Origin of the sequence: Enterobacter asburiae (assembly GCF_008080435.1) — a bacterium.
Taxonomy (GTDB): domain Bacteria; phylum Pseudomonadota; class Gammaproteobacteria; order Enterobacterales; family Enterobacteriaceae; genus Enterobacter; species Enterobacter asburiae_C.
Genome location: NZ_VRKN01000020.1, coordinates 1 through 51,835 on the forward strand (window position 1 = coordinate 1; position 51,835 = coordinate 51,835).

Annotated in this window: 41 protein-coding genes; 26 read left to right on the forward strand and 15 right to left on the reverse strand. The window is 55.3% G+C overall.

Annotated elements, in window-relative coordinates:
- Positions 1–645: 645 nt before the first annotated feature.
- The 5 genes from FU672_RS22240 to FU672_RS22260 form a co-directional block, all read right to left on the reverse strand.
- Positions 646–1,716, reverse strand: coding sequence for an ABC transporter ATP-binding protein (locus FU672_RS22240; protein ID WP_148244851.1), 1,071 nt, complete (start codon positions 1,714–1,716; stop codon positions 646–648).
- Positions 1,709–3,478 carry an ABC transporter permease gene (locus tag FU672_RS22245; protein ID WP_032675455.1) on the reverse strand — a complete coding sequence of 590 codons (1,770 nt, stop codon included), beginning with the start codon at positions 3,476–3,478 and terminating at the stop codon, positions 1,709–1,711. Before FU672_RS22245 ends, FU672_RS22240 begins: the two co-directional genes overlap by 8 nt.
- A gap of 80 nt (positions 3,479–3,558) precedes the next feature.
- Positions 3,559–4,647 (reverse strand): ABC transporter substrate-binding protein, encoded by a 1,089-nt coding sequence (locus FU672_RS22250; protein WP_148244852.1) that lies wholly within the window; start codon positions 4,645–4,647, stop codon positions 3,559–3,561.
- A gap of 168 nt (positions 4,648–4,815) precedes the next feature.
- Positions 4,816–5,511 carry a response regulator gene (locus FU672_RS22255; RefSeq protein WP_148244853.1) on the reverse strand — a complete coding sequence of 232 codons (696 nt, stop codon included), beginning with the start codon at positions 5,509–5,511 and terminating at the stop codon, positions 4,816–4,818.
- On the reverse strand, positions 5,495–7,135 hold the full coding sequence (locus FU672_RS22260; RefSeq protein ID WP_148244854.1) for an ATP-binding protein: 1,641 nt from the start codon (positions 7,133–7,135) through the stop codon (positions 5,495–5,497). The genes FU672_RS22255 and FU672_RS22260 overlap by 17 nt, the downstream gene beginning before the upstream one ends.
- Before the next feature lie 176 nt (positions 7,136–7,311).
- Here FU672_RS22260 and yjdI point away from each other — a divergent pair, with 176 nt between their 5' ends.
- Both yjdI and FU672_RS22270 read left to right on the forward strand, forming a co-directional pair.
- Complete coding sequence (gene yjdI, locus FU672_RS22265; protein ID WP_008499689.1) at positions 7,312–7,542, forward strand: 4Fe-4S mono-cluster protein YjdI; 231 nt, start codon at positions 7,312–7,314, stop codon at positions 7,540–7,542.
- Positions 7,543–7,552: 10 nt separating this feature from the next.
- The gene (locus tag FU672_RS22270) at positions 7,553–7,825 is read left to right on the forward strand and encodes a GNAT family N-acetyltransferase (protein ID WP_023333289.1); all 273 of its coding nucleotides are present in this window, start codon (positions 7,553–7,555) and stop codon (positions 7,823–7,825) included.
- Positions 7,826–7,890: 65 nt separating this feature from the next.
- Here the strand turns inward: FU672_RS22270 and FU672_RS22275 are convergent, their stop codons facing one another.
- From FU672_RS22275 to FU672_RS22285, 3 genes are all read right to left on the reverse strand, one after another.
- Positions 7,891–8,394 carry a DUF4760 domain-containing protein gene (locus tag FU672_RS22275; protein ID WP_148244855.1) on the reverse strand — a complete coding sequence of 168 codons (504 nt, stop codon included), beginning with the start codon at positions 8,392–8,394 and terminating at the stop codon, positions 7,891–7,893.
- 263 nt (positions 8,395–8,657) lie between these two features.
- The gene (locus FU672_RS22280; protein ID WP_033146458.1) at positions 8,658–9,887 is read right to left on the reverse strand and encodes an amino acid permease; all 1,230 of its coding nucleotides are present in this window, start codon (positions 9,885–9,887) and stop codon (positions 8,658–8,660) included.
- A 119-nt stretch (positions 9,888–10,006) separates the two neighbouring features.
- The gene (locus tag FU672_RS22285; protein ID WP_148244878.1) at positions 10,007–10,468 is read right to left on the reverse strand and encodes a multidrug/biocide efflux PACE transporter; all 462 of its coding nucleotides are present in this window, start codon (positions 10,466–10,468) and stop codon (positions 10,007–10,009) included.
- 105 nt (positions 10,469–10,573) lie between these two features.
- Between FU672_RS22285 and FU672_RS22290 the strand changes: the two genes are divergently transcribed.
- The 7 genes from FU672_RS22290 (at position 10,574) to FU672_RS22320 (ending at position 18,463) form a co-directional block, all read left to right on the forward strand.
- Entirely contained in the window at positions 10,574–11,440 is an 867-nt protein-coding gene (locus tag FU672_RS22290) for a LysR family transcriptional regulator (protein ID WP_148244856.1), read from the forward strand.
- A gap of 93 nt (positions 11,441–11,533) precedes the next feature.
- Positions 11,534–12,712: an acetyl-CoA C-acetyltransferase gene (locus FU672_RS22295; RefSeq protein WP_032660193.1), complete on the forward strand. Its 1,179-nt coding sequence runs from the start codon at positions 11,534–11,536 to the stop codon at positions 12,710–12,712.
- Between the two features lie 234 nt (positions 12,713–12,946).
- Positions 12,947–13,783 (forward strand): 5-dehydro-4-deoxy-D-glucuronate isomerase, encoded by an 837-nt coding sequence (gene kduI / locus FU672_RS22300; RefSeq protein ID WP_148244857.1) that lies wholly within the window; start codon positions 12,947–12,949, stop codon positions 13,781–13,783.
- Positions 13,784–13,846: 63 nt separating this feature from the next.
- Positions 13,847–14,608 (forward strand): 2-dehydro-3-deoxy-D-gluconate 5-dehydrogenase KduD, encoded by a 762-nt coding sequence (kduD, locus tag FU672_RS22305; protein WP_148244858.1) that lies wholly within the window; start codon positions 13,847–13,849, stop codon positions 14,606–14,608.
- 313 nt (positions 14,609–14,921) lie between these two features.
- Positions 14,922–16,337: an arabinose-proton symporter AraE gene (gene araE, locus FU672_RS22310; RefSeq protein ID WP_148244859.1), complete on the forward strand. Its 1,416-nt coding sequence runs from the start codon at positions 14,922–14,924 to the stop codon at positions 16,335–16,337.
- A gap of 218 nt (positions 16,338–16,555) precedes the next feature.
- A complete protein-coding gene (wzz(fepE), locus tag FU672_RS22315; RefSeq protein WP_148244860.1) occupies positions 16,556–17,680 on the forward strand; it encodes an LPS O-antigen length regulator Wzz(fepE) in 1,125 nt (374 codons plus the stop codon).
- A 90-nt stretch (positions 17,681–17,770) separates the two neighbouring features.
- On the forward strand, positions 17,771–18,463 hold the full coding sequence (locus FU672_RS22320) for an aspartate/glutamate racemase (protein ID WP_148244879.1): 693 nt from the start codon (positions 17,771–17,773) through the stop codon (positions 18,461–18,463).
- Here FU672_RS22320 and FU672_RS22325 read toward each other — a convergent pair.
- A complete protein-coding gene (locus tag FU672_RS22325) occupies positions 18,458–19,384 on the reverse strand; it encodes a LysR family transcriptional regulator (RefSeq protein ID WP_148244861.1) in 927 nt (308 codons plus the stop codon). The genes FU672_RS22320 and FU672_RS22325 overlap by 6 nt on opposite strands.
- 121 nt (positions 19,385–19,505) lie before the next feature.
- On the opposite strand from FU672_RS22325, the gene lysA reads away from it, so the two are divergent.
- Positions 19,506–20,768: a diaminopimelate decarboxylase gene (gene lysA / locus FU672_RS22330; RefSeq protein WP_148244862.1), complete on the forward strand. Its 1,263-nt coding sequence runs from the start codon at positions 19,506–19,508 to the stop codon at positions 20,766–20,768.
- On the opposite strand, the gene FU672_RS22335 is transcribed toward lysA, so the two are convergent.
- Positions 20,738–21,775, reverse strand: coding sequence for a LacI family DNA-binding transcriptional regulator (locus FU672_RS22335; RefSeq protein WP_148244863.1), 1,038 nt, complete (start codon positions 21,773–21,775; stop codon positions 20,738–20,740). The two genes, lysA and FU672_RS22335, sit on opposite strands and share 31 nt — an antisense overlap.
- Positions 21,776–21,995: 220 nt before the next feature.
- On the opposite strand from FU672_RS22335, the gene FU672_RS22340 reads away from it, so the two are divergent.
- Complete coding sequence (locus tag FU672_RS22340; protein ID WP_148244864.1) at positions 21,996–22,481, forward strand: GNAT family N-acetyltransferase; 486 nt, start codon at positions 21,996–21,998, stop codon at positions 22,479–22,481.
- On the opposite strand, the gene galR is transcribed toward FU672_RS22340, so the two are convergent.
- Entirely contained in the window at positions 22,442–23,458 is a 1,017-nt protein-coding gene (galR, locus tag FU672_RS22345) for an HTH-type transcriptional regulator GalR (RefSeq protein WP_032648142.1), read from the reverse strand. The genes FU672_RS22340 and galR overlap by 40 nt on opposite strands.
- A gap of 425 nt (positions 23,459–23,883) precedes the next feature.
- Here galR and aas point away from each other — a divergent pair, with 425 nt between their 5' ends.
- Positions 23,884–26,043: a bifunctional acyl-ACP--phospholipid O-acyltransferase/long-chain-fatty-acid--ACP ligase gene (gene aas / locus FU672_RS22350; protein ID WP_148244865.1), complete on the forward strand. Its 2,160-nt coding sequence runs from the start codon at positions 23,884–23,886 to the stop codon at positions 26,041–26,043.
- Positions 26,036–27,229, forward strand: a complete 1,194-nt coding sequence (gene lplT, locus FU672_RS22355) for a lysophospholipid transporter LplT (RefSeq protein ID WP_148244866.1) — start codon at positions 26,036–26,038, stop codon at positions 27,227–27,229. Before aas ends, lplT begins: the two co-directional genes overlap by 8 nt.
- 93 nt (positions 27,230–27,322) lie before the next feature.
- Here lplT and FU672_RS22360 read toward each other — a convergent pair whose 3' ends face one another.
- From FU672_RS22360 to mutH, 3 genes are all read right to left on the reverse strand, one after another.
- A complete protein-coding gene (locus FU672_RS22360; protein ID WP_148244867.1) occupies positions 27,323–28,363 on the reverse strand; it encodes an NADP(H)-dependent aldo-keto reductase in 1,041 nt (346 codons plus the stop codon).
- Positions 28,364–28,494: 131 nt separating this feature from the next.
- The gene (locus FU672_RS22365) at positions 28,495–28,713 is read right to left on the reverse strand and encodes a YgdI/YgdR family lipoprotein (protein ID WP_008499668.1); all 219 of its coding nucleotides are present in this window, start codon (positions 28,711–28,713) and stop codon (positions 28,495–28,497) included.
- A gap of 134 nt (positions 28,714–28,847) precedes the next feature.
- Positions 28,848–29,540 (reverse strand): DNA mismatch repair endonuclease MutH, encoded by a 693-nt coding sequence (gene mutH / locus FU672_RS22370; RefSeq protein WP_148244868.1) that lies wholly within the window; start codon positions 29,538–29,540, stop codon positions 28,848–28,850.
- Between the two features lie 683 nt (positions 29,541–30,223).
- On the opposite strand from mutH, the gene rppH reads away from it, so the two are divergent.
- The 12 genes from rppH (at position 30,224) to recD (ending at position 48,823) form a co-directional block, all read left to right on the forward strand.
- Positions 30,224–30,754 carry an RNA pyrophosphohydrolase gene (gene rppH / locus FU672_RS22375; RefSeq protein ID WP_013098553.1) on the forward strand — a complete coding sequence of 177 codons (531 nt, stop codon included), beginning with the start codon at positions 30,224–30,226 and terminating at the stop codon, positions 30,752–30,754.
- 12 nt (positions 30,755–30,766) lie between these two features.
- Positions 30,767–33,013 (forward strand): phosphoenolpyruvate--protein phosphotransferase, encoded by a 2,247-nt coding sequence (gene ptsP / locus FU672_RS22380; protein WP_148244869.1) that lies wholly within the window; start codon positions 30,767–30,769, stop codon positions 33,011–33,013.
- A gap of 475 nt (positions 33,014–33,488) precedes the next feature.
- Positions 33,489–34,364: a prolipoprotein diacylglyceryl transferase gene (gene lgt, locus FU672_RS22385; protein WP_023309046.1), complete on the forward strand. Its 876-nt coding sequence runs from the start codon at positions 33,489–33,491 to the stop codon at positions 34,362–34,364.
- 6 nt (positions 34,365–34,370) lie between these two features.
- The gene (thyA, locus tag FU672_RS22390; RefSeq protein ID WP_014885081.1) at positions 34,371–35,165 is read left to right on the forward strand and encodes a thymidylate synthase; all 795 of its coding nucleotides are present in this window, start codon (positions 34,371–34,373) and stop codon (positions 35,163–35,165) included.
- 185 nt (positions 35,166–35,350) lie between these two features.
- On the forward strand, positions 35,351–35,812 hold the full coding sequence (locus tag FU672_RS22395; RefSeq protein WP_148244880.1) for a prepilin peptidase-dependent protein: 462 nt from the start codon (positions 35,351–35,353) through the stop codon (positions 35,810–35,812).
- Positions 35,806–36,366 carry a prepilin peptidase-dependent protein gene (locus tag FU672_RS22400; RefSeq protein ID WP_148244870.1) on the forward strand — a complete coding sequence of 187 codons (561 nt, stop codon included), beginning with the start codon at positions 35,806–35,808 and terminating at the stop codon, positions 36,364–36,366. The genes FU672_RS22395 and FU672_RS22400 overlap by 7 nt, the downstream gene beginning before the upstream one ends.
- Positions 36,363–36,764: a DUF2509 family protein gene (locus FU672_RS22405; RefSeq protein WP_148244871.1), complete on the forward strand. Its 402-nt coding sequence runs from the start codon at positions 36,363–36,365 to the stop codon at positions 36,762–36,764. The genes FU672_RS22400 and FU672_RS22405 overlap by 4 nt, the downstream gene beginning before the upstream one ends.
- Positions 36,749–37,072, forward strand: a complete 324-nt coding sequence (locus FU672_RS22410; RefSeq protein ID WP_148244872.1) for a prepilin-type N-terminal cleavage/methylation domain-containing protein — start codon at positions 36,749–36,751, stop codon at positions 37,070–37,072. The genes FU672_RS22405 and FU672_RS22410 overlap by 16 nt, the downstream gene beginning before the upstream one ends.
- Before the next feature lie 12 nt (positions 37,073–37,084).
- Positions 37,085–40,459 carry an exodeoxyribonuclease V subunit gamma gene (gene recC, locus FU672_RS22415; RefSeq protein ID WP_148244873.1) on the forward strand — a complete coding sequence of 1,125 codons (3,375 nt, stop codon included), beginning with the start codon at positions 37,085–37,087 and terminating at the stop codon, positions 40,457–40,459.
- A gap of 140 nt (positions 40,460–40,599) precedes the next feature.
- Complete coding sequence (gene ptrA, locus FU672_RS22420) at positions 40,600–43,467, forward strand: pitrilysin (RefSeq protein WP_148244874.1); 2,868 nt, start codon at positions 40,600–40,602, stop codon at positions 43,465–43,467.
- Positions 43,464–47,006 (forward strand): exodeoxyribonuclease V subunit beta, encoded by a 3,543-nt coding sequence (recB, locus tag FU672_RS22425; RefSeq protein ID WP_148244875.1) that lies wholly within the window; start codon positions 43,464–43,466, stop codon positions 47,004–47,006. Before ptrA ends, recB begins: the two co-directional genes overlap by 4 nt.
- Positions 47,003–48,823 carry an exodeoxyribonuclease V subunit alpha gene (gene recD, locus FU672_RS22430; protein WP_148244876.1) on the forward strand — a complete coding sequence of 607 codons (1,821 nt, stop codon included), beginning with the start codon at positions 47,003–47,005 and terminating at the stop codon, positions 48,821–48,823. Before recB ends, recD begins: the two co-directional genes overlap by 4 nt.
- Before the next feature lie 35 nt (positions 48,824–48,858).
- On the opposite strand, the gene argA is transcribed toward recD, so the two are convergent.
- The gene (gene argA, locus FU672_RS22435; protein WP_148244877.1) at positions 48,859–50,190 is read right to left on the reverse strand and encodes an amino-acid N-acetyltransferase; all 1,332 of its coding nucleotides are present in this window, start codon (positions 50,188–50,190) and stop codon (positions 48,859–48,861) included.
- 227 nt (positions 50,191–50,417) lie between these two features.
- Here argA and amiC point away from each other — a divergent pair, with 227 nt between their 5' ends.
- Entirely contained in the window at positions 50,418–51,671 is a 1,254-nt protein-coding gene (amiC, locus tag FU672_RS22440; RefSeq protein ID WP_134348866.1) for an N-acetylmuramoyl-L-alanine amidase AmiC, read from the forward strand.
- Positions 51,672–51,835: the final 164 nt, after the last annotated feature.

The following is a 51,835-nucleotide window of genomic DNA, read 5'->3' on the forward strand; positions in this document are numbered from 1 at the left end:
CGCTTACCGCTCATGGGCACCTCTCTTTAAGCCATCTTAAATGACTCTGAGGTGTCTGTTAAACCCATGGCGATTCAAATGTTTCCCAAAACCTCCCCTTATTTGTGTTTCGTCATGGCAATCGAAACAGAGCACACTTAGATTCTCGAAGGCATTGTTGCTTGGGTCTTCATCGATATGATGAATTTGTACCCTTTTACCCCTGATGTTACAGACACAACATGTTCTATCAGATGCGAATAGGATTTGTGCTGACAAGTCCGGTGATATTGGTGTTCGTTTTTTTGTCATGTCTAATTCAGCTAGAGAAATGAGCAATGATGGCACATTACATCATTATGAGAATGTTGGAAATGTGCCAAGCTGAAAAGTATAAGGTGATCCAAAAAGTTATTTTCTTCCCTTAATATCACAGGGTTGCCACACACAGCGTCGTATTTCACCGCGCTACGCCGTAGAGCATCGTCACAGGATAAACTTGCCCCAACAGAGCATTTTACTGTTCGTTTTCTGGTCTATTTAACATAATGGTTCTTGCATGAACTACACAATGTAGCAACTAAAATGAGATGGTCGTTTCTGACCAAATAAACACATCATGCACCAACAAAAAAGGCCGCATCCCGCAGCCTTTTCTTCTCACTTTCACCCTTTCGGGAACACCCAAACATGCTTCTCCGGCAGCGAAAGATGGCAGTGCTGCGGATCCCGAACCTCATGCCCATACGCGCGGATCACAAAATCATCCCCCACCGTGCGGAACAGGTATTCCCAGCGGTCGCCGAGATACATGCTGGTGAGCAGCGGCAGCTCAAGCTGATTTTCCCCTGGCCCCTCGACCACCGCCACGCGCTCGACGCGGATCACCGCCGTGGCTTCTTCACCGCTCTGCACCCCTTCGCCGGCCTGGCCCCACAGCACCCAGCCTTTTCCTTCGATACGCGCTTTGCCGTCGCGCACTTCGGTGACCTTGCCGTGCAGGCGGTTGTTGCTGCCCATAAACTCGGCGGTAAACAGCGTTTTCGGCGAGCCGTACATCTCCTGCGGCGTGCCCTGCTGTTCAATTTTGCCGTTGTTGAGCAGCAGGATGCGGTCAGAAATGGACATCGCTTCGTTCTGGTCGTGCGTCACCATCAGTGCCGATAGCCCGAGCTTGATAATCAGCTCGCGCAGGAACACGCGGGCCTCTTCGCGCAGCTTGGCGTCGAGGTTTGAAAGCGGCTCGTCCAGCAAAATCACCGGCGGGTTGTATACCAGTGCACGGCCAATCGCCACGCGCTGCTGTTGCCCACCGGAGAGCTGGTGCGGGTGACGTTTACCAAGATGGCCCAGACCAAGCTGGTCCAGCACGGCCTGCACGCGCTGCTGGATCTCTTTGGCCGGAACTTTACGCAGCTTGAGCGGATAGGCCACGTTCTCAAACACGGTTTTGTGCGGCCACAGGGCATAGGACTGGAACACCAGCCCCAGGTTACGCTCTTCCGCCGGGATCTCACTGCGCGGCGTACCGTCATAAACTTTATTGTTGCCAATGACAATCGACCCCTGCGTCGGTTTTTCCAGACCCGCAACGGCACGCAGCAGGGTGGTTTTACCGCTGCCGGAGGGGCCTAACAGGGAGACCACTTCGCCGCGCTTCAGGTTCATGGAGACACCTTTTAAAACAGGATTGTCGCCGTAGGTTAAGTGCAGATCGTCAACCGCTAATTCAATCATGTATTTTCACTCCGAAACGAAGGGCAATGCCCAGACCTACCACGACCAGCAGGATGTTAATGAAAGAGAGCGCCGCCACGATATCGATGGCACCCGCGGCCCAGAGGGAAACTAGCATCGAGCCGATGGTTTCCGTGCCCGGTGAAAGCAGGTACACACCCGTTGAGTATTCGCGTTCAAAGATCAGGAACATCAGCAGCCACGAACCGATAAGACCGTAGCGGGAGAGCGGAATGGTGACGTGGCGGGTGATCTGCCCGCGTGTCGCCCCGGTGCTGCGCGCCGCCTCTTCAAGCTCCGGCCCCACCTGCAGCAGCGTGGAAGAGATGAGCCTCAGCCCGTAAGCCATCCACACCACGGTATAGGCCAGCCAGACGCTGAAAATGGTGCTGCGCAGTGAACGCAGCCAGACGATGACGTTTTCGCGCATCCAGTCGGTCCAGGCGAACCCGGAAAGCCAGCCGGATTTCAGCGAGTTATCCAGCCACATCGGCAGGAACAGGAACACCCACAGGAACGCCAGACCCGCCAGCAGGCCAGGCACGGCGCGCGGCACCAGCACGCTGTAGTCAAGGAAACGCGTGGTGTTATCCGGCTTACGGTGCATGGCAATGCCGACAAACAGGTAGCACACCACGGCCAGCGCGCCGCCAATGACGCCAATCGCCATGGAATTGACGATGGCACGCAGCAGGTTGGGCTGCGCCCAGATGGTGCGGAAGGTGTTCAGAGAAAGCTCGTCCCACAGTGAAACGCCCACGCCCCAGTTGGAGATAAACGCGCGCAATACCACGCCGAGTAGCGGAACGCCGATGGTGACGGTGAGCCAGAAGGCAATCACCGCGCCAGCCACCCAGCGCCATTTACCCAGCGGTAGCGCGCGGGCCTGAGAGGCTTTCCCCTTCATGGTGACGAAGCGGTTGGCGGTGCGCATCAGGCGACGCTGGAGCATCACCAGCGGGATGGTGATGCAGATCAGCACCACGGCAACCGCCGCCATCAGGTTATAGGATGGGGTGCCCATCTTGTTCGTCAGCTTGTAGAGATAGGTCGCCAGCACCATGTTGCCTTCCGGGTCGCCGAGCACCAGCATCAGGCCAAACACTTCCAGCCCCAGGAAGAACAGCAGCACGGTGGCGTACAGAATGGACGGGCGCACCATCGGCAGGCTGACGGAGGTCATCACCTGCCAGGGCGACGCGCCCGCGGTGCGCGCGGCTTCTTCCACATCGGAGCCCACGCTGCGCAGCGCAGACGAGATATACAGATAGGCGTGCGGGACGTGCGTCAGGCCGGCGATGACCACAATGCTCGACATGTCGTAGATATTCCACGGCACAAAGCCAATCAGCGCCTCCGCCCACTGGGAGAGAAAGCCCACCGGACCGGCGGCCACCACGTAGCCGAAGCCCAGTACCATCGGTGAAACGAAAATCGGGACCAGGATCAGCGGCTCAATCAACCGGCGACCGGGCAGGTCGGTACGCACCATCAGAAACGCCAGCACGCCGCCCAGCGGAATGGAGATAAAGACCAGCCCGAAAGCAAGAATAAAGCCGCTTTTCAGGGCCTTATAAAAATCAGGGTCGGTGAAAATAAATTCAAATGATTCAAAGCTCCACTCTTTTGACGGCGAAAAGAACGGGGCGGACAGGAAGCTCTGTATCACGATAAACGACAGCGGCGTGTAGATAACCAGGGCGGTTATCAGCACGACGATGCCTCGCGGCAGGCTTTGCCACTTTCTGCGTAATGTATTCATGGGGTATCCCTGGTGTTGCAGCCCAGAAAAACGAACTCAGTCGATAAGGGAGCGCGGCGGCCTGCGCCGCGCTCAGACGCTTATTTACCGGCGGCGGTACGCCACTCTTTGATGTACTCCAGGCGTTTTTTCGGCTGCAGGTATTCCAGCAGCGTTTCATCAACCGGGATCGGCTTCAGCGCGTTGCCGAGGATTTTGGTCAGGCCGTCGATATCATTCTTACCTTCGATATCGTTACGAATGGAGGGAATGTCTGCCTGATTGGCCAGAATGTTTTGCCCTTGTTCAGACAGTACATAGTCCAGCCACAGCTTCGCGGCGTTGCTGTTTTGCGCCTGCTGGCTGATGAACGACACGCGCGACAGCACCAGGGTGTAATCTTTTGGATAGGAAATGCCCAGCGACGGATCGTTCTTCGCACGCGCTTCCGCATAGGAACCGAGGATATTGAAGCCGATCAGGTTTTCACCGGAGGAGACGCGCTCCATCATGGTGCCGGTAGACGACTGCACCGATAAGCCACCTTTGGCGACGTCAGCCAGGGTTTTAAAGTAATTAGGATCGGCGTTGTGATCCTGAACCGAGAGCATAAAGCCCAGACCCGATTTTTCGATGTCATAGGTGGTGACTTTGCTCTTGAATTTGTCCGTCTGGCTGGCAATTAGCTTCGCCAGCGCGGCGTGAGAATCCGGCACGTCGGCGGCCGGGATCAGACGCTTGTTGTAGATAAAGACCACTGGCTCATAGGTGGTGCCGTAAGCCTTATCTTTCCAGATCGCCCATTTCGGCAGCTGGCTTTGCTCCGGAGACTTATACTCCATGGCGTAGTCGGTGGCGAGCTTCAGCCCGGTGTCCATAGAGGAGCTCCAGACCACGTCGCCGCTCACGCCACCGGAGGCCTGTTCGCTGATGAAACGGTTGTACAGCTCGGTGCTGTTCATATCGTTGTATTCAACTTTGATGCCAGGGTAGGTTTTTTCGAAGCCCTGGATCAGCGGCCCGGCGGCTTTTATGTCGGTGGTGGAGTAAATAACAACCTTGCCCTCTTTCGTTGCGGCATCGACAACTTTTTGATACTCAGCAGGATACCCCTGCGGCAGGGCAGACAGTGCAGAAGCAGAGAACAGTACAGTAGCGGTAAGCAGAGAAATTCGGAATATGTTCGACATTATAGTTAACCTTTTAGTTACATTTGAGGAACTAATTGTCAACATAGCGTATCGGGCTCCACCCACAATAGGGGGGAGCGGGTAATGATTCCGAAGTGTGATTGTTACCGTCGTTTCAGCAATTAACACCATAAAATCCGCGAACGTTAGCCTGTGAACGGTTTCGGATTACGGTTTATCGGCAGCTTTGCGGTATAACCTTCGCGGATGACCAATATTGCCATACAGCATTTCGACGTTGATTAACCCGCTCTCCACGCAGTATTCAAGGTAGCGACGCCCCGTGGTTTTGCTGATCCCCACGTTTTCCACCACCTCTTCAACCGACATCGCATTATCAGGACGATCGGCGAACAGGCGTTTAATCCGTTCCAGCGTTTGGGGTTCAATGCCCTTCGTCGACGGCGTAATGGAGGCTTCCGCGGCAGGCAGATTAAACAGGCGATCCAGCGCATGCTGGTCGACCACCTTCACCTGCTGCACGGTGTGGATGAAGCGCATAAACCGCTCCAGCGAGGCGTGCAGGCGCTGGAAAAAGACGGGCTTAATCAGGTAGTCAAACGCGCCGCTGCGCATGGCGTGGCTGCAGGTCTGCATATCGCTGGCGGCGGTGATGAAGATCACCGAGCATTCGTAGCTTTTCAGCAGTGGGTTATCGATTAACTCCACGCCTTTACCGTCAGGAAGATAGTTATCCAGCAGGATAAGCCGCGGCTGATGCTGACGAATCAGGCTGCATGCCTGCTCAATCGACGCGGCAATGCCCACCACGCGCAAATGAAAATTCTGCTCAATATACTCGCGATGCAGCTCTGCCAGGTGCGGCTCATCTTCAACTATCACAACGTCAAGTGGTCGGGTCATGCTGTTGCCCATTCGGAATAAACACAGAAAAAATAGTGCCCTGCGGCGTGTTGTCGGCAATCTCAATACTGCCGCCGGCCTTGTCGATATATCCTGCCACCAGAAACAGGCCAATACCGTGCTCGGTACCCACAATGTCGTTTTCGCTGTCCGGTTTGCTGCTGAACCCCTGGCGGAAAATATGCGGCTTCATCGCATCGTCCACCCCGCAGCCCCGGTCGGCCACCTCGATCAGTAGCTCCTGGTTACGATCAGAAATGTAGAGTTCTACCGGCGCGGGGACCGGTGCGTTGAGGGTCGCCTCCACGGCGTTATCCAGCAGATTACCAATAATGGACATCAGCTCCGTTTCACTCAGCGCGGCAGGCATGCGGGTGAGCTGGCAGGCGGGGTCAAACTGAAGCTCGATGCCTTTTTCGCGCGCGCTGACGTATTTTCCGAGCAGCAGCCCGCACAGCGCCGGAGAGACAAAATGGGCTGAGACAAAATCCAGCACGCGCTGCGCGCCTTCTGACTGCACCTGGATGTAACGGATCGCCTCGTCATAGTGTTTCATCTGCAGCAACCCGACCAGAGTGGCGGTCCAGTTCAGCTGTTCGTGGCGCATAATGCGCAGGTTATCCGCATAACGTTTGATCTGACTGAGCTGGCTGCTGAGCGTGTTAATGTCATTTTTGTCGCGAAAGCTGTACACCCAGCCGCTTTCAACGCCCGGCTCGACCTCAATCGCGACGCGGTTGACGATCACCTCGTGCTGGTTCAGCACCGCAATCTGGTCGTGGCGGCCAGCGCTCACTGAGGCGTAGCGCTGGGATAAAAACCCAGGCGACGTCTGCAGAATGTCTTCCAGCGGTTTGCCGATAAGGTCTTTCTCACTTTGCCGAATATCCAGCATTTCTCGTGCCGCGCGGTTAATTAAAATCAGCTGCTTCTCTCCATTGACGGCAAATACCCCTTCGTACATGGCTTCTAATAGCGCTCGTTGCTGCAAAACCAGCTGAGCGATATCTTTAGGTTCCAGCCGGAACATCTGTTTTTTGAGATTGCGGGTAAACAGCCAGGAGAAAATAAACAGCAGCAGCAGAAGCGCTGCGCCGTACAACCCCGATTGCCAGAGAATGCGGGCATTAATGTTGGCAATATACGAGGTCAGATAGCCGACCGAGACAATGCCAATCACCTGATGCTGCGCGTTGAAGATGGGGGCTTTGCTGCGTAGCGACACGCCAATCCCGCCCTGACGCACGGAAATAATGGTTTTACCCTTTAACACCTCCGCATTATCCCCGCCGATCATCGGTAAATTAATACGCTCCGGGGATTCCGAATGATAAAGGTGCTGTTCCTCGGTATCGCCAATCACAATGTAGCTGGCATCGCTTTCGGCGCGCAGCGGCTGAATTAATCGGGCGATGCCGGGGATGTCTCTGGCCGCAACCATAGTCGCCAGACCCGGCATCAGCGCGATCTGGCTGGCCTGAACCCGGGCGCGCTGGCCGAGATCGTGATGAAGCTGTCGGTCAATGAAATGAAACAGAATCGTTCCCAGCAGAACTAACAGCAGGCAGGAGAAGCACACCAGCGCTAAAAACAGCTTTACCTGAAAAGAGAGTCTGCGTTTCATTCAACCTGCGGAAGTTATGTAAAAGTGACATTTGCGGAGCCTGACATGTGCCAATAGCGGACGCAATCTGGCGAGAAAAGAGTTGTGACCTGGCTTTTCGTTTTCAGCGTTATAGCCATCAGGATCCCGTAAGGCTATGCTTCATTCAGCACGATAATAATTACAGAGGCAATGTCATGGACAAAGAATTACTGGATGCGGGCTACCGGGCCTATACCGGCGAGAAAATTGACGTTTATTTCAATACCGGGATCTGCAAACACTCAGGTAACTGCGTGCGTGGGAGCGCAAAGCTGTTTAATCTGAAACGTAAGCCGTGGATTATTCCCGATGAAGTGGACGTTGAAACGGTTGTACGCGTGATTGATACCTGCCCGAGCGGTGCGCTGAAGTATCGCCAAAAATAAGCGAGGAACCATGGAAATTCTGGAAGGCCATAACAAGTTTTACGTGAACGATGCGAGCGGCAATCAGGTCGCGGAGATTGTCTTCGTACCGACCGGCGAGCACCTGAGCATTATTGAGCACACCGATGTGGATGAGAGCCTGAAGGGGCAGGGCGTTGGCAAACAGCTGGTGGCGAAGGTGGTGGAGAAGATGCGCGGTGAGAACCGTAAAATTATTCCGCTGTGTCCGTTTGCTAAACACGAGTTTGATAAAACGCGGGAATATGACGATATTCGGGCGTGATTTTCTATGGTGAGAAGGTTCCGTTCATCAGGAACTCTTTGAAAGCTGCCATTGCAGGCAGCTTTCTATTTATTCTTCTTTAACGGACTGGCTTTCCAGCGTTTTACCAGCCACTCAAACTCTTGATAAGTGGTGTCTGAATTGATGTGCTCCCTGATGGCTTTGATTAACGGCTCGGCGATGTCATACGTTTCAATCACGGTTGTGAAAGATGTTCGTTTGATCATTCGTTCGTTGTAGATGCCTTCACGGATGCTGACTGCAACGCGTTCATAGAAATTGAGTATGTATTGAAATTTTCGGCGTTCTTCCATCTCATCATCGGTGATGATGTGTCCCTCTGGCGGAAATACATAAGAGCGAAATGATTTACCCGAGCGATGTACCTTTTTTAGAACATGCAAAGATTCTATGTACTGGCGATCCTGTCGGCTTTCAAAGAGAAAATTTGCAGTCTGTGTTTTCTTCGCCGTTTGGACGTTGTAGATGATAGTGCCAACGGCAACCACTATGCCGATAAAAACAAGAACGTTGCTGATGAGTTGAAGGGTATTTGAGTCTAATGTCATTTCTTTCATCCATGAAAAAGGCGGGGCTAAAATCCCCGCCTCATAGAGGTTAGTTCAGCTTAAAAACCGTCAAACTCGTCATATGCTTTTGTCATATTAACCCCCTTAGATAGTGTGTCTGATGGCTACAATTTGTAGTCATATATGGGGTGAAAATTACCCTAAAGGTAATATATAGTCAATTATTGTAGGGGTTTTGGAAGGGCAAGATGCGAACTAGATCCAGAAAGTTGTACCCGGCAGCACGCCGGGCACAAGCACGTTTAGCCGACAAACATCACCGACACGCACAGCACGCCGACGATCAGCGTCAGCAGGTTGCCAATGGAACGGTACTGTTTCAGCGAAGGGATCAGATACGTCGACAGCGTCGGCATGATAAACAGGATCATGGCGATAAGCGGGCCGCTGATGGCGTAAATCATCGAAATGGCGTTCGGGTTAATGCAGCAAACGGCAAAGGTGATTAACGACACCCCCATAATGGAAATCGCGCGGTTAAAGGCGCGGCTCTTTTTCACGCCCACCTGATTGAGCGACGACTTCACGATCTCCGTCGCCCCTTCAATCACCCCAAAATAGGTGCCGAGGAACGATTTCGACATCGCAATTATTGCCACGATAATCCCGGAAATGCCCAGCCACGCCGGTGAAGAAGGCATCATCGACAGCGCGGACAGGATCGTTACCCCTTGCTCTTTGGCGGCCACAATATACGACGGCGGAATGGAGAGCAGGCAGCTGAAGACAAAGAACAGCACGCTCAGGCAGATGATCAGGTACGCCACCTTCATGATTTTCTTGCATTTATCCATGGCGCCGTCGGCAAATTTCTCGCGGCGATCAACGGCAAACGTTGAGATAATCGGGGTATGGCTGAAAGCAAACACCATCACCGGAATCGAAATCCATACCTGATGCAGGGTATGACGATCGACGGCCATCTGGCTGGTCAGCAACGAGGGTTGCCAGCTTCCGGTCAGATAGAGCGAGACAAACAGGAAATAGGCAATCAGCGGAAACACCAGGAAGCCCATCACTTTTATCGTGATATGGCGTCCCATCAGGAAGATCAGATTCAGGACCAGCACCACCCCCAGGCTGACCAGGACGCGAACGGCGGTATCCACCGTCAGGTGTTTCGCCAGTTGCTCTGTGAGCGAGTTGGTGATGGCCACTGCATAAATCTGCACCACCACAAAGAAGGCGATGAAATAGAGCGTGGTGATCAGATTGCCAATTTTCCTGCCGTAGTAGTGCGAGACAGCGCCGGTGATCCCTTCATTGCCTTTTGTTTTCGACGACAGGATAAATTGCGCCAGCGCCCTGTGCGGCCAGTAGGTTAAGGGGTAGGCCACGAGGGCGGTAATAAACAGGACAATAGCGCCTGCGGAGCCCAGCTGAATGGGCAAGAACAGCGTTCCTGCGCCCACGGCCGTGCCATAGAGAGCGAAACTCCAGAGAGTCTCATCTTTTGACCAAATTTTCGACATTAGAGCAACGTATCAACTATCAAACCATCGGAATGGAGTGCAATTTACCATAGTTATGCACGGAGAGCGCAGTTGCTTCGAAGGAGTTTGGCCGGAACGGGCGTCCGGCCAGAGGCGGTTTAGCCTGCCAGGGCGCGCCGTTGCTGGCGACGCTTAAGAAATTTCTCGCGAAGGCAATCGTATGCCCAGTTGTAGAACATGGTGTACGGCAGGAAGAACAGGAAGAAACCTATTTCCAGCGTGAATGCCTGAAGCAGGGTGACACCCAGCACGGCGGCGACAATCGACACGCCAATCACAATAAACCCACATTCGAACCCCAGCGCATGCAGCGCACGCACTTTTGCCGTACGTTTGACGCACTGAACAGGCCAGAAACGGTCGAAGCCGAAGTTATAAATGATGTTCCAGACCATGGCGGTGGTGGCCAGAATAATGGTCAACCCACCCATTTCAACCACGGAACGCTGCATAAGCCACGCCGCCGTGGGGGCGAGGATAGCCGTCGCGATCCCTTCGAAACAGACAGCGTGAAAGATCCGCTCCGGCAGTTTACGTTGGAGTGCATCCTGATGTTGCATAGTCATAGACCTCATTAATTCGCCGGTATGGGCGTTGATGCAGCCTATTTTCATCGCTAAAGCTGATATATTAAAGATAGTATCCATCGCTAAAGTAGATAGGTTATGCGCTATTCACCCGAAGCCCTTAATGCATTTGTCGAGACCGTTGCGGCGGGCTCTTTTTCTGCTGCCGCACGACGGCTGCGTAAAAGCCAGTCGACCATCAGCACGTCCATTGCCAATCTTGAAGCCGATCTGGGTTTCGAGCTGTTTGACCGCTCGGCGCGCCAGCCGGTGTTAACGGTCCAGGGAGAACAGGTGCTGGGCTACGTGCAGGCCATCCTGGCCGCCAGCACGCGGCTGGATGAGCTGGCGGTGTCGTTAACGGCGCAAACGGAGGCGCGTCTGACGTTTGTCCTTTCCGATACCCTCAACCCGGACGTGCTGGAAGATATGATGAAACAGTTTGATGCGCGTTTTCCCCATACGGAATTCGAATGTCTGATTGGTGAGGAAGAGGACGTGATCGATCTGCTGCAAAAGGAGCGAGCCCAGATTGGCCTGACGGAAGCGCGAGACAGTTACCCTACGGATATCGGCGTTACCCGCCTGCCGATGCAGACCCGCATGGCGATCTATGTCGCGATCACGCATCCGCTGGCCGGACAACATGACGTTCAGCGTGACGAGCTGCACGGCTGGCGAGAGCTGCGGCTGAGCACCTATCTTGAGCGCGAGGCTGAGATCGCGCGCGGGCCCGTCTGGTCAGCACCGAATTACCTGTTACTCTTGAGTATGGCGGTACAGGGATTTGGCTGGTGCGTGTTGCCGTGTGCGCTGGTGGATGAATTTGCCGCCGCGAAATCCCTGGTACAGCTCAATGTTCCCGGCTGGCCTCGGGAGATCGGCATCGATCTATTGTGGAATAAACGATCCCCTCCCGGCGTTGCCGGAAGCTGGCTGCGACAGTATCTGCAGGATGCGCGCTGATCCTTGTGATTAAACTCACTATTTTTAAACAATTAAGATAATTGCCAGTAACAATCCTCTACTATCGTCATGTCATTTAACACAGAGGTCGTGATGAAAGATGTCGTAATAGTGGGCGCGTTGCGTACAGCTATCGGCTGTTTTCAGGGAGCGCTTGCGCGTCACTCAGCGGTTGACCTGGGGAGCGTGGTGGTAAAAGCGCTGGTGGAACGTAGCGGGATCGCAGCACATGAAGTTGATGAGGTGATCCTGGGACAGGTCCTCACGGCCGGTGCCGGGCAAAATCCTGCGCGTCAGGCAGCTCTGAAGGGCGGGCTGCCCAATACCGTCTCCGCCATCACCATTAACGACGTCTGTGGATCAGGATTAAAAGCGCTGCATCTCGCTACGCAAGCCATTCAGTGTGGTGAAGCGGATGTGATCATTGCGGGCGGGCAGGAGAATATGAGCCGCGCGCCGCACGTGTTGACCGACAGCCGTACCGGCGCACAGCTGGGCAACAGTCAGCTGCTCGACAGCCTGGTGCATGACGGGTTGTGGGATGCGTTCAATGACTATCATATGGGCGTGACTGCGGAAAACCTGGCGCGCGAGTACGGCATCAGCCGTGAGGTGCAGGATGCCTATGCGCTAAGCTCGCAGCAAAAAGCGCGTGCGGCGATTGATTCCGGTCGTTTTCGCGACGAAATTGTCCCGGTCAGCACGCAGCGTCAGAGCGGCGAGCTTATCCTCGTGGATACCGATGAACAGCCGCGCACTGACGCCAGTGCTGAAGGCCTGGCGAGGCTGAATCCTGCTTTTGAAATGCAGGGCTCGGTAACGGCGGGAAATGCTTCTTCCATTAACGACGGCGCTGCCGCCGTCATGATGATGAGCGAAAGCAAAGCCCTTGAACTCGATCTCCCCGTGTTGGCCCGCATTAAGGCATTCGCCAGCGTGGGGGTTGATCCTGCGTTAATGGGGATCGCACCGGTCTACGCTACCCGCCGCTGTCTGGAGCGCGCGGGGTGGCAGCTTTCGGATGTGGATCTGATCGAAGTGAACGAAGCCTATGCTGCACAGGCGATCTCCGTCGGAAAAATGCTGGAGTGGGATCCCCTGCGGGTCAACGTTAACGGTGGAGCGATCGCGCTGGGTCATCCTATCGGTGCGTCCGGCTGCCGGATCCTGGTTTCGCTGGTCCACGAAATGAAAAAGCGCAATGCCCGGAAAGGGATTGCCACACTCTGTATAGGCGGCGGGCAAGGGGTGGCGCTGGCCATCGAACGCTAACCTCTCCTCATTGAAAAAACCTCCTCCGGGAGGTTTTTTTTCGTGCCCTTTTTCTCCCGGCGGGTTAATTGTGATCCAAACATCATTTCCGTTATAAACAAAAATAAAAATGAAACGTTGTTTTAAATATAATTGAAAAGCCCGCTTTATGCCGATAGTATGTGTTCATTATGAAAAACGGAACGCTGTTTCGTTTATTTCCGCCTTCGGGCATGACTACATCTGGAGGTTACCGTGGACGTCAGAGAAAGCATCCACAGTGCGCACGCCAAAACGCTGGATACTCAGGGGCTGCGCAATGCATTTTTAGTCGAGCAGATATTCGAGGCCGACAGGTACACCATGGTTTACAGCCATATCGACCGCATTATTGTGGGCGGGATTATGCCCGTCACGAAAAGCGTCTCCGTGGGCGGTGAGGTCGGTAAACAGCTGGGCGTGAGCTACTTCCTCGAGCGTCGCGAGCTGGGGGTGATTAACATCGGCGGGCCTGGCACCATCACCGTAGACGGACAGTGCTATGAGATTGGCCATCGTGAGGCGCTGTACGTGGGTAAAGGGGCGAAAGACGTGGTCTTTACCAGCATCGACGGCAGCAAGCCTGCGAAGTTTTACTACAACTGCGCGCCGGCTCACTCCACCTACCCAACCAAAAAAGTGACTACGGCAGACGTCGCCCCCGTGACCCCGGGCGACAACCTCACCAGCAACCGCCGCACCATCAACAAATACTTCGTGCCGGACGTGCTGGAGACCTGCCAGCTCAGCATGGGATTGACCGAGCTGGCGCCAGGCAACCTGTGGAACACCATGCCGTGTCATACCCACGAGCGCCGCATGGAAGTCTACTTCTACTTCAATATGGATGAGGACGCCTGCGTGTTCCACATGATGGGACAACCGCAGGAAACGCGCCATATCGTGATGCACAACGAGCAGGCGGTGATTTCACCGAGCTGGTCTATTCACTCCGGCGTAGGGACGAAAGCCTACACCTTTATCTGGGGAATGGTGGGTGAAAACCAGGTCTTTGATGATATGGACCATGTTGCGGTCAGCGATCTGCGCTAGTCGCGGGCAGTGAAGCATAAACCTGCCTGTGAGTGACAGGCTCTGAAAGAGTAAGGAATAAACATGATTCTGGATGCATTCTCTCTGCAGGGGAAAGTGGCTGTGGTTTCCGGGTGTGACACCGGGCTGGGTCAGGGGATGGCGCTAGGCCTTGCGGAAGCGGGCTGCGATATCGTCGGAATTAATATCGTTGAACCGACTGAAACCATCGAACGCGTGACGGCCCTGGGCCGCCGTTTCCTGAGCCTGACCGCTGACCTGCGTAAAATCGATGTCATTCCTGAACTGCTGGACCGCGCGGTGGCTGAATTCGGTCATATCGACATTCTGGTGAACAACGCCGGGCTGATTCGCCGCGAAGATGCGATCAACTTCAGCGAGCTCGACTGGGACGACGTGATGGATTTGAACATCAAGAGCGTGTTTTTTATGTCCCAGGCGGCGGCGAAGCACTTTATTGCGCAGGGGAAAGGCGGCAAGATCGTTAATATTGCCTCTATGCTCTCGTTCCAGGGCGGCATCCGCGTGCCGTCTTACACCGCGTCCAAAAGCGCCGTGATGGGCGTGACCCGACTGCTGGCAAACGAATGGGCGAAACATAATATCAATGTGAATGCGATTGCGCCGGGCTACATGGCGACCAACAACACGCAGCAGCTTCGTGCGGACGAAGAGCGCAGCGCGGCGATCCTGGAGCGTATCCCTGCGGGACGTTGGGGCCTGCCGAGCGATCTGATGGGGCCGATTGTCTTCCTGGCATCCCCCGCATCGGATTACATCAACGGTTACACCGTGGCTGTAGACGGCGGCTGGCTGGCGCGTTAATTCCGCCTGCATGACGAACCTCTGCCCTCGGGTGGAGGTTTTTTTTGGCTAAAAATTGCCATTATCCATATGGCATAAGATGAAAAATCCATACTGAAAATTCATAAATGACGCGCATCACAGTTTTATTGCTTAAATATTAGATGATTAATAAAAAACGGTGCTATTTCAGCATTAGTTGAAATTGTAATGTCCATCACAGATCGTGATGCCATAGCGAAATAATCCATATCTTCACGAATTCCCGCCTGACACTTTTCTTCACTATCTCGTAATTTCAGTTAACGAATTTTGCTGTTGAGGCAGGAAAAATATGACATCTATCAATGACTCTACCCTAATGCCCGCTGCGCTGCGTGATACTCGCCGCATGAACCAGTTTGTCTCCATTGCAGCCGCCGTGGCGGGCCTGTTATTTGGACTGGATATCGGCGTCATTGCCGGCGCATTACCGTTTATTACCGATCACTTTACCCTCAGTAACCGTCTGCAGGAGTGGGTGGTGAGCAGCATGATGCTCGGCGCGGCCATTGGCGCGTTGTTCAACGGCTGGCTTTCGTTTCGTCTGGGGCGCAAATACAGTCTGATGGTCGGGGCGATTCTGTTCGTTGCCGGCTCCATTGGCTCGGCGTTTGCCGTTAACGTTGAAGTCCTGCTGCTCTCCCGCGTGCTGCTGGGGGTGGCGGTGGGGATTGCCTCCTACACCGCGCCGCTTTATCTCTCTGAAATGGCGAGTGAGAACGTGCGCGGGAAGATGATCAGCATGTATCAACTGATGGTCACGCTGGGTATTGTGCTGGCGTTCCTGTCCGACACCTACTTCAGCTACAGCGGCAACTGGCGCGCGATGCTGGGCGTGCTGGCCTTACCGGCGCTGGTGCTGATCGTCCTGGTGGTTTTCCTGCCAAACAGTCCGCGCTGGCTGGCGCAAAAAGGGCGCCACGTGGAGGCAGAAGAGGTCCTGCGCATGCTGCGCGATACCTCGGAAAAAGCGCGCGAAGAGCTGAACGAGATCCGCGAAAGCCTGAAGCTGAAGCAGGGCGGCTGGGCGCTATTTAAGATCAACCGCAACGTGCGCCGCGCGGTCTTCCTCGGCATGCTGTTGCAGGCGATGCAGCAGTTCACCGGCATGAACATCATCATGTACTACGCGCCGCGCATTTTCAAAATGGCCGGGTTCACCACCACGGAACAGCAGATGATCGCGACCCTGGTGGTCGGGCTGACCTTCATGTTCGCCACCTTTATTGCGGTATTCACCGTGGACAAAGCCGGTCGTAAACCAGCGCTGAAAATTGGCTTCAGCGTGATGGCGATCGGCACGCTGATCCTCGGCTACTGCCTGATGCAGTTTGATAACGGCACGGCCTCAAGCGGACTTTCCTGGCTTTCTGTCGGTATGACCATGATGTGTATCGCAGGATACGCGATGAGCGCCGCGCCCGTGGTGTGGATCCTGTGTTCCGAAATTCAGCCGCTCAAATGCCGTGACTTTGGCATCACCTGTTCCACGACCACTAACTGGGTGTCGAACATGATCATCGGCGCGACATTCCTGACGCTGCTGGATGCAATTGGCGCAGCGGGAACGTTCTGGCTCTATACGGTGCTGAATGTGGCGTTTATTGGCGTCACGTTCTGGCTGATCCCGGAGACCAAAGGCGTGACGCTGGAACACATCGAGCGCAAGCTGATGGCCGGGGAGAAACTGCGGAACATCGGCGTGTAATTTTTTTTGCCCGTCCGAAGGTTTGAATACATGCCGTAAGTGGAAAGGGAAAGGTAGCTTAATCACAATAATAATGTGATTAAGCTCGCTACTAACTCTGGTAGGGAGTAGACAGAGAGAGGGAACTGGTATTAGGATTTTTCTCATGTTGTTGTATTATCGGGCCACCGCTATCAATTGTGAAAAGATGCGTTGCATCCGGAAAAAGAAGAATCACTATGTCAGAAATGGATTTAAAAAAAAGCACGGACCTCGACTTTCCCCGTTATGCCGCCCCGGTTGTAAACGCAAAAGAGATAGATCTTCTGGGACTCTTTGAGGTCCTTCTGGCAGCGAAAAAACGTATCGTCGCCATTATCTTTGCTTTTGCACTGGTAGGGCTGGCCATTTCATTTTTACTGCCGCAGAAGTGGACCAGTAAAGCGGTGATCACTCAGGCAGAATCGTCGCAGTGGAACCCGCTGCGCCAGATGATGGTAGCGTTGCAGGTGCTTGACGTGGATGCGAAGATTACCCGTCCGGAAGTCTTTGACCTGTTTATTAAAAAGTTTCAGTCGCAGTCATTGCTCGAAGAGTACCTGAAATCCTCTCCTTACGTGATGTCACAACTTAAAGATGCCGAGGTGGATCCACTTGAGCTGCATCGGGCGATAGTTAACATTTCAGACAGAATGAAAGCGGTTAATGACGCTCAGGGAAAAGACGCGGATAAAGCGCCTTTTGTCTCATGGACATTGAGCTTCTCTGCGCCGACAGCGGACGATGCGCAAGCCGTCTTGGCGGGGTACATCGATTATATCGCGGCTATTGTTGAAAAAGAGACGGTGCAGAATATCCGCAACCAGATCGCCCTGAAAACGAACGTCGTTGAGCAGCAGCTGGAACTGGATCGTGTCCGTCTGACCAAAATTCACAATACCAACCTGCAGCGACTGAATTATTCGCTGGAAGTGGCAAATGCCGCAGGCATAAAGAAGCCGGTTTATAGCAACGGGCAGGCGATTAAAGATGACCCGGATTACTCCGTTGCGCTCGGTGCTGACGGTATCGCGCAAAAGCTGCAGATTGAAAAAAACCTGAAGGATGTGACTGAGCTGAATGCAGAGTTCCAGAACCGGGAATACTATCTCGCGCAGTTGAAAAAGCTCTCCTTTGCCGATGTCAAACTTGAGCCATTCAGGTACCAGCTTTCTCCCTCCATGCCGGTGAAAAAAGATGGCCCGGGCAAGGCTCTGATTGTCGTTCTTGCAGCGCTTCTGGGGGGCCTGTTTGCCTGCGGTAGCGTTTTACTGCGCGAGGCGATGCTCACCCGTACTTCGCCGCCAGAGCCGGTGGCGAAATAAAATCTGCAGTTTAAAAAGGCGCTGAATAAAGCGCCTTTTTTTATGTGCATCGGTTGTGTTAAAAAAAGAGACCAAAGATAAGGAGGGATGATGAAAACGATCGGCCTGTTAGGGGGAATGAGCTGGGAATCGACAATCCCTTATTATCGCCTGATTAACGAAGGGGTAAAGCAGCGTCAGGGTGGTCTGCACTCCGCAAGCCTGCTGCTGCACAGCGTTGATTTCCATGAAATCGAAGCCTGCCAGTCGAGCGGTGAGTGGGATAAAGCCGGGGAGATCCTGGCCCAGGCGGCGCTGGGACTGGAGCGCGCCGGCGCCCAGGGTATAGTGCTTTGTACCAATACCATGCACAAAGTGGCGTCGCATATTGAGGACCGCTGCTCGCTGCCGTTTCTGCATATTGCGGACGCGACCGGGCGTGCGATTGCGGCATCCGGAATGCGCCGCGTAGCGCTGTTGGGGACACGCTACACCATGGAACAGGATTTTTATCGCGGACGTTTGCACAGTGAATTTGGGATCGAAAGCCTGACCCCTGATGAAGAAGATCGGGCGCGCATCAACCAGATTATCTTTGACGAGCTTTGCCTCGGTACCTTCAGCGAATCTTCCCGCGCGTATTACGTCAGCGTTATCGATAAACTCGCGCAGCAGGGGGCCGAAGGGGTGATATTTGGCTGCACCGAGATCGGTTTGCTGGTACCCGTCAAGCGAAGCCCCGTCCCGGTATTTGATACCACCGCCATCCATGCCGCGGATGCCGTGGCGTTTATGCTGTCATAATGGGGTTTGCAGGTCAGGTAAGCGAAGCGCCACCTGACGCGCGTGCTCCATTAAGTGTTCGGTGAAAGCGTCCACCAGCGCGGAAGCCGGACGATGCAGCGGGCGGATCAGGCTCACGGTGAACGGGACGGACACGCTAAAACGGCGGATGACGATCCCGCTTCCGGCATAATCCAGCGCCGTGAGCGGATTCACCACCGCGACGCCAACGCCTGCACGCACCATTGCGCAAATCGAAGCCGCGCTGTGCGTTTCCACCACCATGCGCCGTTTGACCTGATGCTCGGCAAACAGGGTATCCAGCAGCTGTCGATAACTGTCGGTCTGCGACAGGCTAATGTAGTTTTCCCCATGGAAATCCTCCGGTGCGAGCACCGCCTTACCGGCAAGCCGATGCCCGGCGGGCAAAACGCACACTTCATCTAACGAGAGCAACTCCGTGCGCGCCGTTCCCGCTGGGGTGGAGAGGGTTTCGGTCAGGCCTAAATCATGGCGCTGAGCCGAAAGCCACTCTTCAAGCAGGGGAGATTCCTGAGGCACGATGGTGAGACTGACCTCCGGGTATCGGGCCAGAAAGGGGTGAAGCAGCATCGGCAAAAAAGATTGCGAAAAGACGGGCAGGCAGACGATCGACAACTCGCCCTGGCGAAACTCGCGCAGGCTTTCCGCGGCACTCACGATTCTGTCCAGTCCGTACCAGGAGCGCTGTACTTCCTCGAACAGGCGTAACCCCTGCACCGTCGGGTGAAGCCTGCCCCGGGTGCGTTCGAACAGCTTCAACCCCAGCACTTTCTCGAAGCGGGCCAGCTCGCGGCTCACCGTCGGCTGCGAGGTATGCAGCATCTGTGCAGCTTCGGTGAGATTGCCGGTGGTCATCACGGCGTGAAAAATCTCGATGTGGCGTAAATTGACGGCGGGCATAGGGCACCTGAAAGCAGATAACTGTCCATATCATTTTTGCATAGACTCGCGATAAAACGATATTTTTTATTCTCTTTGTGCTGTGGCGTAATCATCAAAACGCATTTACCCGGAGAAGACCATGCCACGCCCGCTGAACCAGACTGATACCGATTTGAACGCCGACAACCTGCTGCGCCTGCCTGCCGAGTTTGGCTGCCCGGTGTGGGTCTACGACGCGCAGATCGTTCGCGAGAAGATCGCCGCCCTGCATCAGTTTGACGTGGTGCGTTTTGCCCAGAAGGCCTGTTCCAATATTCATATTCTGCGCCTGATGCGTGAGCAGGGCGTGAAGGTCGACTCCGTCTCACTCGGCGAAATCGAGCGCGCGCTGGCGGCCGGATTCGATCCGAAAGCCGACAGCGACGCGATCGTCTTTACCGCCGATGTGATCGACGATGCGACGCTTGCGCGCGTTCACGAACTGCAGATCCCGGTGAATGCCGGTTCTGTGGATATGCTGGAGCAGTTGGGTCAGGTTTCTCCCGGCCATCGCGTCTGGCTGCGCGTGAATCCGGGCTTTGGTCATGGTCACAGCCAAAAAACCAATACCGGCGGTGAAAACAGCAAGCACGGGATCTGGTATGCCGATATGCCTGCCGCGCTGGAGGTATTGCAGCGCTACAGCCTGAAGCTGGTGGGTATTCATATGCACATTGGCTCTGGGGTCGATTACGGCCACCTGGAGCAGGTGTGCGGCGCGATGGTACGCCAGGTTGTCGACTTCGGTCAGGATCTGGAGGCGATCTCTGCCGGTGGTGGTCTCTCCATTCCTTATCGTGAAGGCGAAGAGGCGATCGATACCGATCACTATTACGGTCTGTGGAGCGCCGCGCGTGACCAAATTGCCGCGCATCTTGGCCACGCGGTGAAACTGGAAATTGAGCCGGGTCGTTTCCTGGTGGCGGAAGCCGGTGTGCTGGTTTCGCAGGTGCGCAGCGTGAAGGAGATGGGCTCTCGCCACTTCGTATTGATTGACGCAGGCTTTAACGATCTGATGCGTCCGTCTATGTACGGTAGCTATCACCACATTACCGCGCTGGCTGCCGACGGCCGCGATTTAACGCAGGCGCCGCGGGTTGAGACGGTCGTTGCGGGGCCGCTGTGCGAATCGGGGGACGTGTTCACTCAGCAGGAAGGCGGCAAAGTGGAGAGCCGCGCGCTGCCTGAGGTCAAACCGGGTGATTATCTTGTGCTACATGATACCGGTGCCTACGGGGCGTCTATGTCATCTAACTACAACAGCCGTCCGCTGCTGCCGGAAGTGCTGTTTGATAATGGCAAAGCACGGCTGATCCGTCGTCGCCAGACCATTCAGGAACTGCTGGCTTTAGAACTCGTCTGATGAAAGTACGGCCCCGTTGTGACCGAATCGCGTAAAACCAGCGTACCGGTAAACGGCGGGATGGCATCGACCGGCTGGTTTTTTGCCAGCCGGATCGCCTGATCGATGGCCGTAACAATCATATTGTCGATGGGCAGATAAACCGATGAGAGCGCAGGCTCCAGCCATTTCGCGCTTGGGGCATCGTCAAAGCCGAACAGTGAAATATCCTGCGGGATTTTAAGCCCCGCCTGGTGTAACGCTTTAGACGCACCCAGCGCCATATCGTCGTTACAGGCAAACAGGGCGCTAAACGGCACACTGTCGGCAATCAACTCTTTGCACAGCTCGTATCCCCGCGTCATTCCCGCATCGCCGTACTTTATCCGACGCTCGTCCAGACGGATGCCGTGCTTTTCCAGCGCCTTGCGATAGCCCATCAGCCTCGCTTTCCCGGTTGGGGTATGGATCGGGACGGTGATACAGGCGATCTCCCGATGGCCCTGGCTGATCAGGTAATCCACAGCCTTAAACGCGGCATCCTGCTGTTCGAAGAACACACAGCGATCCGGCGCCTGGCTCACTTCACGGTTAATGACTACCAGCGGCGTTTTCACGGTGTCCATCAGTTTGATGATCGCTTTTTCGCTCATGTAGCGCGTGTAAAGCACGATGGCATCGCACTGGCGATCGGCCAGCATCTGCACCGCCTGTTCTTCCTGTTCCGGCGCGTCGTGGCCATCGGTGACGATCAGCTGTTTCCCGTGGGTTTCGGTCTGTCGCGACGCCTGCTGGAGAAGGCGGCCAAAGTAAAAACCGTCGAAGGTGGAGACGACCAGACCAATGCTGTTGCTGGTCTGGTTAGCCAGTGAACGCGCGAGAAAGTTCGGGCGATAGCCCAGCTCTTCCATCGCAGCAAACACCTGCTGACGCGTACTCTCTTTAACCTGACCTGTACCGTTCAGCACGCGCGATACCGTGGCCTTCGACACGCCCGCACGCAGTGAGACATCCAGCATTGTTGCCATTCTACATTCCTGCTTCCACGTAATGGTCTGCAGTTTAACACAGACCTCACGGCGTATAAGCGATGCGGGAAGCGCAAAACTTCTGCCACGATCACGCTTTTTGGTCACGATTCGTCTGGCCTGTCTGAAGTAAAACGAAATAGTCTGACTCTGGTAAAATAATCGCCGAACCGAGCTCGGGCGTCAGGCCAGCAAATACATGAGAAAATGCAGGTGAAACGTGAAAAAGACTGTCATCCTCCCGCTTTACCAGGCACCGCACTATGCGGAGCAGGTCACCGACTGGCTCTGGCAGGCTTTTGGTGACGGGCTACCGCGCGCGTTTTTTCAGAGCATTATCGATCACAGCCAGACGCCGGACGCGCTGCCGCTGACCTTTATTGCCGTTGAGAATGAGCAGCTCATGGGTACTGTGGGACTCTGGCGTTGCGATTTGATCACTCGACAGGATCTGTATCCCTGGCTGGCGGCGCTGTATGTCGACGAAGCCGCCCGGGGGAAAGGCCTTGCGGGACAGCTTCAGAAGCATGTCCTGGCGTATGCGGCGCGAGCCGGGTATGCCGAACTGCATCTCTGGTCTGCCTGCCGCGACTTCTACGAACGTTACGGCTGGCAGTATATCGGTGATGGGCTGGAATATCCCAACACGCGGGTTCACCTCTACCGTTATTCGCTCTGCGCTTCCGCAGGTGACGCAACAGAGTGACGACGAACCAGCGTCGGGCTAAACAGATGCGTAATATCCGGCGGCTGACGCTGTTCAGCCAGTGCTAACGCCAGCTCGGCGGCCTGCGTCGCCATGGTGATAATCGGGTAGCGCACGGTGGTCAGACGCGGGCGCACATAGCGAGAGACCAGCACGTCATCGAAGCCAATCAGCGAAATTTCTGCCGGTACCTCAATCCCGTTGTCATTCAACACCCCCATTGCCCCTGCGGCCATAGAGTCGTTATAGCTGGCAACCGCCGTGAAATTCCGTCCGCGACCCAGCAGCTCGGTCATGGCCTGTTCACCGCCGCTTTCATCCGGTTCACCGTAGGCCACCAGGCGGTCATTACACGGCAGTCCGTTTTCGCGCAGGGCATCGTAGTAGCCCTGCAGACGGTCTTCTGCATCAGAAATCGGGTGATTTGAACAGAGATAGCCAATCCGGGTGTGACCCTGTTGAATCAGATGACGGGTTGCAAGCCAGGCGCCGTAGCGGTCGTCGAGCGCCACGCAGCGTTTTTCAAACCCGGGAATAATGCGGTTGATGATGACCATCCCGGGGATCTGCTTCATCAGATGAATCAGTTCGGCATCCGGGATCATTTTGGCATGAACTACCAGCGCCGCGCAGCGGTGGCGGATCAACTGCTCGATGGCCTGGCGTTCTTTTTGTTCATTATGATAGCCATTGCCGATCAGCAAAAAATTACCTGTCTGATAAGAAACCTGTTCAACTGCTTTCACCATAGCGCCGAAAAAGGGATCAGAAACATCTCCCACCACCAGCCCAATGGTTTCTGTGGACTGCTGGGCGAGCGCGCGGGCATTGGCATTGGGATGATAGTTCAGGGATTCCATGGCGTTTTGTACCGCCTGGCGTGATGCGTCACTGGCTTTTGGGGAGTCGTTAATCACACGGGAGACGGTTGCCACCGACACACCTGCCAGACGGGCCACATCCTTTATTGTCGCCATTCATTACCTTCTTATTGGGGGTAAGCGTTTACACACCAAATAGTGTTGCGGAAAAGCGGCGCGCATTCAAGGGGAGCGGATTTCCGCGCTCCACAAACGTGACGCAGGACAACCCTGGTGGTGTAATCGTTACACGCGGAGTCATGTCTGAAGAATGTCAATTTGAACCTTTGGTTACACTTTGCCTCAGGCTGTTGCGATTGTCCGATGGCGAGGACGTTAAAGAGGTTGATACAGTCGAGATCCCAGAGGTATTGATTGGTGAGAATTCTTAGTACGGTTTCGTACTCATCTCTTGCACCAACCTGCGCGGATGCGCAGGTTTTTTTTCGTCTCCACTTTTGCTGTCGCTCCCGTATCACTTCTCGTGTAATCTGCCACCATTTACTATCAACCCTCCACACTGGCTGGCAAAGGGAGTTGAGATGCTATTTGGGTTCTTTCGTACACTATTCCGTATTCTCTTTCGCATCCGCATCACTGGCGATGTCCAGGCGCTTCGCGGCGAACGTGTTCTCATCACGCCAAATCATGTTTCCTTTATAGACGGCATCCTGCTGGCGCTGTTTCTGCCCGTGCGCCCGGTGTTTGCGATATATACCTCTATCAGCCAGCAGTGGTACATGCGCTGGCTCACGCCGTTGATTGATTTTGTGCCGCTCGACCCGACAAAGCCGATGATGATTAAGCATCTGGTGCGTCTGGTCGAGCAGGGCCGTCCGGTGGTCATTTTCCCGGAAGGGCGTATTTCAGTGACCGGTTCGCTGATGAAAATCTACGACGGTGCGGGGTTTGTCGCGGCGAAGTCAAAAGCGACCGTGGTACCACTGCGCATTGCAGGCGCAGAGCTTACCCATTTCAGCCGCCTGAAGGGGCTGGTGAAGCAGCGTTTATTCCCCAAAATAACCCTGCACATTCTGCCGCCAACGTCATTGCCAATGCCGGAAGCGCCGCGTGCCCGCGATCGCCGTAAAATCGCCGGGGAAATGCTGCACCAGATTATGATGGAAGCGCGCATGGCAGTGCGTCCGCGTCAAACGCTGTACGAATCTCTGCTTTCCGCGCAGCACCGCTATGGCGCGAAGAAAAACTGTATCGAAGACATCAACTTTACCCCGGATACCTATCGCAAACTGCTGACCAAGACCCTGTTTGTGGGCCGCATTCTTGAGAAGTACAGCAAAAAGGGCGAAAAAATTGGCCTGATGCTGCCTAACGCGGGCATCAGCGCGGCGGTGATTTTTGGCGCGGTTTCCCGGGGGCGCATTCCGGCAATGATGAACTACACGGCGGGGGTGAAAGGGCTGACCAGCGCCATCACCGCTGCCCAGATTAATACCGTCTTTACCTCTCGTCAGTTCCTGGACAAAGGCAAGCTCTGGCATCTTCCCGAGCAGCTCACCCAGGTGCGCTGGGTCTTCCTGGAGGATCTGAAAGCGGACGTGACCACCGGCGACAAGCTGTGGATTTTTGCGCATCTGCTGATGCCGCGTCTGGCGCAGGTCAAACAGCAGCCGGAAGATGACGCGATTATCCTCTTCACGTCGGGATCGGAGGGCAACCCGAAAGGTGTTGTTCACAGTCACAAAAGCATTCTGGCGAACGTTGAGCAGATCAAAACGATCGCTGACTTTACCGCGAATGACCGCTTTATGTCGGCGCTGCCGCTGTTCCACTCCTTTGGCCTGACGGTGGGGCTGTTTACGCCGCTACTGACCGGCGCAGAAGTGTTCCTCTATCCAAGCCCGCTGCATTACCGCATTGTGCCGGAACTGGTGTATGACCGTAACTGCACCGTCCTGTTCGGCACCTCAACCTTCCTGGGGAACTATGCGCGATTTGCCAATCCGTATGACTTCTATCGCGTGCGGTATGTAGTGGCTGGCGCGGAAAAACTGCAGGAGAGCACGCGTCAAATCTGGCAGGACAAGTTTGGCCTGCGCATTCTCGAAGGTTATGGCGTTACCGAGTGTGCTCCCGTGGTCTCGATTAACGTACCGATGGCGGCGAAACCGGGGACGGTGGGCCGAATTCTGCCGGGAATGGATGCGCGTCTGCTGGCCGTGCCGGGCATTGAGGACGGTGGCCGTCTGCAGCTGAAAGGGCCAAACGTGATGAACGGTTACCTGCGCGTGGAAAACCCAGGCCGGCTGGAGGTGCCGACGGCGGAAAACGTCAACGGCGAGGTTGAAACCGGCTGGTACGACACCGGTGATATTGTCCGTTTTGATGAACAAGGCTTCGTACAGATTCAGGGGCGCGCGAAACGCTTCGCTAAAATCGCCGGTGAAATGGTCTCTCTGGAAATGGTTGAGCAACTGGCGACGGCCGTGTCCGCGGATAAGATGCATGCGACGGTGGTGAAGAGTGATGCCAGCAAAGGCGAGGCGCTGGTGCTGTTTACCACCGACGCTGAGCTTAAGCGCGACAGGTTACTAAGCTATGCGCGTGAACACGGTATTCCTGAACTGGCAGTGCCGCGCGATATTCGCTACCTGAAGCAGCTCCCGGTGCTGGGTAGCTGGAAGCCCGATTTCGTGACCCTGAAAGGCATGGTTGAAGAGGCAGAACAGCAAAATGCGTGAGTCAGTACACACTAACACATCGCTCAGGTCGAAAGGCATGATGGCCGTCATCGCCGCACAGTTTCTCTCTGCGTTCGGTGATAACGCGCTGCTGTTTGCCACTCTGGCGCTGCTGAAAGCCGAGTATTACCCCGACTGGAGCCAGCCGATCCTGCAGATGGTGTTTGTGGGCGCTTACATTATCTTTGCTCCGTTCGTAGGGCAGGTGGCGGACAGTTTCCCGAAAGGCCGGGTGATGATGTTTGCCAACGGCCTGAAGCTGCTGGGCGCCGCCAGTATTTGCTTTGGTTTCAATCCGTTTATTGGCTACACGCTGGTGGGCATTGGCGCCGCCGCCTACTCCCCGGCGAAGTATGGCATTCTCGGAGAGCTGACCACGGGCGATAAGCTGGTGAAAGCCAACGGTCTGATGGAGTCGTCAACCATTGCCGCTATCCTGCTCGGATCCGTCGCGGGTGGCGTACTGGCCGACTGGCATGTTCTGGCGGCACTGGGCGTATGCGCGGTAGTGTATGGCGGCGCGGTCGTGGCGAACCTGTTTATTCCCAGGCTGCCAGTGGCTCGCCCGGGGCAATCCTGGCGCTTTAAACCGATGACCGGCAGTTTCTTTACCGCCTGTCGCGTGCTGTGGCGTAACGGTGAAACGCGTTTCTCCCTGATGGGGACCAGTATGTTCTGGGGCGCGGGCGTCACGCTGCGCTTCCTGCTGGTGCTGTGGGTGCCGGTGGCGCTGGGGATTACTGACAACGCAACACCGACCTATCTTAATGCGATGGTGGCCATCGGCATTGTGGTGGGAGCCGGCGCGGCGGCGAAGCTGGTGACGCTCGAGACGGTAGCACGCTGCATGCCCGCAGGGATCCTGATTGGCGTCGTGGTGCTTATTTTCTCGCTGCAACATGCGTTATTACCTGCGTATGTTCTCCTCATCCTGATTGGTATTCTGGGCGGTTTCTTCGTGGTTCCGCTGAACGCGTTACTGCAGGAACGTGGCAAGCAGACCGTCGGGGCGGGGAATGCCATCGCGGTACAAAACCTGGGTGAAAACCTGGCGATGCTGTTAATGCTGGGGCTCTACTCGCTGGCGGTAAAAGTGGGTGTGCCGGTGGTGGGGATTGGCGTCGGGTTTGGTGGGCTGTTTGCGCTGGCGATTGCGGGTTTGTGGATCTGGCAGCGTCGGCGTTGATAAGTGCGGCCTGATGCCCTCATCCCGGCCCTCTCCCACGGGGAGAGGGGGCAAACCCTAAAAACGGCAACGTGCGTTGCCGTTTTGCTTTTATTACGGTGCAGGATACGTATAAACCTGGTGCACCGCTTCAATCTCCGCTAACACCTCTTCACTCAGGTTCAGTTGGAAACTCTCAATATTGGTTTTCAACTGTTTCAGAGTGGTCGCGCCCAGCAGGGTGCTGGCAACAAACGGCTGGCGACGCACGAAGGCCAGCGCCATCTGCGCAGGGTCAAGACCGTGACGTTTTGCAATATCCACATAGGCTGCAACGGCTTTCTGCGTCTGCTCGCCGCTGTAGCGGGTAAAGCGGCTAAAGAGGGTATTTCGCGCCCCGGCCGGTTTCGCGCCGTTCAGGTATTTCCCCGTCAGCGTGCCAAAGCCGAGACAGGAGTAGGCGAGCAGTTCCACTTCTTCATATTGCGTCACTTCGGCCAGACCCACCTCATAGCTGCGGTTAAGCAGGCTGTATGGGTTCTGGATGGTGACGATACGCGGCAGATTGTGTTTATCAGCAAGGTGCAGATAGCGCATTACGCCAAAGGCCGTTTCGTTAGAGACGCCAATGTAGCGGATTTTTCCCGCGCGCTGGCACTCGGTTAGCGCTTCCAGCGTTTCCAGCAGCGTTACGGCGGGGGCACTCTCATTCCAGCTGTAGCCGAGCTTACCAAAGCAGTTGGTTGGACGCTGCGGCCAGTGCACCTGATACAGGTCGAGGTAGTCAGTTTGCAGGCGCTTCAGGCTGGCGTCCAGTGCAGCGCGGATATTCTTGCGATCGAGGATCTGATTCGGGCGGATCCCGGTATCGTTGTTGCGTGCGGGGCCACTGACTTTTGAGGCAATCACCAGCTTTTCACGGTTGCCGTGTTTTGCCAGCCAGTTACCGACGTAGGTTTCGGTAAGCCCCTGCGTTTCCGGACGTGGAGGAACAGGGTACATCTCTGCGACATCAATCAGGTTAATCCCCTGGCTGACGGCGTAATCGAGTTGTGCATGGGCATCGGCTTCGCTGTTTTGTTCACCAAATGTCATCGTGCCCAACCCCAGTTGGCTTATTTCCAGAGCGCTGTGGGGGATACGGTGATAATGCATAGCCGGCTTCCTCAGTAGACTTATAGACCGCGTCAGGGCGTGCCCGACAAAGGAATATAAACATGGCAGAGGGGAAGCAAAAGGGGAAGAAAAAAATCAAAAAGGCCAGCAAGCTACTGACCTCTCTCTGTTTATCGCTCGATAATTTGCGATACTTCGTCGCGATTGATCTGCATTTTATTACCTTCCTGGTCGCGGTAGCTGACCAGACCGGTATCATCGTCGACTTCGGGTTTGCCGTCGGTCAGGATCATTCGACCATCTTTTGTCGCCATGACGTAATCGCTGCTACAGCCCGATACGGCAAACGCTAAACCGACTGCTGAAACTAACACTGCCCATTTTTTCATCGTTATCGTCCTCATCTGGATCTGGCGCGTATCAAATCATAATCTAGTATTAACCCGATATGGCGACTTGAGGAAGCGGTAAAATCTTAAAAAGCAGTTGATTATGTTTGAGAGCTAGCAAAATAAGTAAAAAACTATGTTTTTAACAGGAAATGGCGTGCAAGGAGTGCACCGGTGAAATTCTTTTTGAGATAAAAACCGCGCGGCAACGTCAGTATCGGCTCACCCTGCGCGCCGATTGCCTCGGTAAGCGCTTTACTGTTGGCCGCTTTCGGGCGCAGTTGTAATACTTCTCCGTGTCGGGCGGTGATGCGCTCTACCTGCCCAAGAACAATCATATCCATCAGCTCCTCCCAGTCCAGACGCAACTGATGCTCTTCATCGTCGTTCGGGCTCCAGAGCAGCGGCGCGCCAACGCGTCGGCCAGCCAGGGGGATCTGCCGCTCACCTTCAACCGGTACCCACAATACGCGCTTCAGCTTGTGGCGAACGTGGCTGGTTTCCCACGTTACGCCGGTATTGCCGGTTAATGGCGCAACGCAGACGAAGGTGGTTTCAAGGGGCTTCCCCTGGCTGTCTATGGGAATGGTTTTTAACTCCACGCCAAGTGCTGCAAAATCCTGCTCTGGTTTGCTCCCTGCGCTGGCACCCAGCCACAGCTCAAGCAGCATGCCGATCCAGCCTTTATCCCGTTTCAGATCCTTCGGGATCTGAAGCCCTGCCATTGCCGCCAGCTCGCCAAGCGAAAAGCCTGCAAGACGCTGTGCCTGCTGTAGCAATTGGCCTTCGCTGGACGGCGGTGAGAGCAAGGGTGTAAGCGGATGCATGAAGGTAACCTTTTGATTAAAAAATAAACGAAGAAATTGTCCCCTGTGGATAGAGTTTAACTATTTCTGTACCAATATTCCATGTCTATGATTTATAGGTTTTTTTATTGGCTTGAAATCGTTTCACCTGAGTCAGAAAACCGGTTGTTCAAATCTGGTCACTGACAATGAACAGGATCTTACACCATGTTATCCACAGAAAAATGGGATAACTGGGCATAACCCTAACTACTGTTTCAATTTACAGCCTTGACGTGCGATGAAAATCGAATTTTCAGACAAATTGTGACTAACTTATTGGCACAATCTGTGGATAAAACCGACGCTGTTCGATCTTTCATCAGCACGACGATCCCTGATGTGACGATCGTCACGCTATTCTGTTTTGTGTTCATGGAATTACATTTAACTATATGAAAATAATTGCATTATTTAATTCGGTTGAAAGAGGGGGCACGGCAGCGTTTGAGGTTGTTCATCGGTAATCAGACACTTCTTCACAACTATATCCACAGAAAAGGTGAATAAAATTCCCTTCACTGACTCTCATCTGTTTATAACTCAGCACTTATTTGTGAGTTATTCAAATGTTATTAGGTTGCAGCCCTGTAAGAGAGTGGTTTACCGCCTCCCTGTAGTGTGAAACAATCATTCATATATAAGGTTTAGTTTGGGGTAGTCCGGTGATTGATGACGATGGCTACCGCCCGAACGTAGGAATAGTAATTTGTAATCGTCAGGGCCAGGTAATGTGGGCCCGGCGATATGGTCAGCACTCCTGGCAGTTCCCGCAAGGCGGGATCAATCCGGGAGAGTCCCCAGAACAAGCGATGTACCGGGAGCTTTTTGAAGAGGTCGGTTTAAGCCGAAAAGATGTTCGCATCCTGGCTTCGACCCGCAACTGGTTGCGTTACAAGTTACCGAAACGTTTGGTGCGTTGGGACACAAAGCCGGTTTGTATCGGCCAGAAACAGAAGTGGTTTCTGTTGCAGTTGGTGGGCAACGATTCAGACATCAATATGCAAACCAGCAGTACGCCGGAGTTCGATGGCTGGCGCTGGGTGAGCTATTGGTATCCTGTTCGTCAGGTCGTGTCATTTAAACGCGATGTTTACCGTAGGGTGATGAAAGAGTTTGCAAGTGTGGTAATGCAGCTTCAGGAGATCCCGCCTAAGCCGCAGAGCGCACCTGCCTGGCGACGTAAAAGAGGTTAAGCTACGCAAATCATGCTCACCCGCTTGCGAGAAATAGTCGAGAAGGTGGCCAGTGCTCCGCGTCTGAACGAGGCGCTGAATATTCTGGTCACTGACATCTGTCTTGCGATGGAAACCGAGGTCTGTTCGGTGTATCTGGCCGACCACGATCGGCGCTGCTATTACCTGATGGCGACCCGTGGTTTGAAAAAACCACGTGGACGCACCGTAACGCTCGCATTTGATGAAGGTATCGTGGGTCTGGTTGGTCGGCTGGCTGAACCTATCAACCTTGCTGACGCACAAAAACACCCCAGCTTTAAATACATCCCTTCCGTAAAAGAAGAGCGCTTCCGCGCTTTCCTTGGCGTGCCGATTATCCAGCGTCGCCAGCTGCTCGGCGTGCTGGTCGTCCAGCAGCGCGAGCTACGTCAGTACGATGAAAGCGAAGAGTCTTTCCTCGTCACGCTGGCCACGCAGATGGCGGCGATCCTCTCCCAGTCCCAGCTTGCCGCGCTCTTTGGTCAGTATCGCCATACGCGCATTCGTGCCCTTCCGGCATCGCCAGGCGTGGCGATAGCGGAAGGCTGGATGGACGCCACGCTGCCGTTAATGGAGCAGGTTTACGAAGCCTCAACGCTTGATGAAGCGCTTGAGCGCGAGCGTCTTACCGCCGCGCTGGAAGAGGCGGCGAATGAATTTCGTCGTTACAGCAAGCGCTTTGCCGCAGGCGCGCAAAAAGAGACGGCGGCCATCTTCGACCTCTATTCGCACCTGCTCTCCGATGCACGTCTGCGTCGTGAGCTTTTTGTGGAAGTGGATAAAGGCTCGGTCGCGGAGTGGGCGGTTAAGAAGGTTATCGAAAAATTTGCCGACCAATTTGCGGCATTGACCGACGGTTACCTGAAAGAACGGGCTGGAGATCTCCGCGCCCTGGGACAACGTCTGCTGTTCCATCTTGATGACACCATTCAGGGGCCGAATGCCTGGCCAAAACGGTTTGTTCTGGTCGCCGATGAGCTCTCGGCAACGACGCTGGCTGAACTGCCTCAGGACAGGCTGGCCGGTGTCGTGGTGCGCGATGGTGCTGCCAACTCGCACGCCGCCATTATGGTGCGCGCGCTGGGTATTCCAACCGTTATGGGAGCGGATATCCAGCCGTCGGTACTGCACCGCCGTACGCTGGTGGTTGACGGCTATCGCGGTGAGCTGCTGGTCGATCCTGAGCCGGTTCTGCTCCAGGAATACCAGCGTCTTATCAGCGAAGAGAATGAATTAAGCAAGCTGGCGGAAGATGACGTTAACCTGCCCGCACAGCTTAAGAGCGGTGAGCGGATCAAAGTCATGCTCAACGCCGGTTTAAGCCCTGAGCATGAAGAAAAGCTTGGCAGCCGCATCGACGGTATTGGTTTATACCGTACTGAAATCCCGTTCATGCTGCAGAGCGGTTTCCCCTCTGAAGAGGAGCAGGTGGCGCAGTATCAGGGGATGCTGCAGATGTTTAACGACAAACCTGTCACCTTGCGAACCCTGGATGTCGGCGCGGATAAACAGCTGCCCTATATGCCGATCAGCGAAGAAAACCCGTGCCTGGGCTGGCGTGGGATCCGCATTACGCTCGATCAGCCGGAGATCTTCCTGATCCAGGTGCGTGCGATGCTGCGCGCCAACGCGGCGACGGGCAACCTCAGCATTTTATTGCCGATGGTCACCAGCATTGACGAGATCGACGAAGCCCGACGCCTGATCGAACGTGCGGGACGTGAAGTGGAAGAGATGATCGGCTATGCGATCCCGAAACCACGGATCGGGGTGATGCTTGAAGTGCCGTCTATGGTCTTTATGCTGCCGCAGCTGGCAAACCGTGTTGATTTTATCTCTGTCGGCACGAACGACCTGACGCAATATATTCTGGCCGTCGACCGTAACAATACCCGCGTCGCCAGTATCTACGATAGCCTGCATCCGGCGATCATTCGCGCGTTAGCGATGATCGCCCGTGAAGCGGAACAGTACGGCATTGATTTACGCCTGTGCGGTGAAATGGCCGGGGATTCAATGTGTGTTGCGATCCTGATTGGTCTGGGATTCCGCCATCTGTCGATGAACGGTCGCGCCGTCGCCCGCGTGAAATACCTGTTGCGGCATATCGACATCAATGATGCCCGCGAGCTGGCTGAACGCAGCCTTGACGCGCAGCTGACAGCTGAGGTTCGTCATCAGGTCGCGGCGTTTATGGAACGACGCGGTATGGGTGGCCTGATCCGCGGCGGCCGCTAATCGTCTTTCGCCCTCTCTCTGTGGGCTGAGGGTTCCCCACAAAATAATGCCAACACGGACGACCCCCTCTCCCTTGAGGGAGAGGACTGGGGTGAGGGGGAACATACGGCACTGGCGGTCATTCCGTTCACTTTATGTTCCTTGCTACTCTGTAACGACATGACCTGTGAACGTGCCATGGCGGCTCAATCGCCGCTTCGGCGATTTACCGCCGGACCAGGGCGTCGCTGTAAGTCGTGAATTTTGCTGATGCAACGTTCATCGCTTCAGGTAAAAAAAATTACTGGGGATTCCTCAGCCTTAGGGGAGAAGGCACCAGCGCGCATAAAACCCTATACACATCTTTTACATCTCTGGCGCATCCTCCGCGCCCGCCTTATGCTATGATTCGCAACTTTGGAGCCTCTGCTTACAGCAGAATCGCATTTCTACCGCTGTCCACTTTCAGCGGAATAACAACATCTTGTGGTGACAGATGAACAGTGGTTATCTGCATTTTCCGGAATTTGATCCGGTCATTTTCTCAGTAGGACCTGTTTCGCTTCACTGGTACGGTCTGATGTACCTGGTGGGCTTCATTTTTGCCATGTGGCTCGCTGGCCGTCGCGCCAGCCGTCCGGGCAGCGGCTGGACTAAAAACGAAGTTGAAAACCTGCTTTATGCGGGCTTCCTCGGCGTGTTCCTCGGTGGCCGTATTGGGTATGTGCTGTTCTATAACTTCCCGGTATTCCTGAATGATCCTCTCTATCTGTTCCGCGTCTGGGACGGCGGCATGTCCTTCCATGGCGGCCTGATTGGGGTGATCCTGGTAATGGTGATTTTTGCTAAACGCACCAAACGCAACTTCTTCCAGGTTTCAGATTTTATCGCACCGCTGATCCCGTTTGGTCTCGGCGCTGGCCGTCTGGGCAACTTTATCAACGGCGAGCTGTGGGGGCGTGTCGACCCGAGCGTGCCGTACACGATGCTCTTCCCGGGCTCCCGCGCAGAAGATATCGCGCTGCTGCCATCACATCCGGAGTGGCAGTCCATTTTCGATACCTACGGCGTGCTGCCGCGCCATATGTCCCAGCTGTACGAGCTGGCGCTGGAAGGTGTGGTGCTGTTTATCATCCTCAACCTGTTTATCCGCAAACCGCGTCCGATGGGCGCTGTCTCCGGCCTGTTCCTGATCGGCTACGGCGCATTCCGTATTATCGTCGAGTTCTTCCGTCAGCCAGACGCACAGTTTACCGGCGAGTGGGTACAGTACATCAGCATGGGGCAGATCCTCTCCATTCCGATGATTGTCGCGGGTGCCATTATGATGATTTGGGCGTATCGTCGTCGTCCACAGCAACAAATTTCCTGAGGAACCATGAAACAGTATCTTGAATTGATGAAAAAAGTGCTCGATGAGGGCACGCCGAAAAACGACCGCACCGGTACCGGTACGCTCTCCATTTTTGGCCACCAGATGCGCTTCAATCTGCAAGAAGGCTTCCCGCTGGTGACGACAAAGCGCTGCCACCTGCGCTCGATCATTCATGAACTGCTCTGGTTCCTGCAAGGCGATACCAACGTTGCGTATCTGCACGAAAATAACGTCTCAATCTGGGACGAGTGGGCAGATGAAAACGGCAACCTGGGCCCGGTCTATGGCAAGCAGTGGCGCGCATGGCCAACGCCTGATGGCCGCCATATTGACCAGATCACCACCGTGATGAACCAGCTGAAAAACGATCCGGACTCGCGCCGAATCATCGTTTCCGCCTGGAACGTCGGCGAGCTGGATAAAATGGCGCTGGCACCGTGCCACGCGTTCTTCCAGTTCTATGTGGCGGATGGAAAGCTTTCCTGCCAGCTCTACCAGCGCTCCTGTGACGTGTTCCTCGGTCTGCCGTTTAACATTGCCAGCTATGCGCTGTTAGTCCACATGATGGCGCAGCAGTGCGACCTGGAAGTGGGTGATTTTGTCTGGACCGGTGGGGATACCCATCTTTACAGCAACCACATGGAACAGACGCATCTCCAGCTGACCCGCGAACCGCGTGCTCTGCCGAAGCTGATTATCAAACGCAAACCGGCATCAATCTTCGACTACCGCTTTGATGATTTCGAGATTGAGGGTTACGACCCGCATCCGGGCATTAAAGCGCCCGTCGCTATCTAGATGCGATAAAGCGTGACACAACCGGTGCTGTTTAGCGCCGGTTTTTTTTCGCCTTTATCCCGTTTCCCGAGGCGTTATCCACAAAGCGTGCAACGCGCTGCAACTCTCCCAATTCTCCGGATAACACCTCGTAAAACGAGGAACCGTCGCTCGTCATGTCCACGGCGCTTCGCCACACTCCCCGTATGAAAAAAGAGAACGGTTTTACGCTTGTCGAAACGCTGGTCGCCATTTCGCTTGTCGTTATCCTCAGCGCCTCAGGTCTGTACGGCTGGGACAGCTGGCAACGGCAGCAGCGGCTGTGGCAAACCGCCAGTCAGGTGCGAGATTACCTGCTGTTTCTGCGCAACCATGCCAACCGCCACAACCGCGACTATGTAATTACCCGTCAGCGGGTGGGAGGCCGGGACTGTCTGGTGAGCTCTGCCGGACAGGGCTGTGAGAAGGGCAGTCCCTTTGTACTGATTCCACTCTGGCCGGAGGTCGCGATCGGCGAGGTAACGCCGTCATTAGGGTTCTATGGATTAAGGGATACGGCATGGGCTGGGCGGATACGCGTGCAAAGCCGTGCTGGAGAATGGCTGATTATTGTCTCAAATGGAGGACGCATCAGGATGTGTAAGGTCTCTGAAGGAGGTTCATGTTGATGAGGCAGCGCGGTTTCTCACTGACTGAAGTTCTGATTGCCACGGCGATTAGCAGCCTTTTGCTGATAAGCGCATCGCGTTTTTTACCCGGATTGCAGCGGGCGGTCTTACTGCAATCCGGCCAGAGAGAACTGGAGGAGGAGGTCTGGCAACACCTGTTTGCCCTGGGTAAACAGCTTCAGCGTGCGGGGTACTGCGCGGGAAACTGTCAGGGACAGGCGCTGGTGACCGCGAGGCTTGGAGGTTGCGTCATTGTACGGTGGGATGCCAACAGTAACGGCAACTGGGATAACACGGCATCAGAAAATGACAGCACCGGTTTTCGTCTGGAATCGGGCGCGCTGGAAACTCAGCGTGGGGCGACGTCGTGTGAAGGAAAAGGATGGGAAAAGCTCACCGACCCGGACAGGCTTTCGATCGCGCATTTTGTGGTGAGGAAAGTGGAACATACCGGTTTTGCGCCAGAGGTGAATATCGAACTGGCCGCGATGCGTAAAGGCGAGCAGGGGGAGCCCTGGCAGGCGTTGTATACGGTCACGGGGTACAACCTGTGAACCGTCAACGCGGAATGTCTTCGCTGGCGCTGGTTCTGCTTTTACTGGTGCTCGGTACCCTGATCCTCACGGGTCTCAATCAGCAGCTTACAACGTTTAGTGCGCTCGTTGGCGGTGAGAGTCGCTCGCTTCTGCAACAGGCGACGGTACAGTCCGCGCTTGAGTGGGGACGGGTTCAGACCTGGTCGTCGGAGCCACAGGTTCAGTGCAAAAAGGCATCGGCGTGGCGAGTGTGTTTACGCCAGCTGAGTGAGGCGCGTGTGTTACTGATTGCCGGAGACAGCGGTCTGCTGCTCTGGCGCGCGGGAGAGATTGTCGACGGGAAAATTCACTTTTCGCCTCACGGCTGGAGTGATTTTTGCCCCCTTAAGGAGAGCGCGTTATGTCAGCTGCCGTGAGCAGAGAAAAAGGGTTTAGCATGGTGGAGGTCCTGCTGGCGATGATGCTGATGGTGATCGTCGTGACGGCTCTGTCGGGTTATCACCGGGCGCTGGCGGCGCGGTTTACCGTGTTTAACCAGTATCGCCAGCTCTGGCACCATACCTGGAATCAGTCTCAGCTCTCAACAAATGTTCTCCCCGCAGGCTGGCAGGCCAGTCGGGGGCAGACAACGCACGCAGGATGTGTCAGCATCACGGTTACACTTATTTCTCCTCTGGGGCGGCGCGGTGAGATAACGCGTCTGCATTGCCCGGTTAGCCAGTAGTCGGGAGCGTCTATGTTAAGGGTCTACCACTCAAATCGTCTGGATGTGCTGGAAGCACTGATGGAATTTATCGTTGAGCGCGAGCGGCTTGACGATCCTTTTGAGCCCGAAATGGTGCTGGTGCAGAGCACCGGTATGGCACAGTGGCTGCAAATGTCGCTTTCCCGTAAATTTGGCATAGCCGCGAATATTGATTTTCCGCTGCCCGCGAGCTTTATCTGGGACATGTTCGTTCGCGTGTTGCCGGACATCCCGGAGCAGAGCGCCTTTAACAAGCAGAGCATGAGCTGGAAGCTGATGGCGCTGCTGCCGGAAATGCTGCAGCGCGATGAATTTGCCATGCTGCGGCACTACCTCAATGACGATACGGATAAGCGCAAGCTGTTCCAGCTGGCGTCGCGCACCGCCGATCTCTATGACCAATACCTTGTTTACCGTTCTGACTGGTTAATTCGGTGGGAAGCGGGCGAGTTGGTTGAAGGGCTACCCGAGGCGCAAATATGGCAGGCACCGCTGTGGAAAGCGCTGGTAGAGCATACGGAGAAACTTGGCCAGCCGAAGTGGCACCGTGCCAACCTGTACGATCGGTTTATCTCAATACTCGAGAATGCGTCGGAGCGCCCGGCCCGACTGCCGTCACGCGTCTTTATCTGCGGGATATCCGCATTACCGCCTGTTTATCTGAAGGCGTTGAATGCGCTGGGTAAACATCTTGATATTCATATTTTGTTTACCAACCCCTGCCGACAATATTGGGGGGATATCCTCGACGAACGTTGGCTTGCGCGGCTGGTCACTCGCCAAAGAAAACGCCTTTTTGAAGAACGTTCCGTCCCGCTGTTTAAAGACGGCTCGACTGCCGGGCAGCTTTTCGATGAAGACGGTACCCAGAACCTGCCCAATCCGCTGCTTGCCTCATGGGGGAAGCTGGGGCGTGACTACATTCACATGCTTTCAGACATCACTTCATCAGGTGAAGGCGATGTGGATGCCTTTGTTGAGATTGCCCCCGATAGCCTGCTTCACCATGTTCAGTTAGATATTCTGGATCTGGAAAACCGTGCCGTGATGGGCGTGACGGCGAGCGAGTTCGAACGCAGCGACAGCAAGCGGAAGCTGGACGCTGACGATCGCAGTATCGCGATCCATGTTTGCCATAGTCCGCAGCGTGAGGTCGAAGTGCTTCACGACCAGCTGCTGGCGATGCTGCAGGACGATCCCGAACTGACGCCACGCGATATCGTGGTGATGGTGGCAGATATCGACAGCTACAGTCCCTTTATTCAGGCCGTCTTTGGCAGTGCGACGGGCGATCGATACCTGCCTTACGCTATCTCTGACCGTCGTGCCCGCCAGTCGCATCCGGTATTGCAGGCATTTATCACGCTGCTTTCATTGCCGGATAGCCGCTTTATCTCCGAAGATGTCCTGGCGTTACTGGATGTTCCCGTGCTGGCTGCACGCTTCAACATCAATGAAGAGGGCCTGCGCTACCTTCGCCAGTGGGTGAATGAGTCTGGCGTTCGCTGGGGGATCGATGACGATAACGTCCAGGAGTTCGAACTGCCTCCAACCGGGCAGCACACGTGGCGATTTGGCCTGACGCGTATGCTGCTGGGCTACGCCATGGAAAGCAGCCAGGGCGAGTGGAACGAGGTGCTGCCTTACGATGAGTCCAGCGGGTTAATTGCTGAACTGGTGGGGCATTTAGCGTCACTCCTGATGCAGCTTAACCGCTGGCGACACGAGCTGCTGCAGCCGCGTCCGCTTGAAGCGTGGCTTCCGGTTTGCAGAGCGTTGCTTAATGATTTCTTCCTGCCAGACAGTGACACCGAAGCGGCAATGGCACTCATTGAAACGCAGTGGCAGGCTATCATCGACGAAGGCGTGAATTCCCACTATCAGGAGGCCATCCCGTTGTCGCTGTTGAGAGATGAGTTGACGCAGCGGCTTGACCAGGAGCGAATCAGCCAGCGTTTCCTGGCGGGCCCCATCAATATCTGCACCCTGATGCCAATGCGTTCTATCCCGTTTAAAGTGGTCTGTCTGCTTGGCATGAACGACGGCGTTTATCCGCGCGCGCTGGCGCCGCTGGGGTTCGATTTGATGAACGCAAATCCAAAACGGGGCGACCGTAGCCGCCGTGATGATGACCGCTACCTCTTCCTTGAGGCGCTCATTTCTGCCCAGAATAAGCTCTATATCAGCTATATCGGCCGTTCCATTCAGGACAACAGCGAGCGTTTCCCCTCCGTTCTGGTGCAGGAGCTGGTGGACTATATCGGCCAGAGCCACTATCTGCCGGGGGATGAAGAGCGCAACTGCGATGAAAGCGAGCAGAGGGTGAAAGCCCATATCACCTGTTTCCACAGCCGCATGCCGTTTGACCCGGTGAACTACACGGCCAGCGAGCGCCAGAGCTATGCACAGGAGTGGCTACCGGCGGCGAAAAGGGAGGGGAATGCGCATACGGATTTCATTCAGACGCTTGACCCGCTGCCCATTAAAACCCTGACTTTCGAACAGCTTCAGCGCTTTTGGGCGCATCCGGTGCGGGCCTTCTTCCAGCAGCGACTGCAGGTCAACTTCCGTTCTGAAGAGAGCGAAATTCCGGATGCAGAGCCTTTTACGCTGGAAGGGCTGGAGCGCTATCAGCTAAACCTCCAGCTGCTGAATGCGCTGGTTGAAGAGGAAGATGCTAACAAACTTTACCGCCGCTACCGTGCTGCAGGGCAGTTGCCCTATGGGGCGTTCGGGGAAATTGTCTGGGAGTCGCAGTGTCAGGAGATGACCGCCCTCGCAGAGCGTGTGAGAGCGTGCCGGCAGCCGGGCAAAAGTATTGAAATCGATCTCAACTGTAATGGCGTAGAGCTCACGGGCTGGTTAACCCAGGTTCAGCCGGACGGGCTGCTGCGCTGGCGGCCCTCTATGCTTAGCGTTTCCCAGGGGTTGCAACTCTGGCTGGAACATCTTGTCTACAGTGCGGGTGGTCATAAAGGTGAAAGCCGGATTTTCGTGCGCAAAGAGGGCGAATGGCGCTTCCCGCCGATGGAGTCTGAACAGGCCTTACGGTATCTGTCTTTGTATATTGAGGGCTACCGTCAGGGAATGAACAAACCGCTCCTGCTACTGCCGGAAAGTGGCGGTGCCTGGATAAAAGCCTGTTATGACGCACAGAATGATGCGATGTTAACGGATGAGTCTTCCCTGCAGAAAGCACGCAGTAAATTTATGCAGGCCTACGAAGGAAATATGATGGTGCGGGGTGAAGGTGAAGATGTCTGGTATCAGCGCTTATGGCGAACGCTTGAGCCAGAGTACTTCGAGGCTATCACGGAAGAGGCGCAGCGCTACCTGCTACCGTTGTTTAAATTTAATCAGTCCTGAGTGCTGTATAAAAATTGCGCAGCATGGGGTGTTCATTTATGATGCACTTCTTATCACGGACTGATGTACCCAATAAAGAGATGTTGGCGTGTCCAGCACGCAATGTGTTAATGATGTAGCCGTGATAAAGAGGTAGCACCTTGTTTAAAGCGTTTGTTTTGTTTTTCGCCCTCTGGGCACCTGTCACTCAGGCAGACTCCGGTTGGCAACCCGTTCAGGAAACTATTCGTAAAAGCGAAAAAGACACCCGTCAATATCAGGCTATTCGTCTTGATAACGGCATGACCGTACTGCTGGTTTCCGATCCGCAGGCGGTGAAATCCCTCTCGGCATTAGTGGTGCCGGTGGGATCGCTGGAAGATCCTGACGCCCATCCAGGGCTTGCACACTATCTGGAACATATGACGCTGATGGGGTCAAAAAAATACCCGCAGCCAGATAGCCTGTCCGAATTTTTGAAAATGCATGGCGGCAGCCACAATGCCAGCACGGCACCGTATCGCACGGCCTTTTATCTCGAAGTCGAAAATGATGCGCTGGAAGGCGCGGTCGATCGCCTTGCTGATTCCATCGCCGCCCCCTTGCTGGATAAAAAATATGCCGACCGTGAACGCAATGCGGTGAATGCCGAGCTGACCTTGGCCCGCACGCGAGACGGTATGCGCATGGCCCAGGTAAGCGCTGAAACCATCAACCCTGCGCACCCAGGTTCTCGCTTTTCCGGCGGCAACCTGGAGACGTTAAGCGACAAACCCAACAGCCCGGTGCTTGATGCCCTGCACGCGTTTCGCGACAAATACTACTCCGCCAATCTGATGAAAGCGGTTATCTACAGCAATAAGCCGTTGCCAGAACTGGCAGGCATGGCGGCTAAAACGTTTGGCCGGGTTCCGAATAAAAATATCGACCTGCCGCAGATAGACGTACCGGTTGTCACGGACGCGCAAAAAGGGATCGTTATCCACTACGTGCCGGCGCTGCCGCGCAAAGTGCTGCGCGTTGAATTCCGCATTGATAACAACACCGCACAGTTTCGCAGTAAAACCGATGAGCTGGTGACCTACCTGATAGGTAACCGCAGCCCGGGTACACTTTCTGACTGGCTGCAAAAACAGGGGCTGGTGGAAGGTATTCGCGCCGATTCCGATCCAGTTGTAAACGGCAATAGCGGCGTGCTGGCGATCTCCGCCACCCTGACCGACAAAGGGCTGGCAAACCGTGATGAAGTGGTGGCGGCGATCTTCAGCTACCTCTCTTTACTGCGTGAGAAAGGCGTCGATAAGCGCTATTTTGATGAACTCGCCCACGTGCTGGATCTCGATTTCCGTTATCCGTCCATTACCCGCGATATGGATTACGTTGAGTGGCTGGCGGATACCATGATCCGCGTGCCGGTGGAGCACACCCTCGACGCGGTCAATATTGCCGACCGGTATGACGCCGAGGCGGTAAAAGCCCGCCTGGCGATGATGACGCCGGAGAATGCCCGTATCTGGTACATCAGTCCGAATGAACCGCATAACAAGACGGCGTATTTTGTCGATGCCCCTTATCAGGTGGATAAAATCAGCGCTCAGACCTTCGCCGACTGGCAGAAGAAGGCCGGGGAGATTGCATTGAAGCTGCCGGAGCTGAATCCCTATATTCCGGATGATTTCTCGCTGACCAAAACGACTAAAGATTACCCGCACCCGGCACTCATCATTGATGAGCCGACGCTGCGCGTGGTGTATACCCCAAGCCGCTATTTCGCAAACGAGCCAAAGGCTGATGTCAGCGTGGTGCTGCGTAACCCGAAAGCGATGAATAGTGCTAAAAATCAGGTGATGTTCGCGCTCAATGACTATCTCGCCGGGATTGCGCTCGATCAGCTTAGCAACCAGGCGGCCGTGGGTGGGATCAGCTTCTCCACCAACGCCAACAACGGTTTGATGCTCAACGCAAACGGCTATACCCAGCGTTTGCCTCAGCTGTTCCAGGCACTGCTGGAGGGGTATTTCAGCTACACGCCGACGGAAGAGCAGCTTGAGCAGGCCAAATCGTGGTATGCACAGATGATGGATTCTGCGGAGAAGGGCAAAGCTTACGATCTGGCGCTTATGCCAGCGCAAATGCTGTCGCAAGTTCCTTATTTCCAGCGGGAAGATCGCCGCGCGCTGTTGCCTTCGATCACCTTAAAAGACGTGCTGGCTTACCGTGACGCGCTGAAAACCAATACCCGCCCGGAGTTCCTGATCGTCGGTAACATGAGTGAGGATCAGGCCAAAACCCTGGCGGAGAATGTGCGCACTCAGCTTGGTTCGAAGGGCGACGAATGGTGCCGCAACCAGGACGTGCTGGTTGAGAAAAAACAGAACGTGATTTTTGAAAAGGCGGGTAATAGCACGGATTCCGCGCTGGCCGCGGTATTTGTGCCAACGGGCTATGATGAATTCGCCAGCTCAGCGCAGAGTGCCGTGCTGGGGCAAATTATTCAGCCGTGGTTCTATAACCAGTTACGCACCGAGGAGCAGCTTGGCTACGCGGTGTTTGCCTTCTCCATGAACGTAGGCCGACAGTGGGGTCTGGGTTTCCTGCTGCAAAGCAGCGATAAACAGCCGGCGTATCTCTGGCAGCGTTACCAGGCCTTCTTCCCGCAGGTGGAAGCAAAACTACGCGCCATGAAGCCGGAAGAGTTTGCTCAGATCCAGCAGGCCGTCATCGCGCAGGTGATGCAGCCGCCGCAGACGCTGGGTGAAGAAGCCTCGCAGCTGAGCAAAGATTTCGATCGCGGTAATCTGAAATTTGATTCGCGTGATAAAGTAGTGGCCGAGATAAAACAGCTGACGCCGCAGAAGGTTGCCGACTTCTTCCATCAGGCGGTCATTAAGCCGCAGGGTATGACCATTCTGTCCCAGGTTTCCGGTAGCCAGAACGGGAAAACGGAGTACGTGAACCCGAAAGGCTGGAAAGTCTGGAAGAGCGTCAGCGCGCTGCAGCAATCTATGCCCTGGAGTAAGAAAGAATGACCGATACCGCTGAGTCCCTTGATCCCTTACGTTTACCTCTGCAGGGTGAACGATTGATTGAAGCCTCAGCGGGAACGGGAAAAACCTTCACCATTGCCGCCCTCTATCTGCGTCTGCTGCTGGGGCTTGGCGGCAATGCCGCCTTTCCACGCCCTTTGAGCGTGGAAGAGCTGCTGGTGGTCACCTTCACCGAGGCCGCCACCGCTGAGCTGCGGGGCCGTATTCGTACCAATATCCACGAACTGCGCATCGCCTGTCTGCGTCAGAGCACGGATAACCCTCTCTACGCGAGCCTTCTGGAAGAGATTGCCGATAAGCAACAGGCAGCCCAGTGGCTGCTCCTCGCCGAACGGCAGATGGATGAAGCGTCCGTTTTCACCATTCACGGTTTTTGTCAGCGCATGCTGAGCCTGAATGCCTTTGAATCCGGCATGCTGTTTGAACAGCAGCTTATTGAAGATGAATCCGTGCTTCGCTATCAGGCCTGCGCGGATTTCTGGCGTCGCCACTGTTACCCGTTACCGCGCGATATCGCTGAAGCGGTACATGCGTTGTGGAAGGGCCCTGAGGCGCTGCTGCGCGCTATCGATCGTTATCTGCAGGGGGAGGCGCCAGTCATCAAATCCCCGCCACCTGCGGATGAAACGCTGGCCTCACGGCATGAAAAAATCATCGCGAAAATTGTCGACATCAAGCAAAAATGGATTGAGTCCGTTGGCGAGATTGACGCAATCATCGAAAATTCCGGGATTGACCGACGCAAGTTTAACCGTGGCAATCAGGGTAAATGGATCGACAAGATCAGCGCCTGGGCGCAGGAGGAGACGCGAAGCTATCAGCTCCCGGACGCGCTGGAGAAATTTTCCCGGCGTTTCCTGGTTGAGCGGACCAAAGCCGACGGCATTGTGCCTGAGCATCCCCTGTTTGTGGCGATTGAAACCCTGCTGGCTGAACCCTTAACGCTCAACGATCTGATGATCACTCGTGCCATGACGGAAATTCGCGACGCCGTCGCGCGTGAGAAACGCCGCCGGGGTGAACTGGGGTTCGACGATATGCTGAGCCGCCTCGATGCGGCGCTGTGCAGTGAAAATGGCGAAGCGCTTGCCGCCGCGATTCGCACCCGTTTCCCGGTGGCGATGATTGACGAATTTCAGGATACCGACCCTCAACAATACCGTATTTTCCGCCGTATCTGGCGTCAGCAGCCCGATACCGCGCTGTTGTTAATCGGCGATCCGAAACAGGCCATTTACGCCTTCCGCGGTGCGGATATTTTCACCTACATGAAAGCCCGCAGCGAGGTTGACGCGCACTACACTCTCGATACTAACTGGCGCTCCTCTCCCGGCATGGTGGAAAGCGTCAACGTGCTCTTCAGCCGTATGGATACGGCGTTTATGTTCCGGGAGATCCCGTTTCAGCCGGTAAAATTCGCCGAGAAAAATGCCTCGTTGCGCTTCGAGTTCAACGGCGAGACGCAGCCTGCCATGAACTTCTGGCTGCTGGATGGGGAAGGCTGCGGCGTTGCCGACTATCAAAATGCCATGGCCCAGCACTGCGCCGCGCAAATCCGTGACTGGCTCAGTGCAGGCGCACGCGGTGAAGCGCTGCTGTGGAAGGGGGATAAACCTGCCCCGGTAAAGGCGTCTGATATCACGGTACTGGTGCGCAGCCGTCAGGAGGCCGCGCTCATCCGCGACGCCCTGACGTTACTGAATATCCCCTCCGTCTACCTCTCAAACCGCGACAGCGTCTTTGAAACGCTGGAAGCCCAGGAGATGTTATGGCTGCTGCAGGCCGTACTGGCTCCGGAGCGGGAAAGCATGCTGCGCAGCGCACTGGCGAGCGCGATGCTTGGGCTGAATGCGCGCGACATTGATGCGCTCAACAATGACGAATCCGCGTGGGATGCCGTGGTAGAAGAGTTTGTTCGCTACCGTGAAAAATGGCAGAAGCGCGGCGTGATGGCGATGGTGCGCGAGCTCATGGCACAGCGCCACATTGCAGAAAATATGCTGGCGACAGCAGGCGGTGAGCGACGTTTGACCGATATTTTACATATCAGCGAACTGTTGCAGGAAGCGGGTACGCAGCTGGAGAGCGAGCACGCTCTGGTGCGCTGGCTGGCGCAGCAGATTGCCGACCCGAACAGTAATTCGTCCAGCCAGCAGATGCGCCTTGAGAGTGATAAACATCTGGTACAGATCGTCACCATTCACAAATCGAAAGGTCTGGAATATCCGCTGGTCTGGCTGCCGTTTATCGCCAATTACCGCGTACAGGATCAGGCTTTTTACCACGATCGCGAGTCTTTCGAGGCGGTGCTCGATCTCAGCAACGCGGAGTCCAGCGTTGAGCTGGCGGAGGCTGAACGTCTGGCGGAAGATTTACGCCTGCTCTACGTGGCGCTGACCCGTTCGATCTGGCACTGCAGCCTGGGCGTTGCGCCTCTGTCCCGTCGCCGCGGCGAAAAGACCGGGGAGAGCGATTTTCATCTGAGCGCGCTGGGGCGGCTTATTCAGCACGGCGAACCCAAAGACGCTGTGGGTCTGCGCCAGTGCATCGAATCACTTTGCACAGAGCATGTTGCCCTGCATATTCCGTCGCAGCCCGATAATAGCCGCTGGCAGATGCCGGAGCTGCGTGAGTCAGAGCTCCATGCCCGCCAGGTTGTGCGTACCATCGCCGACGACTGGCGCGTCACCAGCTACTCCGGTTTACAGCAGCACGGGCAGAGTATTGCGCAGGATCTGATGCCAAAACTGGACGTGGATGCGGCAGGAGCCGGTATCGTACCCGTTGAACCGGTGCTCACGCCGCACCAGTTCCCGCGCGGCGCCTCGCCGGGCACGTTTTTGCATAGCCTGTTTGAAGAGCTGGATTTCACCCAGCCAGTCTCTGCGGAATGGGTACTGAAAATGCTCCAGAGCGGGGGCTATGACGAGAAATGGCAGCCTGTCCTCACCGACTGGATCGCTGCGATTTTGCAGGCACCGCTCACGAAGCAGGGGATTTCGCTCAGCCAGTTGACCGCCAAAGATAAACAGGTGGAAATGGAGTTTTATCTTCCTATCGCCAGCCCGCTAAAGGCCGATGCGCTTGATGCGCTGATCCGCGCGCACGATCCGCTTTCCGCTGGCTGCCCACCGCTGAACTTCCGTCAGGTCCAGGGAATGTTAAAAGGCTTTATTGACCTGGTTTTCCGTCATGAAGGGCGTTATTACCTGCTGGATTACAAATCGAACTGGTTGGGTGAAAGCAGTGAAGCCTACACGCAAGACGCGATGGCCTCTGCCATGCAACTGCATCGCTATGACCTGCAGTATCAGCTCTATACGCTGGCGCTGCATCGCTACCTGCGCCATCGTATTGCCGATTACCGTTACGACGAGCACTTTGGTGGGGTTATCTATTTGTTCCTGCGCGGAGTGGATGCGTCGGATCCTGACTCCGGTATTTTCACCACTCGCCCGGATGCGGCATTGATTGAAAAGATGGATGCGTTGTTCGCCGCAACCACGGAGGAGATGGCATGACGATGCAGGAATTATTGCTGGAAGCCGTTGAACAACGCGAGCTGCGCCACCTTGACGTGCAGTTTGCCATGATGGTGGCTCGCGAGGAGTCTGCGGTGATGCTCGCTGCCGCGATCCTCAGTAAAGACGCGGGGGAAGGACACGTCTGCCTGCCACTTTCACGTCTGATGATGAATGATCAAATGCCTGCGGTATTACAGTCCTGTTTCGCCCTGCTGGGGGAATCGGTGGACTGGCAGGCAGTATTGCTTCGTTCTCCCGCAGTCGGCGGTGCCGACACTCAAACACCAATGATTCTGACGGGTGAGCGTTTATACCTTAACCGCTTGTGGCGTAACGAGCTGACGGTGGCGCGCTTTTTCAGTGAAACGAATGCCCCGCTTCCGTGCGATGAGGCGCAACTCCGGCAAACGCTGGATGGCCTGTTTACCTCGGACGAAGCCATAGACTGGCAGAAAGTGGCGGCAGCGGTGGCCTTAACGCGGCGGATTTCGGTAATTTCTGGCGGTCCGGGGACGGGGAAAACAACCACAGTGGCGAAACTCCTCGCCGCGCTGATTCAGCTATCAGGTGAGCAAAAATGCCGTATCCGGCTGGCCGCCCCTACGGGTAAAGCCGCGGCTCGACTGACGGAATCATTAGGTGGCGCGCTGCAAAAACTGCCGCTCACTGAGGCGCAGCTTGCACTTTTCCCTAACGAAGCCAGCACTTTACACCGGCTGCTTGGCGCGCAGCCGGGCAGCCAGCGGTTGCGATATCATGCCGGCAATCCGCTGCATCTGGACGTGCTGGTGGTGGATGAAGCCTCGATGATCGACCTGACGATGATGTCGCGACTGATTGATGCGTTGCCGCCTCACGCACGTGTTATTTTCCTGGGCGATCGCGATCAGCTTGCCTCTGTGGAAGCCGGGGCGGTGCTGGGGGATATTTGCACTTACGCCAGTTTTGGTTATACCGCCGAGCGCGCTCAGGAGCTGGCGCGCCTGACCGGGTGCGCACTCGAACCGGATAACTCTCCGGTAGCGGGTGCGCTGCGCGACAGCCTGTGTCTGCTGCAAAAAAGCTACCGATTCGGCAGCGACTCCGGCATCGGTCAGCTGGCTGCGGCGGTAAATCGTGGAGATCGGCACAGTACGCGCAGGGTATTTGACGGTACCTTCACCGACATTGAGAAAAAATCGCTGCAAAGCGGTGAAGAGTATCAGGCGATGCTGGATGACGCTCTGCTGGGGTATCAGCATTTCCTGACATGCGTACAACAGCAAAGCACGCCGGAGCAGGTCATTGCCGCGTTTGGCGAATATCAGTTGTTGTGCGCGCTGAGAGAGGGGCCGTTTGGCGTCAGTGGACTGAACGACAGGCTGGAACAGCTACTGGCGCAGAAACGTAAAATCAACCGTATGCCGTACTCGCGCTGGTATGAAGGGCGGCCGGTAATGATCTCCCGTAATGACAGCGCGCTGGGCTTGTTTAACGGGGACATCGGAATTGCGCTTGATCGTGGTCAGGGGTTGCGCGTCTGGTTCATGATGCCGGATGGTAGCGTGAAGTCCGTACAGCCAAGCCGTTTGCCTGAGCATGATACGGCATGGGCGATGACGGTTCATAAATCGCAGGGCTCAGAATTCAATCATGCAGCGCTGATCCTGCCCACGCAGCTGTCGCCGGTGATTACCCGCGAGCTGATTTATACCGCCATTACCCGTGCCCGTCAGCGGTTGTCGCTCTATACCGATGAACGCGTTCTGGTACAGGCCATTGCCGCACGCACGGAGCGTCGAAGCGGCTTAAGCGTGATATTCGAGTCCCTCTAAGTGAAAAGCCCTCACCGGACGGTGAGGGCGTTGTCTCATCCCAGGTCAGCCATCAGCACTTTCGAGCGGCGCTGATAGTTGTACATTTCTTTCTTCGTTTCCGGCAGAGAATCGATATCCACCGGCGTGAATCCGCGCTCCTGGAACCAGTGAATGCTGCGCGTCGTCAGGACGAACAGCTTGCTTAGCCCCATCTGGCGCGCCTGTACCGCCACGCGCTCAAGCAGCATTTCGCCGCGTGAAGAGCTACGGTAATCAGGATGCACCGCCACGCAGGCCATTTCACCGATCTTCTCTTCCGGGAACGGATAGAGCGCGGCGCAGGCAATGGTCAGGTTATCGCGCTGAATAATGGTGAATTTGTCGATCTCCATCTCAAGTTGTTCGCGTGAGCGACGCACCAGAATACCCTGCTGTTCCAGCGGACGAATAAGCTCCAGAATGCCGCCGATGTCATTGATGGTGGCGCGGCGGATCTGCTCCGCACTCTCCATCACAATCTGTGTACCAATACCGTCGCGGGAGAACAGCTCCTGCAGCAGGGCTCCGTCTTCCTGATAGCTGATCAGGTGGCTGCGGCGCACGCCGCTGCGGCAGGCCTTCACGGCGCCACGCAGGAAGCGGACGGTGCCGGAGTGGTAATCGCCTTCGGCTTCCAGCGCTTCCACGCGCGCCTGGGCTTCATTAGGAAAGAGTTCCGGCACAATCACCCCTTCATCATTCACGACCCCCTGGGAGGAGCAAAACCCAATCATTTTTTCCGCCTTCAGCTTGATCGCCAGCTGCGTGGCAATCTCTTCGGACGTCAGGTTAAAGCTTTCGCCGGTCACGGAAACGGCGACCGGGCCCATCAGCACGATGGCACCGCTGTCCAGCTGGCGGTGAATAGCTTCTTCATCAATACGACGAATGCGACCGCTGTGGCAGTAATCCACGCCATCGTCCACGCCGAGCGGCTGGGCAATGATAAAGTTGCCGCTCACGACGTTGATATGCGCGCCCTGTAGCGGCGTATTGTTCAGGCTCATGGACAGGCGAGCGGTAATATCCAGCTGCAGCAGACCCGCCGCCTGTTTCACCAGCTCAAGGGTTTTGGCATCGGTAACGCGGGTATGCTTGTGGTAAATCGGCTCGTGGTGGTGAGCGGCCAGGTTGGCGTCGATCTGCGGACGCGCGCCATACACCACCACCAGGCGGATCCCGAGGCTGTGCAGCAGGCCAATGTCATTGACGATGCTGGAAAAATTTTCATGCTCAATGGCTTCGCCGCCAAGCATGATGACAAACGTTTTTCCCCGATGGGCGTTGATATAGGGAACAGAATGGCGGAATCCCTGGACCAGTTCGGTTCTACGTTCCTTCACCATGACACAACCCTTAATGAATGTTTATTCGTAATTTCTGTATTTTTATTCGATTGTGGCCGCGTGTGCAAGCGCAAATTTTCCGCGACCCACAGAAATTGATAAGTAATCCGTGCGTTAGCGTATGATTGTTTACCCTTTTATAGATGACAGTTTATGCGTCATTCGTTAAAGTTTTCGGTCAATCTGGACATTTTGTATATCAGTCAGTGTTCTTGCTCGGGAGAAGCATGTCGGGATCCAATTCAGCAATAAGCCGCCGCCGTTTGTTAAAAGGGGCCGGGGCAATGTGGTTGCTTAGCGTCAGTCAGGTCGGTCTTGCCGCCACGAGTCAGGTGGTGGCGGTGCGCGTCTGGCCGTCATCGACCTATACGCGCGTGACGGTCGAATCCAATCGCGTGCTGAAATATAAGCAATTTGCCCTCAGCAACCCTGAACGCGTGGTGGTGGATCTCGAAGGCGTTAACCTCAACTCCGTGCTGAAAGGGATGGCGGCGCAGATCCGCGGCGACGATCCGTTTATTAAATCGGCGCGCGTCGGGCAGTTTGATCCGCAAACCGTACGCATGGTGTTTGAACTGAAGCAGAACGTTAAGCCGCAGCTGTTTGCTCTGGCGCCTGTTGCGACCTTCAAAGAGCGCCTGGTGATGGATCTCTACCCGGCCAATGCGACGGATATTCAGGATCCGCTGCTTGCGCTGCTGGAGGACTACAACAAAGGCGATCTGCAGCGTCAGGTTCCGCCTGCGCAAAGCGGTCCGCAGCCGGGCAAAGCAGGGCGCGATCGTCCGATTGTGATCATGCTCGATCCTGGCCACGGCGGCGAAGACTCCGGTGCCGTGGGCAAATATCGCACGCGTGAAAAAGACGTGGTGCTGCAAATTGCCCGCCGCCTGAAAGCGTTGATTGATAAAGAAGGCAATATGCGCGCCTATATGACGCGCAATGAAGACGTCTTTATTCCGCTGAAGGTCCGGGTGGCGAAAGCGCAGAAGCAGCGCGCCGATTTGTTCGTGTCGATCCATGCGGATGCGTTTACCAGCCGCCAGCCAAGCGGCTCGTCGGTGTTTGCGCTCTCAACCAAAGGCGCGACCAGTACCGCAGCAAGATTCCTGGCTGACAGCCAGAACGCCTCTGACCTGATTGGTGGCGTGAGCAAAAGCGGCGACCGCTACGTCGACCACACTATGTTCGATATGGTGCAGTCGCTGACCATTAACGACAGCCTGAAGTTTGGTAAAGCGGTGCTGGGCAAGCTGGGTAACATCAATAAGCTGCATAAAAACAGCGTTGAACAGGCCGGGTTTGCGGTACTCAAGGCACCGGATATTCCGTCCATTCTGGTAGAAACCGCGTTTATCAGTAACGTTGAAGAGGAGCGTAAGCTCAAGACGGCAAAATTCCAGCAGGAAGTTGCGGAGTCGATTCTGGCGGGGATACGGGCGTATTTCTCTGATGGGGCGACGCTGGCGCGGCGCGGGTAAATCTTTCAGCCGGGTAAACGCCCGGCAAATTCACAAACGACAGATACAAAAAAACACCCTTTAGGGTGTTTATTGTTTTTAGAAGTGTTGGTTGCGGGGGCCGGATTTGAACCGACGACCTTCGGGTTATGAGCCCGACGAGCTACCAGGCTGCTCCACCCCGC

Excerpts from the sequence above, each read along its gene's own strand:
- FU672_RS22240 (WP_148244851.1), bottom strand. The coding sequence starts at position 1,716 with ATGATTGAATTAGCGGTTGACGATCTGCACTTAACCTACGGCGACAAT.
- FU672_RS22245 (WP_032675455.1), bottom strand. The coding sequence starts at position 3,478 with ATGAATACATTACGCAGAAAGTGGCAAAGCCTGCCGCGAGGCATCGTC.
- FU672_RS22250 (WP_148244852.1), bottom strand. The coding sequence starts at position 4,647 with ATGTCGAACATATTCCGAATTTCTCTGCTTACCGCTACTGTACTGTTC.
- FU672_RS22255 (WP_148244853.1), bottom strand. The coding sequence starts at position 5,511 with ATGACCCGACCACTTGACGTTGTGATAGTTGAAGATGAGCCGCACCTG.
- FU672_RS22260 (WP_148244854.1), bottom strand. The coding sequence starts at position 7,135 with ATGAAACGCAGACTCTCTTTTCAGGTAAAGCTGTTTTTAGCGCTGGTG.
- yjdI (WP_008499689.1), top strand. The coding sequence starts at position 7,312 with ATGGACAAAGAATTACTGGATGCGGGCTACCGGGCCTATACCGGCGAG.
- FU672_RS22270 (WP_023333289.1), top strand. The coding sequence starts at position 7,553 with ATGGAAATTCTGGAAGGCCATAACAAGTTTTACGTGAACGATGCGAGC.
- FU672_RS22275 (WP_148244855.1), bottom strand. The coding sequence starts at position 8,394 with ATGACATTAGACTCAAATACCCTTCAACTCATCAGCAACGTTCTTGTT.
- FU672_RS22280 (WP_033146458.1), bottom strand. The coding sequence starts at position 9,887 with ATGTCGAAAATTTGGTCAAAAGATGAGACTCTCTGGAGTTTCGCTCTC.
- FU672_RS22285 (WP_148244878.1), bottom strand. The coding sequence starts at position 10,468 with ATGCAACATCAGGATGCACTCCAACGTAAACTGCCGGAGCGGATCTTT.
- FU672_RS22290 (WP_148244856.1), top strand. The coding sequence starts at position 10,574 with ATGCGCTATTCACCCGAAGCCCTTAATGCATTTGTCGAGACCGTTGCG.
- FU672_RS22295 (WP_032660193.1), top strand. The coding sequence starts at position 11,534 with ATGAAAGATGTCGTAATAGTGGGCGCGTTGCGTACAGCTATCGGCTGT.
- kduD (WP_148244858.1), top strand. The coding sequence starts at position 13,847 with ATGATTCTGGATGCATTCTCTCTGCAGGGGAAAGTGGCTGTGGTTTCC.
- araE (WP_148244859.1), top strand. The coding sequence starts at position 14,922 with ATGACATCTATCAATGACTCTACCCTAATGCCCGCTGCGCTGCGTGAT.
- FU672_RS22320 (WP_148244879.1), top strand. The coding sequence starts at position 17,771 with ATGAAAACGATCGGCCTGTTAGGGGGAATGAGCTGGGAATCGACAATC.
- FU672_RS22325 (WP_148244861.1), bottom strand. The coding sequence starts at position 19,384 with ATGCCCGCCGTCAATTTACGCCACATCGAGATTTTTCACGCCGTGATG.
- lysA (WP_148244862.1), top strand. The coding sequence starts at position 19,506 with ATGCCACGCCCGCTGAACCAGACTGATACCGATTTGAACGCCGACAAC.
- FU672_RS22335 (WP_148244863.1), bottom strand. The coding sequence starts at position 21,775 with ATGGCAACAATGCTGGATGTCTCACTGCGTGCGGGCGTGTCGAAGGCC.
- galR (WP_032648142.1), bottom strand. The coding sequence starts at position 23,458 with ATGGCGACAATAAAGGATGTGGCCCGTCTGGCAGGTGTGTCGGTGGCA.
- aas (WP_148244865.1), top strand. The coding sequence starts at position 23,884 with ATGCTATTTGGGTTCTTTCGTACACTATTCCGTATTCTCTTTCGCATC.
- lplT (WP_148244866.1), top strand. The coding sequence starts at position 26,036 with ATGCGTGAGTCAGTACACACTAACACATCGCTCAGGTCGAAAGGCATG.
- FU672_RS22360 (WP_148244867.1), bottom strand. The coding sequence starts at position 28,363 with ATGCATTATCACCGTATCCCCCACAGCGCTCTGGAAATAAGCCAACTG.
- FU672_RS22365 (WP_008499668.1), bottom strand. The coding sequence starts at position 28,713 with ATGAAAAAATGGGCAGTGTTAGTTTCAGCAGTCGGTTTAGCGTTTGCC.
- mutH (WP_148244868.1), bottom strand. The coding sequence starts at position 29,540 with ATGCATCCGCTTACACCCTTGCTCTCACCGCCGTCCAGCGAAGGCCAA.
- ptsP (WP_148244869.1), top strand. The coding sequence starts at position 30,767 with ATGCTCACCCGCTTGCGAGAAATAGTCGAGAAGGTGGCCAGTGCTCCG.
- lgt (WP_023309046.1), top strand. The coding sequence starts at position 33,489 with ATGAACAGTGGTTATCTGCATTTTCCGGAATTTGATCCGGTCATTTTC.
- thyA (WP_014885081.1), top strand. The coding sequence starts at position 34,371 with ATGAAACAGTATCTTGAATTGATGAAAAAAGTGCTCGATGAGGGCACG.
- FU672_RS22395 (WP_148244880.1), top strand. The coding sequence starts at position 35,351 with ATGAAAAAAGAGAACGGTTTTACGCTTGTCGAAACGCTGGTCGCCATT.
- FU672_RS22400 (WP_148244870.1), top strand. The coding sequence starts at position 35,806 with ATGTTGATGAGGCAGCGCGGTTTCTCACTGACTGAAGTTCTGATTGCC.
- FU672_RS22410 (WP_148244872.1), top strand. The coding sequence starts at position 36,749 with ATGTCAGCTGCCGTGAGCAGAGAAAAAGGGTTTAGCATGGTGGAGGTC.
- recC (WP_148244873.1), top strand. The coding sequence starts at position 37,085 with ATGTTAAGGGTCTACCACTCAAATCGTCTGGATGTGCTGGAAGCACTG.
- recB (WP_148244875.1), top strand. The coding sequence starts at position 43,464 with ATGACCGATACCGCTGAGTCCCTTGATCCCTTACGTTTACCTCTGCAG.
- recD (WP_148244876.1), top strand. The coding sequence starts at position 47,003 with ATGACGATGCAGGAATTATTGCTGGAAGCCGTTGAACAACGCGAGCTG.
- argA (WP_148244877.1), bottom strand. The coding sequence starts at position 50,190 with ATGGTGAAGGAACGTAGAACCGAACTGGTCCAGGGATTCCGCCATTCT.
- amiC (WP_134348866.1), top strand. The coding sequence starts at position 50,418 with ATGTCGGGATCCAATTCAGCAATAAGCCGCCGCCGTTTGTTAAAAGGG.